Annotated in this window: 49 protein-coding genes and 2 tRNA genes (2 of these 51 only partly in view); 15 read left to right on the top strand and 36 right to left on the bottom strand. The window is 64.6% G+C overall.

The features are described from left to right. The 9 genes from LDZ23_RS07055 to LDZ23_RS07015 all read right to left on the bottom strand — a co-directional run. A protein-coding gene (locus LDZ23_RS07055) for a PrkA family serine protein kinase (RefSeq protein WP_008349646.1) crosses the window boundary here: on the bottom strand, positions 1-323 show its beginning. It extends 1,600 nt beyond the left edge of the window; only the first 323 of its 1,923 coding nucleotides appear in the window; its start codon is at positions 321-323; the stop codon falls past the left edge of the window. 386 nt (positions 324-709) lie between these two features. Beyond that, positions 710-1,471, bottom strand: a complete 762-nt coding sequence (locus LDZ23_RS07050; protein WP_175982894.1) for a hydratase — start codon at positions 1,469-1,471, stop codon at positions 710-712. Positions 1,472-1,575: 104 nt separating this feature from the next. Then, the gene (locus LDZ23_RS07045; RefSeq protein ID WP_244808086.1) at positions 1,576-3,291 is read right to left on the bottom strand and encodes a methyl-accepting chemotaxis protein; all 1,716 of its coding nucleotides are present in this window, start codon (positions 3,289-3,291) and stop codon (positions 1,576-1,578) included. Positions 3,292-3,472: 181 nt separating this feature from the next. After that, the gene (gene rbsK / locus LDZ23_RS07040) at positions 3,473-4,405 is read right to left on the bottom strand and encodes a ribokinase (RefSeq protein ID WP_244808085.1); all 933 of its coding nucleotides are present in this window, start codon (positions 4,403-4,405) and stop codon (positions 3,473-3,475) included. 36 nt (positions 4,406-4,441) lie between these two features. Then, positions 4,442-5,464, bottom strand: coding sequence for a LacI family DNA-binding transcriptional regulator (locus tag LDZ23_RS07035; protein ID WP_008349655.1), 1,023 nt, complete (start codon positions 5,462-5,464; stop codon positions 4,442-4,444). Between the two features lie 219 nt (positions 5,465-5,683). Continuing rightward, a complete protein-coding gene (locus LDZ23_RS07030) occupies positions 5,684-6,673 on the bottom strand; it encodes an ABC transporter permease (protein WP_008349658.1) in 990 nt (329 codons plus the stop codon). Beyond that, on the bottom strand, positions 6,674-8,263 hold the full coding sequence (locus tag LDZ23_RS07025) for a sugar ABC transporter ATP-binding protein (RefSeq protein ID WP_008349659.1): 1,590 nt from the start codon (positions 8,261-8,263) through the stop codon (positions 6,674-6,676). It lies immediately after the preceding gene. Between the two features lie 158 nt (positions 8,264-8,421). After that, positions 8,422-9,384 (bottom strand): sugar ABC transporter substrate-binding protein, encoded by a 963-nt coding sequence (locus tag LDZ23_RS07020; RefSeq protein ID WP_008349661.1) that lies wholly within the window; start codon positions 9,382-9,384, stop codon positions 8,422-8,424. Positions 9,385-9,638: 254 nt separating this feature from the next. Then, positions 9,639-9,920, bottom strand: coding sequence for a hypothetical protein (locus LDZ23_RS07015; protein WP_008349664.1), 282 nt, complete (start codon positions 9,918-9,920; stop codon positions 9,639-9,641). A 227-nt stretch (positions 9,921-10,147) separates the two neighbouring features. On the opposite strand from LDZ23_RS07015, the gene LDZ23_RS07010 reads away from it, so the two are divergent. The 3 genes from LDZ23_RS07010 to LDZ23_RS07000 all read left to right on the top strand — a co-directional run bounded on the left by LDZ23_RS07010 (position 10,148) and on the right by LDZ23_RS07000 (position 12,130). After that, entirely contained in the window at positions 10,148-10,444 is a 297-nt protein-coding gene (locus LDZ23_RS07010; protein WP_008349666.1) for a PsiF family protein, read from the top strand. Positions 10,445-10,669: 225 nt separating this feature from the next. After that, positions 10,670-11,140 carry a hypothetical protein gene (locus LDZ23_RS07005; RefSeq protein WP_244808084.1) on the top strand — a complete coding sequence of 157 codons (471 nt, stop codon included), beginning with the start codon at positions 10,670-10,672 and terminating at the stop codon, positions 11,138-11,140. 399 nt (positions 11,141-11,539) lie between these two features. Next, positions 11,540-12,130 carry a BPSL1445 family SYLF domain-containing lipoprotein gene (locus LDZ23_RS07000; RefSeq protein WP_008349670.1) on the top strand — a complete coding sequence of 197 codons (591 nt, stop codon included), beginning with the start codon at positions 11,540-11,542 and terminating at the stop codon, positions 12,128-12,130. A 111-nt stretch (positions 12,131-12,241) separates the two neighbouring features. Here LDZ23_RS07000 and LDZ23_RS06995 read toward each other — a convergent pair whose 3' ends face one another. The 9 genes from LDZ23_RS06995 to mltG all read right to left on the bottom strand — a co-directional run bounded on the left by LDZ23_RS06995 (position 12,242) and on the right by mltG (position 21,259). Next, a complete protein-coding gene (locus tag LDZ23_RS06995; RefSeq protein WP_008349671.1) occupies positions 12,242-13,312 on the bottom strand; it encodes a glycosyltransferase family 4 protein in 1,071 nt (356 codons plus the stop codon). A gap of 229 nt (positions 13,313-13,541) precedes the next feature. Then, positions 13,542-14,927, bottom strand: coding sequence for an alpha,alpha-trehalose-phosphate synthase (UDP-forming) (gene otsA / locus LDZ23_RS06990; protein ID WP_175982897.1), 1,386 nt, complete (start codon positions 14,925-14,927; stop codon positions 13,542-13,544). 101 nt (positions 14,928-15,028) lie between these two features. Further along, positions 15,029-16,267, bottom strand: coding sequence for a mechanosensitive ion channel family protein (locus LDZ23_RS06985; RefSeq protein WP_244808083.1), 1,239 nt, complete (start codon positions 16,265-16,267; stop codon positions 15,029-15,031). A gap of 188 nt (positions 16,268-16,455) precedes the next feature. Next, complete coding sequence (locus tag LDZ23_RS06980; RefSeq protein ID WP_008349679.1) at positions 16,456-16,812, bottom strand: Rap1a/Tai family immunity protein; 357 nt, start codon at positions 16,810-16,812, stop codon at positions 16,456-16,458. A gap of 103 nt (positions 16,813-16,915) precedes the next feature. Beyond that, positions 16,916-17,662, bottom strand: coding sequence for an ankyrin repeat domain-containing protein (locus LDZ23_RS06975; protein ID WP_033535925.1), 747 nt, complete (start codon positions 17,660-17,662; stop codon positions 16,916-16,918). Positions 17,663-17,716: 54 nt separating this feature from the next. Further along, entirely contained in the window at positions 17,717-18,502 is a 786-nt protein-coding gene (locus LDZ23_RS06970; protein WP_008349683.1) for a TatD family hydrolase, read from the bottom strand. A 69-nt stretch (positions 18,503-18,571) separates the two neighbouring features. Beyond that, complete coding sequence (locus LDZ23_RS06965) at positions 18,572-19,609, bottom strand: DNA polymerase III subunit delta' (RefSeq protein WP_244808082.1); 1,038 nt, start codon at positions 19,607-19,609, stop codon at positions 18,572-18,574. Between the two features lie 18 nt (positions 19,610-19,627). After that, positions 19,628-20,248: a dTMP kinase gene (gene tmk / locus LDZ23_RS06960; protein WP_008349687.1), complete on the bottom strand. Its 621-nt coding sequence runs from the start codon at positions 20,246-20,248 to the stop codon at positions 19,628-19,630. Next, positions 20,249-21,259 (bottom strand): endolytic transglycosylase MltG, encoded by a 1,011-nt coding sequence (gene mltG / locus LDZ23_RS06955; RefSeq protein WP_008349688.1) that lies wholly within the window; start codon positions 21,257-21,259, stop codon positions 20,249-20,251. 104 nt (positions 21,260-21,363) lie between these two features. On the opposite strand from mltG, the gene ygfZ reads away from it, so the two are divergent. Both ygfZ and LDZ23_RS06945 read left to right on the top strand, forming a co-directional pair. Beyond that, the gene (ygfZ, locus tag LDZ23_RS06950; RefSeq protein ID WP_008349691.1) at positions 21,364-22,350 is read left to right on the top strand and encodes a CAF17-like 4Fe-4S cluster assembly/insertion protein YgfZ; all 987 of its coding nucleotides are present in this window, start codon (positions 21,364-21,366) and stop codon (positions 22,348-22,350) included. Positions 22,351-22,362: 12 nt separating this feature from the next. Next, positions 22,363-23,181: an NRDE family protein gene (locus LDZ23_RS06945; protein ID WP_244808081.1), complete on the top strand. Its 819-nt coding sequence runs from the start codon at positions 22,363-22,365 to the stop codon at positions 23,179-23,181. Between the two features lie 279 nt (positions 23,182-23,460). Here LDZ23_RS06945 and LDZ23_RS06935 read toward each other — a convergent pair whose 3' ends face one another. The 9 genes from LDZ23_RS06935 to LDZ23_RS06895 form a co-directional block, all read right to left on the bottom strand. Beyond that, positions 23,461-24,420 (bottom strand): alpha/beta hydrolase, encoded by a 960-nt coding sequence (locus LDZ23_RS06935; protein WP_244808080.1) that lies wholly within the window; start codon positions 24,418-24,420, stop codon positions 23,461-23,463. A gap of 49 nt (positions 24,421-24,469) precedes the next feature. Continuing rightward, positions 24,470-25,330, bottom strand: a complete 861-nt coding sequence (locus tag LDZ23_RS06930; protein ID WP_034473386.1) for an SDR family oxidoreductase — start codon at positions 25,328-25,330, stop codon at positions 24,470-24,472. Further along, positions 25,330-26,334, bottom strand: coding sequence for an NADP-dependent oxidoreductase (locus LDZ23_RS06925; protein ID WP_244808079.1), 1,005 nt, complete (start codon positions 26,332-26,334; stop codon positions 25,330-25,332). Before LDZ23_RS06925 ends, LDZ23_RS06930 begins: the two co-directional genes overlap by 1 nt. A gap of 27 nt (positions 26,335-26,361) precedes the next feature. Further along, complete coding sequence (locus tag LDZ23_RS06920) at positions 26,362-26,844, bottom strand: PaaI family thioesterase (RefSeq protein WP_008349701.1); 483 nt, start codon at positions 26,842-26,844, stop codon at positions 26,362-26,364. 5 nt (positions 26,845-26,849) lie between these two features. Beyond that, positions 26,850-27,152 carry a Dabb family protein gene (locus tag LDZ23_RS06915; RefSeq protein WP_061161325.1) on the bottom strand — a complete coding sequence of 101 codons (303 nt, stop codon included), beginning with the start codon at positions 27,150-27,152 and terminating at the stop codon, positions 26,850-26,852. A gap of 60 nt (positions 27,153-27,212) precedes the next feature. After that, on the bottom strand, positions 27,213-28,391 hold the full coding sequence (locus LDZ23_RS06910) for an acetyl-CoA C-acyltransferase (RefSeq protein ID WP_034473389.1): 1,179 nt from the start codon (positions 28,389-28,391) through the stop codon (positions 27,213-27,215). Further along, positions 28,388-29,038: a bifunctional nicotinamidase/pyrazinamidase gene (pncA, locus tag LDZ23_RS06905; RefSeq protein WP_249798848.1), complete on the bottom strand. Its 651-nt coding sequence runs from the start codon at positions 29,036-29,038 to the stop codon at positions 28,388-28,390. Before pncA ends, LDZ23_RS06910 begins: the two co-directional genes overlap by 4 nt. Beyond that, positions 29,031-31,115 carry a 3-hydroxyacyl-CoA dehydrogenase NAD-binding domain-containing protein gene (locus LDZ23_RS06900; RefSeq protein WP_008349705.1) on the bottom strand — a complete coding sequence of 695 codons (2,085 nt, stop codon included), beginning with the start codon at positions 31,113-31,115 and terminating at the stop codon, positions 29,031-29,033. Before LDZ23_RS06900 ends, pncA begins: the two co-directional genes overlap by 8 nt. A 171-nt stretch (positions 31,116-31,286) precedes the next feature. Beyond that, on the bottom strand, positions 31,287-32,945 hold the full coding sequence (locus LDZ23_RS06895) for a 3-(methylthio)propionyl-CoA ligase (protein WP_008349706.1): 1,659 nt from the start codon (positions 32,943-32,945) through the stop codon (positions 31,287-31,289). A gap of 105 nt (positions 32,946-33,050) precedes the next feature. Here LDZ23_RS06895 and LDZ23_RS06890 point away from each other — a divergent pair, with 105 nt between their 5' ends. From LDZ23_RS06890 to LDZ23_RS06870, 5 genes are all read left to right on the top strand, one after another. Continuing rightward, positions 33,051-34,643, top strand: a complete 1,593-nt coding sequence (locus tag LDZ23_RS06890) for a protein adenylyltransferase SelO (RefSeq protein WP_244808078.1) — start codon at positions 33,051-33,053, stop codon at positions 34,641-34,643. 49 nt (positions 34,644-34,692) lie between these two features. Further along, positions 34,693-35,109, top strand: coding sequence for a peptide-methionine (R)-S-oxide reductase MsrB (msrB, locus tag LDZ23_RS06885; RefSeq protein WP_008349708.1), 417 nt, complete (start codon positions 34,693-34,695; stop codon positions 35,107-35,109). A gap of 104 nt (positions 35,110-35,213) precedes the next feature. Then, the gene (locus LDZ23_RS06880; RefSeq protein ID WP_244808077.1) at positions 35,214-35,750 is read left to right on the top strand and encodes a septation protein A; all 537 of its coding nucleotides are present in this window, start codon (positions 35,214-35,216) and stop codon (positions 35,748-35,750) included. Beyond that, positions 35,747-36,061, top strand: coding sequence for a BolA family protein (locus LDZ23_RS06875; RefSeq protein ID WP_244808076.1), 315 nt, complete (start codon positions 35,747-35,749; stop codon positions 36,059-36,061). Before LDZ23_RS06880 ends, LDZ23_RS06875 begins: the two co-directional genes overlap by 4 nt. An 81-nt stretch (positions 36,062-36,142) precedes the next feature. Beyond that, entirely contained in the window at positions 36,143-36,925 is a 783-nt protein-coding gene (locus LDZ23_RS06870; protein ID WP_008349712.1) for a peptidylprolyl isomerase, read from the top strand. 64 nt (positions 36,926-36,989) lie between these two features. Here LDZ23_RS06870 and LDZ23_RS06865 read toward each other — a convergent pair whose 3' ends face one another. After that, on the bottom strand, positions 36,990-39,446 hold the full coding sequence (locus tag LDZ23_RS06865; protein ID WP_244808075.1) for a family 20 glycosylhydrolase: 2,457 nt from the start codon (positions 39,444-39,446) through the stop codon (positions 36,990-36,992). Positions 39,447-39,670: 224 nt separating this feature from the next. Continuing rightward, entirely contained in the window at positions 39,671-43,708 is a 4,038-nt protein-coding gene (purL, locus tag LDZ23_RS06860; RefSeq protein WP_008349718.1) for a phosphoribosylformylglycinamidine synthase, read from the bottom strand. 456 nt (positions 43,709-44,164) lie between these two features. On the opposite strand from purL, the gene LDZ23_RS06855 reads away from it, so the two are divergent. From LDZ23_RS06855 to pgi, 3 genes are all read left to right on the top strand, one after another. Continuing rightward, on the top strand, positions 44,165-45,457 hold the full coding sequence (locus LDZ23_RS06855) for an FAD-dependent oxidoreductase (RefSeq protein ID WP_244808074.1): 1,293 nt from the start codon (positions 44,165-44,167) through the stop codon (positions 45,455-45,457). 67 nt (positions 45,458-45,524) lie between these two features. Continuing rightward, positions 45,525-47,087, top strand: coding sequence for an NAD(P)H-hydrate dehydratase (locus tag LDZ23_RS06850; protein ID WP_033535928.1), 1,563 nt, complete (start codon positions 45,525-45,527; stop codon positions 47,085-47,087). A 203-nt stretch (positions 47,088-47,290) separates the two neighbouring features. After that, on the top strand, positions 47,291-48,925 hold the full coding sequence (gene pgi / locus LDZ23_RS06845) for a glucose-6-phosphate isomerase (protein ID WP_244808073.1): 1,635 nt from the start codon (positions 47,291-47,293) through the stop codon (positions 48,923-48,925). 50 nt (positions 48,926-48,975) lie between these two features. Here pgi and LDZ23_RS06840 read toward each other — a convergent pair whose 3' ends face one another. Further along, positions 48,976-49,677, bottom strand: coding sequence for an ABC transporter ATP-binding protein (locus tag LDZ23_RS06840; protein WP_244808072.1), 702 nt, complete (start codon positions 49,675-49,677; stop codon positions 48,976-48,978). Here LDZ23_RS06840 and LDZ23_RS06835 point away from each other — a divergent pair. Both LDZ23_RS06835 and LDZ23_RS06830 read left to right on the top strand, forming a co-directional pair. After that, a complete protein-coding gene (locus tag LDZ23_RS06835; protein WP_280519316.1) occupies positions 49,676-50,347 on the top strand; it encodes an arylesterase in 672 nt (223 codons plus the stop codon). The genes LDZ23_RS06840 and LDZ23_RS06835 overlap by 2 nt on opposite strands. 125 nt (positions 50,348-50,472) lie before the next feature. Further along, entirely contained in the window at positions 50,473-50,814 is a 342-nt protein-coding gene (locus LDZ23_RS06830; RefSeq protein WP_008349728.1) for a hypothetical protein, read from the top strand. A gap of 91 nt (positions 50,815-50,905) precedes the next feature. Here LDZ23_RS06830 and LDZ23_RS06825 read toward each other — a convergent pair whose 3' ends face one another. The 6 genes from LDZ23_RS06825 to clpX all read right to left on the bottom strand — a co-directional run. Beyond that, complete coding sequence (locus LDZ23_RS06825) at positions 50,906-52,828, bottom strand: SurA N-terminal domain-containing protein (RefSeq protein ID WP_244808071.1); 1,923 nt, start codon at positions 52,826-52,828, stop codon at positions 50,906-50,908. Between the two features lie 254 nt (positions 52,829-53,082). Next, positions 53,083-53,159, bottom strand: a tRNA-Asp gene (locus LDZ23_RS06820). A 25-nt stretch (positions 53,160-53,184) separates the two neighbouring features. Further along, positions 53,185-53,260: transfer RNA gene (locus tag LDZ23_RS06815), tRNA-Val, on the bottom strand. Between the two features lie 76 nt (positions 53,261-53,336). After that, a complete protein-coding gene (locus LDZ23_RS06810) occupies positions 53,337-53,669 on the bottom strand; it encodes an HU family DNA-binding protein (protein ID WP_279613068.1) in 333 nt (110 codons plus the stop codon). 210 nt (positions 53,670-53,879) lie between these two features. Beyond that, the gene (gene lon / locus LDZ23_RS06805; protein WP_008349749.1) at positions 53,880-56,303 is read right to left on the bottom strand and encodes an endopeptidase La; all 2,424 of its coding nucleotides are present in this window, start codon (positions 56,301-56,303) and stop codon (positions 53,880-53,882) included. 186 nt (positions 56,304-56,489) lie between these two features. Next, a protein-coding gene (gene clpX / locus LDZ23_RS06800) for an ATP-dependent Clp protease ATP-binding subunit ClpX (RefSeq protein ID WP_008349753.1) crosses the window boundary here: on the bottom strand, positions 56,490-57,292 show its 3' portion. 469 nt of this gene lie beyond the right edge of the window; the window shows 803 of its 1,272 coding nt (coding positions 470-1,272); its start codon lies beyond the right edge, outside the window; it ends in the stop codon at positions 56,490-56,492.

Raw genomic sequence — 57,292 nt, 5'->3', positions numbered from 1 at the left:
AGATAAAGGATCTGCTTCTTCTCTTCGAGACCCTGCGCCGCGTGCCGGAAGTAGGACACGACGTTCTCGATCACTTCCTCCATTCCGTAGAACTCGCGGAATGCCGGATACACCTTGATGACCTTGTTTGCAAACACACGCGATAAACGCGGGTCGAGCCGAGTGTCGACCATCTCCGGTTCCCCGATGGCCGTCAACATGCGTTCGCCCGCTGTTGCATATGTGGCAGGATCTTCTTTGCAGAGCGCGAGATACTCTTCGAGCGAGAATTCCTCCTCGCGAGTTTTTTCGAAGCGCGTCGCGAAACTGCTGTAGATATCCATGCTACCTCCTCGCCGAAGTCAGAAAGCTATGCCGTGCGCAACGCGCGTAATCGAAACGACATCGCTTGAAATCATCCTAAACCCTTTCGAATTTTTTTTCACGCACTTGCGTTGTTCATTTGCTTCGAAGAATTCCTAGCTTGGTGCGCTATTTTCGTTCACCTACAATGTTCATCCCAATGTCGCTATCCTCTTGCGCGACATGGTCCCTGCCTGTTCGCTTCCCCGCGCTCTTCGCTACTTATCTACTGCTTCCGTCCGCCAATGCGACGCGCGCCTCACATCCTTGGTTACGTGGACAAGCGCTCAAGAGATGCACGCATCCGATAAAGACGATGCGCGTGCGACATCATCAATAATCGTTCCCGGTGCGGCGCATCCGAACATCAAGCGAGCACCAATTCCAGTTCGCCGATGCGATCGATCGCACCATGCAGCATGCCCGGTCCATCGACGCGATACGCGCCCGTATAGGAACCTGTTGTAATGGTCCAGAACGGCTCGACCGTCAAACCCATGCGAGAACAATGGTTGACGAGCCACGGCAGCAATTCGCGCGGATCGCCCGCGGGATTGCCGAGCGCGGCCGGTGCGATCGACACGCCGTCGAGGGTGAATTCCAGTCGCGGCGTCAGAAAGTCGAAGCCCGGCGCGACGACGTCGTAAGGTTCCATGCCCGATACGACGAGCGCGCCGTTGTTCTGCGAATCCGCGAGCTGGGCCAGCGGATCGAGATTGGGCCATTGAGCGAAACGGCTGTCGACGACTTCGAGCGCGACCGCGATGCCGCCGATCGCGTCGAACACTTCCTCGCGTGTGTAAGGGTCGGGTCGCGCGGGCAGCGCATAGGAAAAGCGGAACGCGACTTCGAGTTCCACGAGCACGCGGAAAAACGATTGAAAAGGTAGGCGCGCGGGCGAAACATGGACGAGCGCGGCGTCGATGGGCGCGCCCGTGGCGAGCGCGTCGGGTGCGCGCGCGCCGATCTTCCAGGCGCCGATGCGCGCATCCGACTCTCTCAGCATCTCGTGCTGGATCGCGTAGGCGGTGGGCGCATCCGCAGGTATGTCGGCCGGCGCCAGCGTGTCGATCAGCTGATGCCGGCGGCGGGCGTCCGCGAGCTTCGCGGCGAGTGTCGATCCGGTCATGTCGATATCCTCGTGTGAGCGGTGAGGCACCCACCAGTGTACGGGTTACCGGATCGACGTTGGTCGCGCGCGCGCATTCGGGCCTTAAGCGCCGTCTGTCGCGCTCAGAAAGTCTCCCAGTCGCCGCTTGCCTCCGTCGTGGCGGACGCTTTCGGCGCGGGCGACGGCGCGGCCGGTGCGCGCCTCGCCGGCTTCAAGGCAACGCGCGCAGGCATCGTTGCGCGCGGTGCAATTTTCGCCGCCATCGTGGATGCTGCCGGAACAGCAGCAAGCGCCGCGCCGTCCGCGACCTGGAACACCGCCACCGCCTGCCGCAGCCGCCCGGCCTGATCTTCGAGCGACTGCGCGGCGGCCGCCGCTTCCTCGACGAGCGCCGCGTTCTGCTGCGTGACTTCGTCCATCTGCGTGACGGCGCGCGACACCTGCTCGATGCCGCTCGACTGTTCCTCCGACGCCGCCGCGATCTCGCCCATGATGTCGGTCACGCGCTGCACCGCGCCGATGATCTCGCTCATCGTGCGGCCGGCTTCGTCGACGAGCGTCGTGCCCGTCTGCACGCGCGCGACGGACGTGTCGATGAGTTCCTTGATTTCCTTCGCCGCCGCCGACGAGCGTTGCGCCAGACTGCGCACTTCGCCCGCGACGACCGCGAAGCCGCGCCCTTCTTCGCCCGCGCGCGCCGCTTCGACGGCCGCGTTGAGCGCCAGAATGTTGGTCTGGAACGCAATGCCCTCGATGATCGTGATGATGTCCGCGATCTTCGACGAACTGCCGTTGATCTCGCGCATCGTGTCGACGACCTGCGTGACGACCGCGCTGCCCTTGCCGGCGATTTCCGACGCGTTCGCCGCGAGTGCGCTCGCCTGCCGCGCGTTGTCGGCGTTCTGGCGGACGGTGCCGGTCAGCTCTTCCATGCTCGACGCGGTTTCCTGCAGCGCCGACGCCTGTTCTTCCGTGCGCGACGACAGATCGGTATTGCCCGCGGCGATCTGCTGCGTCGCCGACGCGATCGATTCGCTGCCCGAGCGCACCGTGCGGACGGTCGTCAGCAGGCTCGCGCGCATCTTGGCGAGACCTTCGAGCAACTGGCCCATTTCGTCGCGCGACGTGATGGCGACCTCGCGGCGCAGATCGCCCGCGGCGATCGATTCGAAATGACCGAGCGCCGCTTCGAGCGGCCGCGCGATGGCGCGCCTGAGCGACAGCCACGCGAACGCGGCCGCGGCGATGCCGAGCGCGATCGCGCCGAAGCTCAGCGCGCGGAACCATCCGAAGCGGTCCTGCGTCTCCTCATAGCTTCTCGCGGATGCTTCGGTCAGATGCTTGCGCAGCGCGTCGTTGGCGTTGGCGAGTTCGTTGTACGTCGCCTGCATCGCCTTGGCGTTCGCGATGATGGCGTCGTGATCGTTCGCCAAGACCGCCGCGACGCCCTTGTCGACGATGCCCTGCAGCGCGAGGCGCCGGTCCTGAGCAGCGTCGGCGAGGCGCTTTTCTTCCGGCGCTTGCGGCAGCGCCAGGTATTGCTTCCAGTAGCCGTCCGCGCGTTCGCGCATCATGCGCGCGCGCTCGACCGTGGCCGCCACCTCCGGCGTGCCGGCGAGCAGCGCCGCGCGATCGAACACGAGACGCTCGCGCGCCGCATACATTTCCGCGTTGCCGACGGCGATCGCCGCGGGCATCTGCACCGAATAGGTGTCTTGAAACGCGCGATTCGAATGGCTCATGCCGGTGAGCCCCAACGCGCCGATCGCGATGAGCAGTGCCCCCAGAAACGCCATCGAGATGCCGAGGCGCGCCTTGATCGTCAAAGCTGTTTTCATTGAATTTTTCCCTGATGTCGCTCGCGAGCGGAGTCGTCGTTGCGTGGCAGCGTGCGCGCTGGACATCGCGCGACCGCTATCGATGTAAACGGCGCGAATGTGTCGGCACTTGAGGAATTTGTTTCGTATGAAAAGAAAACGGCGCGTCAGACGCGCCGTGTTTTCAATGAATATTGAAAAGTTATGCTGAAATTTCGCTGCGGTGCGGAATCGATGGTTGCGCGCCCTCGCGCGTCACCGCGATTGCCGCCGCGCGCTGGCCGAACGCGATTGCGTCTATTGCCGCCGCGCCGCGTGCGAGTTCCGCCGAGAAGCCGCCGATGAACGTGTCGCCGGCGGCGGTCGTATCGACCGCTTCGACGCGCGGCGACGGCAGATGAACGCCTTCGTCGTCCGCGCCGTCGAGCAAAGCCAGCACGCCTTGCGCGCCGAGCGTCACGATGACGTTGCGCGCGCCTTTCGCCTTGAGCGCCTGCGCGGCGCGGCGCGCGTCGTCGGGCGTTTCGATGGCGACCCCGGAGAGCGTCGCGGCTTCGAGTTCGTTCGGAATCAGATAGTCGATCAGCGGGAACCAGTCCGGCGGCAATTTGCGCGCCGCGGGCGCGGGATTCAGGATCGTCGTGCGCTTCAGGCGACGGCCGGCGGCGAGCGCGGCGCGCACGGCGTCCGGCGGCGTTTCGAGCTGGCACACGATGACGTCGGCGCGCGCGATGAGCGCCTCCTGCGCTTCGATGCGCGCGGGCGTGACTTCGGCGTTGCTGCCCGCGACGATGACGATCGCGTTCTGGCTCGCATCGTCGACGACGATGAGCGCGACGCCCGTCGGCGCGCTGGCGCTGGTCGCGAGCGCCGTGCAGTCGATGCCTTCCGCTTCGAGGCTGCCTCTGAGCGTGGCGCCGTTCGTATCGGCGCCGACGCAGCCGATCATCGCGACATGCGCGCCCAGGCGCGCCGCGGCGACCGCCTGATTGCTGCCCTTGCCGCCCGGCATCTGCGCGAACGCGTGTCCGGCGAGCGTTTCCCCCGGTCGCGGCAGGCGCGGCGCGCGCGCGACGAGATCCATGTTGAGGCTGCCGACCACGGTCACGCGGCCGGTCTTGGCACTGTCGCCCATCTCGTTTCCTTTGGTTCCTTTACTGCACCGCGGTCGTTACGCCTTCGCGCCGCGCGACTCGGGCACTACCGCGGTCGATTCGCGGCGCACGAGGCGCGGCGGCACCACGCGGCGGCGCGTCGTGCCCGTCAGCTTGCCGGTGATGCGCTCGATCAGCGTCTGCGCGGCCATTTCGCCGAGCGCACGCACCGATTGCCCCACCGTCGACAAGGCCGGATAGGTGTAGCGCGACAGCTCGACATCGTCGAAACCGATGATCGAGCAGTCCGTCGGCACGTTGATGTGACGCTCCGCCGCCGCACGCAGCGCGCCGATGCCCATCATGTCGTTGCACGCGAAGATCGCCGTCGGCTTCATGTTGTCGAGCAGGAGCGAGGCCGCCGCGTAACCGCCCGTCGCGGAAAAGTCGCTCTGCTGGATCGCGTTCGGCGCGATTTCCATGCCGCGCTCGGCCATCGCGCGGATGAAGCCGTGCAGGCGCATCGCGGAAACGGCGGTCGCGACGGGGCCTGTGATGCAGCCGATCTTCGAATGCCCGAGCTGCAGCAGATGCCGCGTCGCGAGATACGCGCCCTTTTCGTGGTCGATCTGCACGAGGTCCGATTGCAGCCCCTCGATATTGCGGTCGACGATCACGAGCGGCTCGCGCGCGCCCGCGAGGCATTGCGCGAGCACCGAATCCTCGCCCGCCGATGCAATCACGAGCCCGTCGATGCGCTTTTCCTGCAGCACGCGCAGGTAGTTGCGCTGCTTCGCGGGATCGTCGTCGGAGTTGCAGAAGAACACGCAATAGCCGTTCTTCGCGCAGCCGTCCTCGACGCCGCGCGCGAGCTCGGCGAAATACGGATTCGTCGCGTTCGGCACGAGCAGGCCGATGGTCGCCGTCGAGCGCGCCTTCAGCGAGCGCGCGACCGCCGACGGCACGTAGTCGAGCTCACGGATCGCCCGCTCGACTTTCGCCCGCACGTCGGCCGAAACCGGCCGCGAATTGTTCACTACGTGGGATACCGTCGTAAACGACACCCCGGCAATGGCTGCCACGTCTTTGATCGTCGCCATACATCGTCCTTCGCTATGCTTTGGTCCAACTGCTCTTATTGGTCGTAAGGCGTCCGGCGCGACCACTTTTCATGCGCCGCTCTGCTTTCCCCGCGCCCTGCCTGCTTCATTGTGTGCGGCGGCGATGAATCCCCGTTCGCCGCTGCCGCCCGCTGCCTTCTCTCGTCGCCGGCCGTTGCTCCACCCCGTTCCGGAGCGCCCGCCTGCGCCGCCCTTCGATCAAACCCGCTTTCTCCTGCTGCGGTATGTATCCAGCACCACCGCCACCACGATCACCGCGCCGGTAATGATGCGCTTGGTCGGCTCGTTCGCGCCGATCTGCGCCAGTCCCGCCGCCAGCACGGAGATGATCAACACGCCGAAAAACGTGCTGATGACCGAGCCGCGCCCGCCCATCAGGCTCGTTCCGCCGATCACGACCGCCGCGATCACCTGCAGTTCCAACCCCGCGCCGGCGTTCGGATCGGCGGCTTCGAGCCGCGAGATCTGAAAGAGCGCCGCGAGTCCGGACAAGGCGCCCATCAGCGCGAAAACGATCACCTTGTACGGCCGCGGATTCACGCCCGCGAGACGCACGGCTTCCTCGTTCGTGCCGATCCCTACGAGATATCGGCCGAAAACCGTCCGGGTCAAGACCAGATGGGCAATTATCATCACCGCGACCGCGATCAGGAACGCGGGCGAGATGCCGAACGCGATCGGATTCGACAAAAAATCGAACGCATCGCCGATGTACGCCGTGCGCGAATTCGTCATCTGATACGCAAGCCCGCGCGCGCCTTCCAGCACGCCGAGCGAGACGATGAACGACGGAATCCGCCACGCCACCGTCACGAGGCCGGTCACGGCGCCCGTCAGCGCGGCGGCCGCGAGCCCGATCAGCGCCGCCGGAAACGCCGGCCAGTGCCACTTCAGCGCGGCCACGCTCACCACCGACGCGCCCAGCGCCAGCACCGAGCCGACCGACAGATCGATGCTCGCAATGATGAGCACGAACGTCATGCCGACCGACATCACGACGAGATCCGGAATCTGGTTCGCGATCGTGCTGAACGTGTCGTACGTCAGAAAGTGCGTGCTCAGCACCGAAAACAGCGCGATCATCGCGGCGAGCGCGCCCGCGAGACCCAGGTAATTCGAAATGCCCAGACGCGTGCCGACGCCTTTCGTGCTCTTCGGCGCATCGGCGGGCAGATTCGCTTCGCTCATTCAATGCTCCACGTTGTCTTCGGGCGCTTTCGCGTCCGGGGCGATGGGCTCGTGCAGGATCGCCTCGCGCTTCGCGTAACCCGAGAACGCCGCCGCGAGCAGCGCGTCCTGCGTCCAGTTCGCGCGCTCGAACACGCCCGTCATGCGCCCCGCCGACATCACGCCGATACGGTCGCAGATCAGCATCAGCTCGCGCAGGTCGCTCGACACGACGACGAGCGCGCGTCCTTCGCGAGCGAGCGCGCCCATCAGCCCGTAGATGTCGAACTTCGCGCCGACGTCGATGCCGCGCGTCGGCTCGTCGAACAGCAGCACCGAGCAGTCGCGCGCGAGCCACCGGCCGATCACGACCTTCTGCTGGTTGCCGCCCGACAGTTCCGACACGGCCTGCGCCGGCCCCGACGTGCGAATCCGCATCGCGTCGATCTGCCGTTGCGCGAGCGCCGCTTCCCGGCGCGCGTCGACCACGCCGTGCCGAGCCACCGCGCCGACGTTGCCCAGTGAAACGTTCGCGGCGATCGGCAGGCTGAGCAGCAGGCCCTCGCCCTTGCGATCCTCCGTGATGAGCGCGATGCCTTCTTCGACCGCATCCGACGGCGATTGCACCGTCACGCGCCGCAGCGCCTGCCCTTTGCGCGCGACGGACACCGTGCCCGCGTCCGCGCGATCCGCGCCGTAGATGAGCCGCATCAGCTCGGTGCGGCCCGCGCCGATCAGCCCGCTCACGCCGAAAATCTCGCCCGCGCGCACCTCGAACGACACGTCGCGCACGGCCGGCAGCCGCGTCATGCCTTCCACTTTCAGCGCGACATCGCCGATCCGCCGTTCGCCCAGATCGATGCGCTCGCCGATCTCGCGTCCGACCATCAGCGTGACGAGCCGGTCGCTCGTGAGCGCGTCCATCGGACCGATATGCACGAGGCGTCCGTCGCGCAGCACTGCCGCGCGCTCGGCGATGCGCCGCAATTCCTCCAGCCGGTGCGAGATGTACACGAGCGCGACGCCGCGCGCCTTCAGCCTTTCGACCTGCTCGAACAGCAGATCGACTTCGCGCGCGGTGAGCATCGCGGTCGGCTCGTCGAGAATCAGCACGCGGCAATCGCCGATCAGATTGCGCGCGATTTCCACCATCTGCTGATGCCCGATGCCGAGACCGCCGACGAGCGTATCCGGATCGATCGCGTCGAGCCCGACTTGCGCCATCGCGTGACGCGCGTCTTCTGCGAGGCGCTTGCGGTCGATCCAGCCGAAGCCCTTGCGCGGCAAGCGGTTCAGAAAGAGATTCTCCGCCACCGATAACGTCGGCAGCAGGTTCAGCTCCTGCATCACCATGCGCACGCCGAGCGATTCGGCCTCCGAGCGGCTCTTCGGCGCGTAGGGCTGGCCCGCGAGCGTCATCGCGCCGGTCGACGGATCGGTCAGCCCGCCGATGATCTTCGACAGCGTGCTCTTGCCCGCGCCGTTCTCGCCGGTCAGCGCGAGCACCTCGCCCGCGACGAGATCGAGCGATACGTCCGTCAGCACCGGCTCGACATAGGTCTTGCCGATGCCCGTCACCGTCAGCACGTTCGCATCGTTCGGTCCGGTCATGGGGCGCTTCAAGGCTCGGTTGTGCATCCTCGGAATGATCCAGCACGGCTGGGCGAAGCCCGCGCGAAAGGCCGCGGAGCGTGCCCGCGCCGTCTGCCTTTCGCGCTCGTCAGTGTGTTATCGGCACGCCCGCCGCGAACTTGAGGCTTCGCGCCGGCTCACTTCGTCACGAGATCGACCGGCGTTTCCACGACCTGCGAAAGCTCCGACTGCTTCTTGTGGCCGGCAATCGCCTTCAACGCCACGTCGATGCCGAACACCGCCTGCTTCGCCGCGTACTGGTCGGCCGTGGCGAGCACGCGGCCGTCCTTGAGCATCGGCTTGATCGCGCCGATGTTGTCGAAGCCGACGACCTGCACCTTGCCCGCCTTGCCCGCCGCGCGAATCGCCGACACGGCGCCGATCGCCATGTTGTCGTTGTCGCACAGGAGCGCCTTCACGTTCGGATTGGCGTTCAGGATCTGCGACGCGACCGCGTTGCCCTTGTCGATTTCCCATTCGCCCGACTGCAGCGCGACCACCTTCATGCCGGCGGCGTCCATCGCTTCCTTGAAGCCCGCGCTGCGCGCCTGCGAATTCGTCGTGGTCGTCACGCCTTCGATGATCGCGACTTCATCGCCCTTCTTCAGTTTCGGCGCGAGATAGTCGCCGACCTTACGCGCGCCCTTCTTGTTGTCCGGTCCGACGAACGGCACGTTCAGATCCTTCGACTTGAGCACGTCCGGATCGAGCCGGTTGTCGATGTTCACGACGATGATCCCCGCGTCCGCCGCCTTCTTGATGACCGGCACGAGCGCCTTCGAATCAGCCGGCGCGATCACGAGCGCATCGACCTTCGAGACGATCATCTGCTCGACGATGCGGATTTGCGCCGCCGTGTCGGTCTCGTCCTTGATGCCGTTGGTGATCAGGTCGAACTGGCCGGCGTTATGCGCCTGATAGTCTTTCGCGCCGGTTTCCATCGTCAGGAAGAACTCGTTGGCGAGCGATTTCATGACGAGCGCCACCTTGGGCTTGCCCGCCGGCTGCGCGAACGCCGATGACGACGCGAACGGCAATGCGGTGCAGGCGGCGAGCGCGACGGCAGCCGTGAGGACGCGTCGGCGGATGATTCGGTTCATGCGGATCTCCAATGCTTATTCTGGTTTGTTGGTCTTGCGAGATGCAGCGAACGCGAGCAACGCCAATCGAAACGCGCCGGACGCTCGCGCGCCAATGCCTTCGACGCCCTTTCGCGCACGTTTGAACGTTTGCTCGCCGTCGATTCTCGTTGGACAGGCGCCGGAGGTCAATCGGGCTAACGTGTAGTGCAGCACATACGACAACGCCGTCGAACGGCTGCTCGACGGCGTTTTTAGTTGCCTGCGGACAAGACTCAGAGATCTTCGACCGACTGCCCTTCGACCTTGTTGTCGATGATGTCGCGCGCGTAGTCGATGCCCGCGCGCGTCGCGTCGATCGGACTGTCGAACGGTTCCTGATCGGGCACGCCGAACATCACCGAGCGGCCGCTTTCGCCGTGCGCGCTCTTCGCGATCGTCACGACTATGTCGAAGTGTCGCGGGCTGTCGTCCGGCTCGTCGCGATCCTTCGCGCGCCTCAATGCCTGAACCTTGATCTCGAAGCCTTTGTAATGATCCGACAGCGGCGTGGACATGGACGATCTCCTTTCGCATTGACATGCATCGCACGATCATACGTCGGCTGCATCGGTCGTGCGGATCGCCGGCGACGAAAGGCGTTTGCAAGCCTCGTTCCCGCGACTCCCGATTTCACCCTATCCCGCACACCGTTCATATTGTGTTTGCCATAATGCGCGGGCGACATGCCGATACAGACACGCGCCGTCGAACAACAACCGTCACTCAAATCAGGGAGCGTCACATGACCATTCGAGCCACCGCCCTCATCGCCGTGCTGAGCCTGACGCTCGGCGCGAACGTCGCCTTCGCCGCCAACAGTCAGCAAAGCAAGATGACCGATTGCAACAAGCAGGCGGGCGACAAGAAAGGCGACGACCGCAAGGCCTTCATGAAGAGCTGTCTGTCCGCCGCGCCGGCTGCCGCATCCGCGCCGATGACGCAGCAGCAGAAGATGACGGCGTGCAACAGCCAAGCAGGCGACAAGAAAGGCGACGACCGCAAGAGTTTCATGAAAAGCTGCCTCAGCAACAAGGGCTGATCTCGCCTGCGTTCGCGTTCTGCACGCCGCGCCGTTCGCGCGCGGCGCCCCTTGCGTATTTACGCTCCCTACCGGCCGATATTGCACTGCACCCAAGCTAGTGATTCGCACCGTCGTCTTTTTCTCATAAGATGGCGCGAAGGCGGCCCCTTACGAAATACAAGAAAGACGCCATCGGCCGCCGCCGTTTCGAGCGAGGCGAAAAGCCGCGCATGGAGGCATCGGATGGCATGGAGACACAAGAACCGCTGGTTCAGGCGGTGGCTCGTGGCGATCACGTTCTGGTTCGTGCCGGTGCTGATCGTCGCGGTGAACGAAGTGCGCGAGGAGATGGCGTACAACAACGTCGATCTCCAGAAGTCGCTTGCCAGCTGGGAGTTGACCGATGCCCAACGCGCGGCCGGCGCCGCGGCGCGCTGCCACGGCACGTCCGAAGAAGCGCGCGCAGCCGGTTGTCCCGAAGATGCCATCGCCGCCACCGAGGTGAAGCATCAGGAAGCGCTCAACGAATACGCGCATCGCAAGGCGACGCTCGCCGATTATCTCTGGCATGCGTTCGTCGGCTACTGGATCGTGCCCGCAGCGTTCCTGCTCGTGCTCGGCGTGCTGATCGGCGGCATCCGGCGCGCGCTGCGCCGGCCGCAACACACGCCCGCGCCGCCCTCCGCCGAAGTAAAAACGACGACCCATCCGTGACCGAGCCTCGGGTACGGTCGTTGCTACTTCCTTCAGCGGTTTTCTCGTACGACCTAAAGGCAGCGTCACGAAAATTCTGCTCGCCTTGGGCCGCACTTCGGGCGAAAACGCCGTTTCCATTTCGGTTTGGTCAAAGCTTCGTCTAACCTTGTATCAGACGATGTGTGCTTCGAAAGATTTGTGTAATTTAACGACGCGCCTGACGCTTATGGGGACGGATTCGGAGTAAGCTAGGTCCGGCTTGTTCGCCCGAATGTTGCGGAGCCTGAAGACCCAAGCCTGACAAGGCTTTCGGCGCATGGGCCGAGGCTCGCGGTTTCACCTTGCTGTGCTATAACTTGGCGTGCCTCACCCTCCCGCTCTTATGGGGTTTCCTAAATTCCACGATGGAGAACAATGATGCAAAGACGAAACTTCATGCTCAAGTCGACGGCCGTGCTGGCAATGGGTGGCCTCGCGCTTGCCGGCTGCACGGCAAACCGGAACGCCGGCAGCGAAGCGGCCGCGGGCGCCGCCGATGACCGCCGCGCCATCGACGCAGATGTCGACAGCACGATCCAGCGTCTCTATGCCACCGTCGGCGGCTCGCGCGAGCTGGTCGCGAAAGCGCGCGGCGTGCTGGTGTTCCCGTCGGTGCTTCAGGCCGGCTTCATCGTCGGCGCGCAATACGGCAAGGGTGCGCTGCGTGTGGGCGGCAGCAGCGTCGGGTACTACAGCACGACGTCCGGCTCGTTCGGCCTGCAGGCAGGCGCGCAGTCGAAGGCGCTGATCTTCCTGTTCATGACGCAGGATGCGCTCGACAAATTCCGCAACTCCGACGGCTGGTCGGCGGGCGCGGATGCATCGGTGGCGTTGGTGAAGATGGGCGCAAACGGCGTGATCGACACGACCACCGCCACGAAACCGGTCGAGGCCATCGTGCTGACCAACGCCGGCCTGATGGCCGACGTGTCGCTGCAAGGCACGAAGGTGTCGCGCATCAAGTACTGAGCGCGTCGCGCTTTACCTCGCGGCGAATGCAAAACCGCCGTGTGGTGCGACCTTCCGGGTCGCGCCACACGGCGGTTTTTTGTTTTTTCCCGCGTCGTGTCGGGTCGCGCGTCAGGTCGTCGTCGCGCGATCGATCACTTTGAAGCGCGCACGCTTCTGCGCGCGCACCACCGACTGATACGCCTCCAGATATTGCCGAGCCATGCGATGCGACGTGAAGCGCTCCTCGAAGCGATTGCGCACGCGCTCGCGCGACAGCGTATGCAGACGATTCACCGCGGCCACCGCACCGATTTCATCCTCGACGATGAAGCCAGACACGCCCTCGTCCACCACTTCCGGCACCGAGCCGCGATTGAACGCGATGACCGGCGTGCCGCACGCCATCGCCTCGATCATCACGAGGCCGAACGGCTCGGGCCAGTCGATCGGAAACACGAGCGCGTGCGCGCCCGACAGGAATTCGGCTTTCTGACTGTCGTTGATCTCGCCGACGTACTCGACATACGGCAGCTCCAGCAGCGGCGCAATCTCGCGCTCGAAATACTCGTGGTCGGCGAAATCGACCTTGGCGGCAATCTTGATCGGCAAGCCGCATCGGCCCGCGATGCGAATGGCCGTATCGACGCGCTTTTCCGGCGAAATGCGTCCGAGGAACGCCAGATACTTCTGCTCCACCGGCTGCGGCACGTAGAGCTTCTCCGGCAAGCCGTGATAAACGGTGCTGACCCATTTCGCCTGCGGCAGCGGATGCCGCTGCGCGTCGGAAATGGAGATTACGGGCGCGGTGTTGAACGTATCGAATACGGGCTGCTGCTCGGGCAGATCGAGCCGGCCGTGCATTGTCGTCACGAACGGCGTGTCCTGGCGCTTGAACAGCGAGAACGAGTAATAGTCCATGTGAAAGTGCAGGACATCGAACTCTTCGGCGCGGCGGCGCACGAGTTCCATCAGCAGCATGTGCGGCGCGATGCGGTCGCGGATCGCCGGGTCGAGCCGCAACGCGCGCGGCCACACGGGTTCCAGGTTGGCGCTGGTCTGCGAATCGCCGGTGGCGAAGAGCGTCACCTCGTGACCGAGCTCGACGAGCGCCTCGGTCAGGTACGACACCACACGCTCGGTCCCGCCATAGAGCTTCGGCGGCACCGATTCGGTCAGCGGAGCAATCTGGGCAATTCTCATCGTTCTCGTCTCCATGCGGATATCGACGTGCGGCTGATCGCTTGCCAGCCGCGGCGCGCATCGAGTATGACAGCGGATCGTAAGGCCGGACAACGAGGTTTGCCCTTACGAATCGTTCCGCCATCCGCTGCGATGAAGCCCATTATCGAGTGCGGATGCGCCCGTTCCGGACGTCTCTTGCACTTTCATCGCTCTGTTACAGCACGGAAACATTCGTTTCCGGCGACGGTTACCGTTCGGCATCGCCGCGCAGATCGGCGAGGAAGTTGTCGCGCCACACGCCCAGATCGTGCTTGCGCAGCGCCGCCATGTTGGTTTCGTAGCGCTGCTTGCGCTCGGCGAGCGGCATCGCCAGCGCGCGGCCGATCGCTTCGCTCGTGCCGACGATATCGTGTGGATTGACCATCACCGCGCCGGTCATTTCATCGGCCGCGCCGGCGAACTGGGAAAGCACGAGCACGCCGGGATCGTCGGGATTCTGCGCCGCGACGTATTCCTTCGCGACGAGATTCATGCCGTCGCGCAGCGGCGTGACGAGCCCGATCTGCGATTCGCGAAACAGCGACATCAGCTTCCAGCGGTCGTATCGCTGATTGAGATAGCGGATCGGCGTGTAATCGAGCCCGGAGTAACGTCCGTTGATGCGCCCCGCTTCGTACTCCAGGTTCTGGCGAATCTGCTGATAGGTTTCGACGTCCGAGCGCGTCGGCGGCGCGATCTGCACGAGCGTGACATTGCCGCGCCACTCGGGCGACTTTTCCAGAAAATGCTCGAACGCGCGGAAGCGCTCGACCAGTCCTTTCGAGTAATCGAGCCGATCCACGCTCATGATGAGCTTACGGCCTTCGAGGCTCTGCTTCAGGTCCATCACGTCCTGACGCGCCTCGCCGCGTTCGGCCTGCTCGGCGATTTCATCGGGAAACACGCCGATGCGATAAACGTTCGTCCGCAGCTTGCGTCCGAACGCCTCGACGTGGCCGTCGGGGGTCGCGGTGCCGTGCGCGTGCCGGACGATGTAGTCGTGAAACGCGACGCGATCGCTTTCCGTCTGAAACCCGACGACGTCATAGCAGCACAGCGACTTCACCAGTTCCTCGTGCGGCGGAATGTTCAACAGGATCTGCGGCGACGGAAACGGAATGTGCAAAAAGAAGCCGATGCGATTCGTGATGCCCGCCGAGCGCAGCGCCTCGGCGAACGGGATCATGTGATAGTCGTGGACCCAGATGATGTCGCCGGGTTCGAGCAGCTTGATGAGCTTGTGCGCGAGCCACGCGTTCACGCGCCGGTAGCCCGCGTACTCGTCCCGGTCGTAGACGGCGAGATCGTTGCGATAGTGGAAAACCGGCCACAGCATCGCGTTCGAGAAACCGCGGTAGTACTGGTCGTAGTCCTTTTTCGGCAGGCCGACGGTCGCAAAGGTCACCGCGCCGTCCTGTTCGAGTTTCGGTCCCTGATTCGCGACGGTTTCGCTCACGACGTCGCCGCTCCAGCCGAACCAGACGCCGCCGCTGTCCTTCAGCGCGCCGAAGACGCCGACGGCGAGCCCGCCCGCGGAGCCCTTGGTTTCGGTCGGCGTGGCGACCCGGTTGGATACGACGACGAGACGGCTCATAGACTTTCCTTTTCCTCTTCGAACGTGAATAACGTGACTTAACGTGACTTTCTCAGCATCAACCCGAAATTTTCGACCCGGAAACGCCGCGCGGGTTTCCGTCAGGTCTTTTCTGCCGGCGCCGGCGCGGTGGACGCCGCCGGGTGCGCCCACGGGTCCGGCCCGGTCGGCTCGCCGCGGCTCGCGACCGGATCGGCGGCCGTATTCGCCGTGCTTGCCGCGTGTGCCGTGCCCGCCCTTTCGAGCGGCGGCGCGAAATCGACGTGACTTTCCTTGTCGGTCGACAGATCCGCCCGCGCGCGCGGCAGATAGTGCGGATAAGTCGCCTGCACGAAGTTCACGAGCCCTTCGCGCACGCGGCAGCGCAAATCCCAATTCAGCGCCGAGTCGAACGAACTGACGAGCACGCGCAGTTGCATCGCGCGGTCGGTGGCGTCGGTGACCTGCAGCACCTGCACACGGCCATCCCATTCCGGCGCGTGCTCGAGGATGCGCTCCAGCTCCTCGCGCAGCGGCGCGAGCGGCATCCGGTAATCGACATACAGAAACACCGTGCCGATGATCTGCGAGCTGTTGCGCGTCCAGTTCGTGAACGGATTCTCGATGAACCACTGCAACGGCACGATCAGCCGCCGCTGATCCCAGATGCGGATCGACACGTACGTGCCCGTGATTTCCTCGACGCGTCCCCATTCGCCCTGAATCACGACGACATCGTCGAGGCGAATCGGCTGCGACAGCGCGATCTGCAAGCCCGCGATCAGATTGCCGAGCACCGGCCGCGCGGCGATACCGGCGACGAGCCCGGCGACGCCCGCCGACGCCAGCAGGCTCGCGCCGATCTGCCGCACGCTCGGAAACGCCATCAGCGCCGCGCCGAAACCGATGATTACGATCACCACCATCACCGAGCGCGCGAGCACGCGCGCCTGCGTGTGGATGCGGCGGGCGTTGAGATTGTCGTCGGTGTCGAGCGGATGCGCCTGCACGATCGCCTCGCCCACCGCGCCCGCCGAGCGCGCCGCGAGAAACGTGAGCGCGACGATCAGCGCGACGGTCTCGACATCGCGCAGCACGCCGATGAACGGCAGCGTATCGGGCGCCTCGAAGATCATGAAACCGAGCCCGAGGATGATGAGCAGGATGAGCGCGGGCGTGTCGATATAGCGCAGCACGACGCTCATCAGCGGATAAGGACGCGCGATGCGCACGAGAATGCGCGCGCCGATGCGATGCGCGGCAATCGCAAACGCCACCGCGATGACGGCCACGACGAGCGCGCCGGGCCAGGTGCCGAGCGGACGTTCCGCAAGATTCAGGAAATGGTCGAGTGAGAGCATGAGCGTCGCGGGATCAGCCTCGAGAAAGTGAAAGCGGCGAGGAGGATACGGCGGTCGCATCGCACGGATGCGTGGTGCTGCGCGATATTGCGCCAGGTTGCAGACAGCAGCGGCGATGGCCGTCCGGGCGCGGCCGTCGCCTCTTGGTTCAGCAAGCGTGACGCCAGTGCTCCGGCGTCACCAGATGCTCAGCGTTCCGCCTTGCAGGGAAACGCCTTGCCGAGTCCGAGCGAAACCATCGTGGTCGCGTTGAAATCGGCCTTGTCGGGATTGTTGGCGATGTACTTGCGCACCGCGTCCGTAAGCTGCTGCGGCTTCACGTCCGCCGGCAGGCAGAAGTACTGGCCGACCTGCGGCCCGGAGGTTCCGCCGATCGCCTCGATCGTGTTGTAGATGCCGTCCGCCGCGCCTTCGATATAGGCCGCGCAGGCGGTCCGTGAGTTGGGATCCGTTTTGGTGCAGAGCTTGTTCAGATCGTTGCCGGTAAACGCGAACGCACAGACGGGCGTCGCGAGAGCACAGGCGAGGACGAATTCCCGCAGCATGGTCTTCCTTTTATGTTGAGCGGCGGCTTGGTCGGAGCAACGGGTTCGGAGCGATGCGCGGCCGCGCCTGACCGCGCTCGCCCCGTGACTTGATGTCGCGCCGTTATTTTGCACCGTTTGAGCCGCTTTGCGCAGCGCCGCCGCCTTGTTGCATCGAGTCCAGACGCGCCTTCAGACCTTCGGCGACATCTTTCTCGTTGTACTTCTGCGCGAAATCCACCGCCGTCAGGCCGAGCTGATTCTTCACGCGCAGATCGGCGCCCGAGTCGAGCAGCAGCTTGACCGTCGAAAGATGACCGCCGCGCGCCGCCATCATGAGCGGCGTCGTGCCGTTGGGCGAACCCGCGTCGATATAGGCCGAATGGTCGACCAGAATCTTCACGATGTCGTCATGGCCGTTGGTCGCGGCGTAGTGCAGCGGCGTCCAGCCTTTCTTGTTCACTTCGGCGTCCTTGGCGATCAGCAGATTCACGAAGGTCGCGTCGCCATTGAGCGCGGCAAGCATCATCGCGTTTTCGCCGGCGGGATCAAGCTTTTCGAGGTCGGTCTTTGGGTTGTCGGCGAGCAACTGGCCGACCTTGTCGGACTTCTCGCGCGCGGCGATCACGAGGATCGGCGTGCCCGTGTTGTCGACGGTGTTCGGGTCCGCGCCCTGCGCGAGCTGCTTCTTGACCGCCGATACGTCGTCGAACTTGACCGCCTTGATGAGTGAGTCCACGGACGCGGCCCAGACCGGCTGAGCGATCGCGCAGGCCGCCAGCAGCGCGCCGGCGACGAGTCCGCGCACGGCCGTGCCCTTGCGCGCACCGCGCGTCGTGTTCAGAGTGGAAACCATCGGGGAAGTGTTCATAAGTGACCTTCGAATTGCCTTGGAACAGTTTTTTTGCGCGCGGGCCGGCCGCCCTCAGACTGGCCGCGCGATCTTGAAGAGCCGGAAGAAGTTGTCGGTGGTCGCCTGCGCGACGGCCTCTTCCGGCTGCTCGCGCAACTGCGCGATGAAACGTCCGACATAACTCACGTACGCAGGTTCATTCGGCTTGCCGCGATACGGCACCGGCGCGAGGTACGGCGAATCGGTTTCGATGAGCAGGCGCTCGATCGGCACGCGCCGCGCGACGTCCTGCACATCGGTTGCCTTCTTGAACGTGACGATGCCCGACAGCGAGATATGAAAATTCTGCGCGAGCGCCCGTTCGGCGATCTCCCACGGTTCGGTGAAGCAATGCATGACGCCGCCCGGCACGTCCGCGCGCTCTTCCTGCATGATGCGCAAGGTGTCGTCCGACGACGACCGCGTGTGGATGATGAGCGGCTTGCCCGTCGCGTGCGCGGCGCGGATATGCGTGCGAAAGCGTTCGCGCTGCCATTCCATGTCGGCGATGCTGCGCCCTTCCAGCCGATAGTAGTCGAGCCCGGTTTCGCCGATCGCGCAAACTTTCGGATGCTTCGCCAGCTCGACGAGTTCCGCGACGCTCGGCTCGCGCATATCCTCGTGGTCGGGATGCACTCCGACCGACGCATAGACGTTTTCGTGCTGTTCGGCGATCGCGAGCACCGAAGGCAGCGTCTCGAGATCCACCGACACGCACAGCGCATGTGTCACGGAATGCGCGCGCATCTTGTCGAGGACGTCGGGCAATCGGTCCGCGAGCCCTTCGAAGTTGATATGACAGTGTGAATCGACAAACATCGGGTGCTCCTTGGTGCATTCCTTGCGGCGCGGCTCGACGGTCTCTGCCGCTCAGGCCGCTCTGGCCGCTCAGGCCGTATAGATCCCGCGATAGCCCATGAACAGTTCCTCGAACACGAGGCGCGCGTTCAGCGGATGATTTTCCACCGCGCGCTGCCGCGTGACGGTCTTCATGTAGCGCGCGAGCGCGGCCGGATCGGCGCTTTGCGCGCAACGTGCGAGCGCCTTCGCCGCGTCGGGGAAATAGCGCGGACGGCTAGCCGTGCGTTGCGCGAGCAGATCGTAAAGCCAGCGCTGCAACCAGCCGAGCACGAGCGGCACCGGCAGCTTCTGCAGGTTTTCGCCGCACGCGAAGGCATCGCAATTCGGTCCGGCGGCAAGTTGCGCGAGCGCGAAGTCGCGCAAGGCGCGGTTCTCGTCGTTCGCCAGCGCGAGCGCAGCGAGCGGCGCGCCGCCCGCCTGCGCAAGGAGCGCCGCCGGATCGTCGACGCCTTGCGACGCGAGCCACGCACTCGCTTCGTTCGCCGGCGGCACGCTCATCGGCCATTGGCGGCAGCGGCTGATGATCGTCGGCAACAGCCGGTCGACGCGCGCCGACACCAGCAGGAACACGACGCCCGACGGCGGTTCTTCGAGCGTCTTCAAGAGCGCGTTCGCCGCTGCGACGTTGAGCGCCTCGGCCGGATACAGCACGACGACGCGCAAGCCGCCCCGATGCGAGCCCACGCCACAGAAATCCAGCAGCCCGCGCACCTGCTCGATCTTGATTTCCTTGCTCGGCGTGCGGGTCTTCTTGCCTTCTTCGCCATCGGCTTTGTCGGCGGGAGCGTCGGCTGCGTCGCCGGTTGCGGCAAGGCCCGCGAGCGCTTCGGGCAGCACCGCGCGGTAATCGGGATGATTGCCTTGCGAGAACCAGTGACACGCCGGACAAGTCCCGCACGGCTCGCCATTCGCGGCGGGCGTCTCACACAGCAAACCCTGCGCGAGATGCTGGGCGAACTGCAGCTTGCCGATGCCCGCTTCTCCGTGCAGCAGGAGCGCGTGCGGCCAGTGCGCGCGCAATTGCTGCAGACGCTGCCAGTCGTCGGTTTGCCAGGGATAGATCATCGATAGATTCTTTTGAACTCAGACGCTTGCGATAACTTCTTCGAGCTTTTTGCGAATCTCGTCGATGGAGCGCGTCGAATCGACGATGAAAAAGCGCTGCGGCGATTCATCCGCGCGGCGCAGATACTCGCTGCGCGTGCGCTCGAAAAATGCCTCGGATTCGCTTTCGAACTTGTCGGGCGCGCGCGCGGCCGAGCGGCGCTCGCTCGCGGTGTCGGTCGGCACGTCGAAAAGCACGGTCAGATCGGGCTGGAAACCGCCCTGCACCCAGCGTTCGAGCGCTTCGAGCTTGTCGCGCGGCAGACCGCGGCCGCCGCCCTGATACGCGAACGTGGCGTCGGTGAAACGGTCCGACAGCACCCAGTCGCCGCGCGACAGCGCCGGTTCGATCACCTGCGCCAGATGCTCGCGGCGCGCGGCGAACATGAGCAGCGCTTCGGTTTCGAGGTCCATCGGCTGATTCAGCAGGATGCCGCGCAGGGTTTCACCGAGCGGCGTGCCGCCCGGCTCGCGCGTCATGACGACACGATGCCCGCCCGGTTCCACTTTGGCTTCGAGCCGTTCGCGGAACCAGTCCAGATGCGTGGTCTTGCCCGCGCCGTCGATGCCTTCGAACGTGATGAACTTGCCGCGCGCCATTCATTGACCCCGGATGTATTTGTCGACGGCCTTGTTGTGGTCGCCGAGATTGTCGGAAAAGATGCTGCTGCCGTCGCCGCGCGACACGAAATACAGCGCGTTGCTCGAGGCGGGATTGAGCGTGGCGTTCAGTGCGGCCACGCCGGGCAGCGCGATCGGCGTCGGCGGCAGGCCCATGCGCGTGTAGGTATTGTACGGAGTGTCCGTCTGCAGGTCCTTTTTCTTCAGCTTGCCGCCGTAGGCCGGGCCTAAGCCGTAGATCACGCTCGGGTCCGTCTGTAGCGGCATGCCGATGCGCAGCCGGTTCGCGAACACCGCCGCGACGAGCGGCCGGTCCGCAGCGCGCCCCGTCTCCTTCTCGACGATGGACGCCATCACGAGCGCTTCATAAGGCGTCTTGTAAGGCAGATTCGGTGCGCGCGTGTTCCACGCTTCCGTGAGGCGCGCCTGCATCAGCCGATACGCGCGTTTGTAGACGGCCAGATCGCTCGTGCCTTTGTCGAACAGATAGGTGTCGGGGAAGAACAGGCCCTCGGCGGACGCCTTGTCGACTTCGGCCGCGCCAATCGCGCGCAGCAGGTCGGTGTCGGTCATGCCGACGGTGTCGTGCTTGAGCGCGGGATTGCTGTCGAGCTCGCCGCGCATTTTCTGCAGCGTCCAGCCTTCGATGACGGTCGCGACATATTCGTTGACGTCGCCGCGCGCGATCTTCTCCAGCACCTCATAAGGCGTGATGCCGGTCTTGAACGCGTAATTGCCCGATTTCAGTTGCGCGGACAGGCCGAGCACGCGCGTCATCAGCACGAAAAGCTCGGGCTCGACGGGCACGCCCCCGCGATTCAACTGGGCGCTCACGCTGCGCAGGCTGCTGTGGGGCTTGATGGTGACGTCGAGTTCGGGCGTCGGCAATTCCATGGGCCGGTTGGCCCACCAGTACACGCCGCCCGCGACGGCTGCCGCGAGCACGGCGGCGAGCACCGCTGCCACGACGCATTTCTTCAGAAAGGACATGCGAAACACGCTTGAGATAAGACCAATATAATAACTTGCCGCCTGCGCCAGAGCCGCATTCCCGGGCCCGCGCCCAAACGATAGGATTGACAGCCCGCCGACTCATGAATTCCCAGACCATCGCTCTCGCCGCTTCAGACTTCGATTCCGTCAAGACCGCCGGCGCATACATGCCGCTCACCCAGTTCGGCGTGATCGACGTCAAGGGCGAGGACGCCGCCTCGTTCCTGCACAGTCAGCTTACGAACGACGTCCAGCATCTCGACGCGTCGACCGCGCGTCTCGCGGGCTACTGCTCGGCCAAGGGCCGGCTCCTCGGCTCGTTCCTGATGTGGCGCACCGCCGACGCCGTGCGTCTCCTGATCGCACACGACGTGCAGGCGGCCGTGCAGAAACGCCTGTCGATGTTCGTACTGCGCGCGAAGGCGAAACTCACCGACGCGACGCCCGAAGTGGCCGCCGTCGGCTTCGCGGGCGACGTGCGCGCGGCGCTCTCCGGCATTTTCGATGCGCTGCCCGACGGCGTGCATGTCAAGGTCGAAGGCCCGCACGGTTCGCTGATCCGCGTGCCGGACGCGGCGCATCGGCCGCGCTTCCTGTGGGTCGGCCCGAAAGCCGATGTCGAGGCGCAACTCGCGAAACTCGATGAAAAACTCAAGCGCGTGCCCGAGCAGATGTGGGACTGGCTCGACATCCACGCGGGCGAGCCGCGCATCACGCACGCGACGGTCGAGCAGTTCGTCCCGCAAATGGTCAACTTCGACGTGCTCGGCGCGGTGAACTTCAAGAAGGGCTGCTATCCCGGGCAGGAGATCGTCGCGCGCAGCCAGTATCGCGGCACGATCAAGCGGCGCACGGCGCTCGCGCACGTCGAGAGCGCGACGCCCGGCGCGGAGCTCTTTCATTCGGACGATCCCGGCCAGCCGTGCGGACTCGTCGTCAACGTCGCGCCCGCGGAGCATGGCGGCGTCGATTGTCTCGTCGAGATCAAGCTCGCGGCGCTTGACAATGGCTCGGTGCATGTCGGTTCCGCCGATGGCCCCGCGCTTACGTTCGTGCCGCTGCCCTACGCGTTTCCGGCCGACGCCTGAGGTCGAGCGCGCATGTGTCTGATCGTCTTCGACTGGCAACCCGCGGCGTCGCAGGAAAACGGCCGCGCATTGCTGACGCTTTCCGCCAATCGCGATGAATTCTTTCGCCGCGACGCCGAACCGATGCACTGGTGGCAAGACGCGCCAGACGTGCTCGCCGGCCGCGATCTGACGGGCGGCGGGACGTGGCTCGGCGTATCGCGCGACGGGCGCTTCGCGGCGCTGACCAACTATCGCGCGCCGGGCGACATGCAGCCGAATGCGCCGACGCGCGGCACGCTCGTGAGCGCTTTTCTCGCGGGCGAGCGCATGGCGCCGCTCGACTATCTGCAGGGCGTGGCGCGCGAAGGGCATCGGTATAACGGGTTCAATCTGCTTTGCGGCGACTTCTTGCGGCGCGAACTCGGCTGGTACGGCAATCGTGCCGACGCGCCGCCCGCTTTGCTCGATGCAGGCGTGCACGGTTTGTCGAACAGCCTGTTGAATACGCCGTGGCCGAAGCTCGTCGCGCAGCGGGAGGCGCTGTGCGATCTGATTCACGCAGATGAACGTCCGTCGCTCGATGTGCTCATCGAGACGTTGCGCGACCCGCGCATCGCGAACGACGAACATCTGCCATCGACGGGGATTTCGATCGAGCGGGAGCGCGTGCTGTCGGCGGCGTTCATCGAAACGGCCGATTACGGCACGCGCAGCACGACGGCCTTGCGCGTGAATCCGGCGGCGCTCGGGTTAGCGCTGGAAATCAAGGAACGCAGCGACGATGACGGCTCGCATCGCGTCGTGAGGCCGGGGGCGTTTGAGCGGGCTTTTTCGTTTGAGATCGGTTGATCAGCGTTTCCTTCGCGTGAGATACAGAGGATCGCAGCGATCAGCACGACGGCAATGGCATCGACCGCAACGAGCGCGGGAAGAGGATCGGTCCACTTGTCCATGTTCGTCGTGCGCGCGTAGTACGGCGGACCGTCGCCGTATGCTTCATTGAGGTTGTACACATTCAATGTAGCGACGAGAAGCAAGATGAACAGCGCGCCGAGATAGATGAAGGAGCGAGGCGTTTTCCTGGTCATGGGCCGATAATTCGGATTCTAATCATGGGTGAGCCAGCTTCTACAGCGTCCCGAACGCCTCCCGCAACGCCCTCACCGCATCCGCGTGCGCCGCCGCTACTTCCGGTACGAAACCGCCCATCTTGAAGAATTCGTGAATCATGCCTTCGTAGCGCTTGAGCGTGACCGGCACACGCGCGTCTTCGAGTTTCGCCGCGAACGCAGTGTCTTCGTCGTGTAGCGGGTCGTAGTCCGCCGCCGCGATCCACGCCGGCGCGACGCCCGCGAAATCCGGCGTACCGCGCGCCGCATCGAGCGGTGCGAAACGCCAGTCGTCGCGATCGCGATCATCACGCAGATACTGCGCGAAAAACCACTGAATCGTTTCGCCTGAAAGCAGATACCCGTCCGCGAGGCGCGCATGGGAATCGCTCTTCTGCCACGCGCTCGTGCCCGGATAGATCAGCAATTGCAGTTTCAGGTCGATGCCCGCATCGCGCGCGAGCACCGCGCACACGATCGCGAGCGTGCCGCCCGCGCTGTCGCCGCCAACCGCGAGCCGCGCCGGATCGATGCCGAGCGTCGGAGCCTCGCGCGCCAGCCATTGCAGCGCATCGAAGGCATCGGTCACGGCGACGGGAAACTTGTGCTCCGGCGCAAGCCGGTAATCGACCGATACGACCGCGCATTGCGCATCGTGCGCGAGCTTGCGGCACAGCGCGTCGTGCGTCGCCACGCTGCCGACGGTGAAGCCGCCGCCGTGAAAATAAAGAAGCCCCGGAGAAGGCCGCGCCCAGCTCGGCTCGATCGGATGATAGACGCGCACGCCGATCGTTGCGCCATCGCGCACGGGAATCCGCAGATCCTCGATGGCGTGCACCGGCAATGGCGCGATATCGAGAATCTGCGCGCTCATCGCGTAGGCTGCGCGCGCCTCTTTCGGCGTGAGCGTGTGATACGGCGGTCGATTCGCGCGCGCGACCATCTCCAGAATTTGCGCGATCTTTGGATTGAGCGGCATCGGCGGAAAGAGCGTCAAAGGGACACGATCATGCCACGAACCGTGCACATCAACGCGGACGTTTCAGGGACATCGGATCGGTCGGGTTGCGCAGTTGCGCGATATCGTCGAGCCGCAGTTGCACCGACGGCATGATGGCCGGATGCGTGATGACATAGAAGCGCCCTTCGCGCACCGCATCGAACGTCAAATCGGCGATGTCGCGCGCCGACAGCTTGCCGCCCTCTACCGCCCGCGTGAGTTGCCGCGCCGCGAGCTTTTGCGAGGCGGTGTACGGCGCGTCGTTGGCGAGCGCGTCGGGGCGCGAGCGCTCGGCATCCGCGATGCCAGTCGGGACGAACGCCGGACACAGCAGCGACACGCCGATCATCGACGCGCCCGCCAGCCGCAAATCGTGATGCAGCGTCTCGGTCAGCGCGACGACCGCGTGCTTCGATGCGTTGTAGACGCCCATCGCGGGCGCGGCGAGCAGGCCCGCCACCGACGCCGTATTGACGATATGCGCCGGCTCGTTCTGTTCGAGCATGATCGGCACGAACGCGCGCAGGCCGTTCGCGACGCCCATCACGTTCACGCCGAAGACCCATTGCCAGTCGTTCGCGCTGTTCTCCCACACGAAGCCGCCCGCGCCGACGCCCGCGTTGTTGAAGAGCATGTGCACGCCGCCGTAAGTGTCGAGCGATGCCTGCGCGAGCGCGTGCACCTGAGCGGCGTCGGATACGTCCGTCGTGATGCCGATCGCGTCGCCGCCCGCCGCGCGTAGCGCATCGACGGTCGCGGCGAGCCCGGCGGTGTCGAGATCGGCGAGCACGAGCTTCATGCCGAGCGCCGCGCCCTTCTTCGCGAACTCGCGCCCGAATCCGCTGCCCGCGCCCGTGATGACGGCGACCTTGCCTTCGAAGCGATCCATCACACGAGTTTCACCAGTTGCTTGCCGAAGTTCTTGCCGCGCAGGAGGCCGAGAAATGCCTCAGGCGCATTCTCGAGCCCTTCGGCGATGCTCTCGCGAAAATGCAGCTTCTTCGTCGCGACACGCTCGCCGAGTTCGTTCAGCGCCTGCGGCCAGACATCGAGATGTTCGGAGACGATGAAGCCCTGCAGCTTCAACCGCTGCGTGAGGATCAGCCGCGGCGCGTCCAATTGCGTCGGCTTGCCGTCGTAACTGGAGATCATCCCGCATACGGCGATGCGCCCGAACGCGTTCATGCGCGCGAGCACGGCATTGAGCACGTCGCCGCCGACGTTCTCGAAGTAGCCGTCGATGCCATCGGGCGTCGCGGCTTTCAGATCTTCGTGCAGCTTGCCGGCCTTGTAATCGACGCACGCATCGAAGCCGAGCGTCTCGACGACATAGCGGCACTTGTCCGCGCCGCCCGCGATGCCGACCACGCGGCAGCCCGCCGCCTTCGCCAGTTGCCCGACGACGCTGCCCACCGCGCCGCTCGCCGCCGACACGACGACCGTCTCGCCCGCCTTCGGCTCGATGATGCGGTTCAGTCCGTACCACGCCGTGACGCCCGGCATGCCGACCGCGCCGAGATACGCGGAAAGCGGCACGCGCGAGGCATCGACCTTGTTCAGGCCGGTGCCATCGGATGTGCCGTATTCCTGCCAGCCGAACATGCCGACGACGCTATCGCCCGCCTTGAACGCCGGATTGCGCGATTCGCTCACGACGCCCACGGTGCCGCCGATCATCACTTCATCGAGCGGTTGCGGCGCGGCGTACGACTTCGCGTCGTCCATGCGGCCGCGCATGTACGGATCGAGCGACAGATAGTGATTGCGCACGCGCACTTCGCCGTCCTTCAGCGGCGCAAGCGGCTTCTCGACGAGCCTGAAATTCGACACCGACGCCTCGCCTTGCGGACGCGACACGAGCAGAATTTGTCGGTTGATCTGTGCGTCTGCCATGCTGAACCTCCTTCGCTCGAATGGTGTTCAGGCGTCGCTCGGACCGGGCGTCGCCTTCGGATCGGACCGCATCTTCTGCCGGACGATGTCGCGCCCGACCGCGAGCCGCTTCATGTACTTGAACGTGCCGAGCGCCTTCGCGACGAAGTGGCCTTCGCTGTCGCGAATCTCGCCTTCGCAATAAGCCATCGTCGTCGAGCGATGCAACACGCGGCCGTAACCGCGCAATTCGCCGCGCCCCGGCTGCATGAAATTGACCTTCATCTCGACGGTGACGACGCCGATGCCATCGCCCGCGACGCTGCGTGCGGCGAGCGCCAGCGATGCGTCGAGCATCGTCATCGTGACGCCGCCGTGCGCGATGCCCCAGGTGTTCAGGTGTTCGTCGCGAAGCGGCAGCCGCACTTCGCTTTCGCCGTCCTGCGCCTTGACGAGCTCGACGCCGAGCGTATCGATGAACGGGCTCTCGAGCGCGACGCCGTTGCTTGCAGGTTGATCGGAAGAGGACATCGCGCTCACACTTCGTAGTCGACGCATTGACGCGCTTCGCGGATCGCCGCGACGAAGTCCTTCAGCGCCTGATGTTTCGGATGCACCTGATACGCTTCGAGCGCCGCCTTGTCGTCGAAGTCGGACACGAGCACGACGTCATAGGTGCAATCGAAACCCGGCTGCGCGGTGCCGACTTCGAAATGCCCTTGCCCTTTCACGATGCTGCGGCAGGTTTCGAGCTTCGCCTTCAGCTTCTGCGCGTTTTCGGCGCGGCTCGCGCCCTCGGCGTTTTCCTTCAGCTTCCACATGACGATGTGACGTAGCACGGCGACTCCTGTTATCGAACGAATCTCGAAGCGTAGCAAAAATCGCCGGGCCGCAAATGCTCACACGATTTCGAAAAGGCCCGCCGCGCCCTGTCCGCCGCCGATGCACATCGTGACCACGACGAACTTCGCGCCACGCCGCTTGCCTTCGATGAGCGCGTGACCCGTCAGGCGCGCGCCCGACACGCCGTACGGATGCCCGACCGCGATCGCGCCGCCGTTCACGTTCAGGCGCTCGTCGGGAATGCCGAGCCGGTCGCGGCAATAGAGCACTTGCACGGCGAACGCTTCGTTCAGCTCCCACAAGCCGATATCGTCGACGGACAGGCCCGCGCGCTTCAAAAGCTTCGGCACGGCGAACACCGGACCGATGCCCATTTCGTCCGGCTCGCAGCCCGCGACCGCGAAGCCGCGAAAAATGCCGAGCGGCGCGAGACCTTCCTTCTCGGCGAGCGTCGCGCTCATCACGACGCACGCCGACGCGCCATCCGAGAACTGGCTCGCGTTGCCCGCCGTGATCACGCCGCCAGGCAGCGCGGTGCGAATCTTCGACACGCCTTCGAGCGTCGTATCGGCGCGGATGCCTTCGTCGGCGGCGAGCGTCACTTCTTGCGTGAACATGCGCCCCGTCGCTTGATCGGCGATGCCGGCAAGCACGGTGATCGGCACGATTTCATCGTCGAACTTGCCCGCCGCCCGCGCCGCCGCCGCGCGCTGCTGCGAGCGCACGCCGTATTCGTCCTGCCGCTCTTTCGCTATCTCGTAGCGCTTCGCGACGTTCTCGGCGGTCTGCAACATCGACCAGTAGATTTCGGGCTTGTGTTGCCTGAGCCAGCCTTCGGTCAGCATGTGACGGTTCAGCTCGTTCTGCACGCACGAGATCGATTCGACGCCGCCCGCGACGAACACATCGCCCTCGCCCGTCATCACGCGCTGCGCGGCAAGCGCGATCGTCTGCAAGCCCGACGAGCAGAAGCGGTTCACCGTCATGCCGGGGACGGAAACCGGCAAGCCCGCGCGCAACGCGATCTGCCGCGCGATGTTCGCGCCCGTCGCGCCTTCCGGATTCGCGCAGCCCATGATGACGTCCTCGACGCGCGCCGGATCGATGCCCGCGCGTTCGACGACCGCCTTCGTCACATGGCCGCCGAGCGTCGCGCCGTGCGTCATGTTGAGCGCGCCGCGCCACGATTTGGCGAGCGCGGTGCGCGCCGTCGATACGATGACTGCATCGGTCATGTCGTTGCCCCCGCTTTGAGAATTTCGTCCGAACTCACGCGTTGCACGCCCGCATCGCGCATGTCGTTCCATGCTCGGTCGAGCGAGCCGTTCAGATCGATCGCGCGGCACGCGTCCTCGATCACGATGACGTCGAAGCCCGCCGCACGCGCATCGAGCGCGGACCACGCGACGCAATAGTCCGTCGCCAGTCCGGCGAGCCACACGCGTCTTGCGCCGACGTTGCGCAGATAGCCTTCGAGACCGGTCGGTGTCGAACGGTCCGCTTCGAGAAACGCCGAATAGCTGTCGACGTGTTCGTGGTGCCCCTTGCGAATCACGAGCCGCGCGTGCGGCACATGCAGATCGCGATGCAGCGCCGCGCCTCGCGTGTCCTGCACGCAATGCACCGGCCACAGCACCTGTTCGCCGTAAGGCAAGGTCATCGTCTCGAATGGCGCGCGGCCCTCGTGATTCGCCGCGAACGACACATGCGAGCGCGGATGCCAGTCCTGCGTCAGCACGACATGCGGGAACGCGCGCGCAAGCCGATTGATGACCGGCACGACTTCATCGCCGTGTGCGACGGCAAGCGCGCCGCCCGGCATGAAGTCGTACTGCACGTCCACGGCGAGGAACACGTCTTCGACAGGTTTGATATCAGCCATTGAAGCGTCCATTCGATTGCGCGAGTTCGGTGACGCGCGCGGCGGGTTGCCACGCGTAGCCGTTGGCCTGCTTCGCGTATTTGCGCATCGCGCGTTCCACGTTGTAGAGGCCGATGGTGTCCGCATACAGCATCGGGCCGCCGCGCCAGAGCGGAAAGCCGTAGCCCGTCAGATAAACCATGTCGATGTCCGAAGCCTTGCCCGCGATGCCTTCCTCGAGAATCTTCGCGCCTTCGTTCACGAGCGAAAGCACGAGACGCTCGACGATCTCTTCATCGCGGATCTTGCGCCGCTCGACGCCGCGTTCCTTCGAATACGCGACGATCATGTCATCGACCACGTTCGACGGCAGCGCGTCGCGCTTGCCCGGCTGATAGTCGTACCAGCCCGCGCCGGTCTTCTGGCCGAAGCGGCCCATCTCGCACAGACGATCCGCGACGCGCGAATAATGCAGCTCCGGCTGCTCCCGATAACGCCGCTTTCTGATCGCCCAGCCGATGTCGTTGCCCGCGAGATCGCTCATGCGAAACGGCCCCATCGCGAAGCCGAAGTTTTCGATCGCGCGATCGATCTGCGCCGGCAGCGCGCCTTCCTCCAGCATGAAGAGCGCTTGGCGGATGTACTGCTCGATCATCCGGTTGCCGATGAAGCCGTCGCATACGCCCGACACCACCGCCGTCTTCCTGATTTTCTTCGCGAGCTGCATGACCGTTGCGAGCACGTCCTTTTCGGTCTTCGCGCCGCGCACGACTTCGAGCAGCTTCATCACGTTCGCGGGGCTGAAGAAGTGCATGCCGATCACGTCGCCGGGACGCTTCGTGAACGAGGCGATCGTGTCGAGATTCAACGTCGATGTATTCGATGCGAGGATCGCGCCGGACTTTGCGATTTCGTCGAGCTGACGGAAGACCTGTTCCTTCACGCTCAAGTCTTCGAACACGGCTTCGACGATCAGATCGGCCTGGGCCAGATCGCCAAAGGCAAGCGTCGGCGCGATGAGCGCCATGCGCTCTTCGACCTTTTCCTGCGTGAGCTTGCCCTTCTTGACCTGCGCCTCGTAGTTGCGCCGGATCGTCGCGATGCCGCGATCGAGCGCGTCCTGCTTCGTTTCGAGCAGCACGACGGGCAGGCCGGCGTTGAGAAAGTTCATCGCGATGCCGCCGCCCATCGTGCCCGCGCCGATCACGCCGATGCGCTCGATCTTCCTCACGGGCGTGTTCGACGGGACATCGGCGATCTTGGCAGCCGCGCGTTCGCCGAAGAACGCATGCCGCAACGCGCGGCTTTCGGGCGTCTGCACGAGCGCGAGAAAGCATTCGCGCTCGAAGGCGAGACCGCGCTCGAAACCTTCCTTCACGCCTTTTTCGATTGCATCGATGCACTTGTGCGGCGCCGGGAAATGCTTCGCGACTCCCGCGACACTGTTGCGCGCGAACTGGATGAAACCCTCGGCGTTCGGATGCTCGATCTGGCGATCGCGGACTTTCGGATGCGGACCGCCGCGATCGGCGGCCCGGCGCGCGAACGACAACGCGCTTTCCAGCAGATCGCCGTCGGCGAGTTCATCGAAAAGCGCGGTTTGCGCGAGCTTTTCTGAAGGCACCGGCGCGCCCGACACGATCATGTTCAGCGCCGTTTCCAGCCCGACCACGCGCGGCAGACGCTGCGTGCCGCCCGCGCCCGGCAAAAGCCCGAGCTTCACTTCCGGCAGCGCGATCTGAGCACCGGGCACGGCGACGCGGTAATGCGCGCCGAGCGCGAGTTCCAGACCGCCGCCCATCGCGACCGCGTGAATCGCCGCGACGACGGGCTTCGCGCTCGCTTCGAGCGTCGCGATGACGGTCATGAGCGTCGGTTCCTGCGTGGCTTTCGGCGTGTTGAATTCGGTGATGTCCGCGCCGCCCGAGAACGCCTTGCCCGCGCCGATGATGACGATGGCGCGCACGTCGGCATCGTCGTTCGCGCGCTCGACACCTTCGACGATGCCGAGCCGGGTCGAATGCCCGAGACCGTTGACCGGCGGATTATCGAGCGTAATGACGGCGACGCCGTCGCGGATCGTGTAGTCCACTGCCATGAACGTGTCTCCTGTCGACCGGATATGAGATCGATTGTGGGCGATCGGGGCAGAATACACAAAAAAGCACGATCGTTCAAACGACGCGTTTCGCGCCAATCGATCGCCAGAAATGCACGAAGCCCCGGCGCGCGCACCGCGAGCCGGGGCTTTCGATGACGCAAGAAAAAGCTAGACCGGATTCTCCGCGGCGTTGGGCAACACGTAATCGCGAAACTGCTCGCGCAGGCGCACTTTCTGCAGCTTGCCCGTCGCGGTGTGCGGCAGTTCCTCGGCGAACACGACATCGTCCGGAATCCACCACTTCGCGACCTTGCCCTCGAAATGCGCGAGCAGTTCCTCGCGCGTGACGGTCGCGCCCGGCTTCAGCACCGCGACGATCAGCGGCCGCTCGGTCCACTTCGGATGCGAGCACGCGATGCACGCCGCTTCCGCCACCTGCGGATGCGACACCGCGATGTTCTCCAGATCGATGGAGCTGATCCATTCGCCGCCGGACTTGATTACGTCCTTGCTGCGATCGGTGATCTGCATGAACCCGTCTTCATCGATGGTCGCGACATCGCCGGTCGGGAACCAGCCGTCGACGAGCGGAGAATCATCCCGGCGAAAATACCGGTCGATGACCCACGGCCCGCGCACATGGAGATCGCCGAACGATTTGCCGTCCCACGGCAGTTCGGTGCCGTCGTCGCCGACGACTTTCATGTCCACGCCAAAGAGCGCGTGGCCCTGCTTTTCCAGCGAGCGGCGCTGCTCGTCGAGCGGACGCTGCTTCTGCCTGAAACTGAGGCGCGACAAGGTGCCGAGCGGCGACATCTCCGTCATGCCCCACGCGTGGATCACTTGCACGCCGTACTCTTCCTCGAAGATGCGCAGCATCGCGGGCGGACACGCCGAGCCGCCGATTACCGTGCGCTTCAACGTCGAGAAACGCACGTTCTGCTGCTTTATGTACGTGAGCAGGCTCATCCACACCGTCGGCACGCCGGCGGAATACGTGACGCCTTCGGCTTCCATCAATTCGTAGAGCGACTTGCCGTCCAGATCCTTGCCGGGAAAGACGAGCTTCGCGCCGACGAGCGGCCCCGCGTGCGGAATGCCCCATGCGTTGACGTGGAACATCGGCACGACGGGAAGGATCGCATCGCTCGACGATGCGCCCATCGCGTCCGGCAACGCCGCGCCGTACGCGTGCAGCACCGTCGAGCGATGCGAATACAGCGCGCCTTTCGGATTGCCCGTCGTGCCCGACGTGTAGCAGAGAAACGATGCCTGACGCTCATCGAGCATCGGCCATGCGTAGTCGCCGTCGTGCTCGCCGATGAGGCTTTCGTAGCTCATCACCGGCACGCTCATGTTCGACAGATGTTCGGCGATGCACGCGGCATCGCCGAGCGCGATCCAGCCCTTCACGTTCGGGCACTGCGGCGCGATCAGTTCGACGAGCGGACCGAAAGTCATGTCGAAGCAGACATACGAATCGTCCGCATGATCGATGATGAACGCGATCTGATCCGGAAAGAGACGCGGGTTGATCGTGTGACACACGGCGCCCATGCCGCTGATGCCGTAATAGCATTCGAGATGTCTGTAGCCGTTCCACGCGAGCGTGCCGATGCGCTCGCCCTGCTCGACGCCGAGCGCGGTCAGCGCCTGCGCCAGTTGTTTCGCGCGCTTCTCGCAATCGCGGTAGGTGTAGCGGTGGATATCGCCTTCGATGCGCCGCGACACGATCTCGTTGTCGCCGAAGTGGCGTGAGGCATGAGACAGCAGGGACGACGCGAGCAGCGGTATGTCCATCATCTGCCCGTAGAGCGGCGACGTCATAGGCGAAGTCCTCGAATCTGGCGAATGCTGATCGGATGGCCGGGCCGCGCTCTGCAGGCCCGCGGGCGCGGAATTACAATATCGTTTAACTCAGAGGCGCTCAACATGTCGTTTTCCCCAAGCAATGCCGTGCGCGCGGCGCGCGACGAGACGCCCGCCGACGCGCGTTCCGTGAACGAAATCGCCAGCGCGATCCGGGTCGGCGAGCCGGGCTCCTTCGCCGCGCTCGGCACCGCTTTTCTCACCCGTCTTCCTGCCGTGCCCGTTCCCGATCCGTATCTCGTCGGGATGTCGCGCGAGATGGCCGAAACGCTCGGATTCGATCCGCAAGTCGCCACCGGCCCTGAGAAAGACGCGTTCGCCGCCTTCTTCGCCGGCAATCCGACGCGCGACTGGCCAGCCGATGCCCTGCCCTATGCCGCCGTCTATTCGGGGCATCAGTTCGGCGTGTGGGCGGGACAACTGGGCGATGGCCGCGCGCTCACGCTAGGCGAAGCGGAGCACGACGGCGCGCGTCTCGAAGTGCAACTGAAGGGCGCGGGCCGCACGCCCTATTCGCGCATGGGCGATGGCCGCGCGGTGCTGCGGTCGTCGATCCGCGAGTTTCTGTGCTCGGAAGCGATGCATCATCTCGGCATCCCGACGACGCGCGCGCTCACCGTCATCGGCTCGGACTTGCCGGTGCGGCGCGAGATCGTCGAAACGGCGGCGATCGTCACGCGCGTGTCGCCGAGCTTCGTGCGCTTCGGCCACTTCGAGCATTTCTATTCGAACGATCGCATCGACGAGCTGAAGACGCTCGCCGATCACGTCATCGACCGGTTCTATCCGCATTGCAGGGATGCCGACGATCCGTATCTCGCGCTGCTCGACGAAGCCGTGCGCTCCACCGCCGATCTGATGGCGGAGTGGCAAGGCGTCGGCTTCTGCCACGGCGTGATGAATACCGACAACATGTCGATCCTCGGCCTCACGATCGATTACGGTCCGTTCGGCTTCATGGATGCCTTCAACGCGCATCACGTCTGCAATCATTCGGATACGCAAGGACGCTATTCGTATGGGCGCCAGCCGCAGGTCGCGTACTGGAATCTCTTCTGTCTCGCGCAGGCGCTCGTGCCGCTCTTCGGCGCGAATCTGCCCGAGGAGGGCCGCGCCGAGCGCGTGGTGGAAGAGGCGCAAAAGGTGATGGAGCGCTACAAGGATCGCTTCGGGCCGGCGCTCGTCGCGAAGATGCGCGCGAAGCTCGGCCTCGATATCGAGCGCGAAGGCGACGACAAGCTCGCCAACGGTCTCTTCGAAATCATGCATGCGAATCGCGCGGACTTCACGCTGACGTTCCGGAACCTGTCGAAGCTCTCGAAATCCGACGCGAGCCGCGACGCGCCCGTGCGCGATCTGTTCCTCGATCGCGCCGCATTCGATGCGTGGGCCGCGCAGTATCGCGAGCGCCTCGCCCACGAGCCGCGCGACGACGCCGAGCGCGCCGCGGCGATGAATCGCGTGAATCCGAAGTACGTGCTGCGCAATCATCTGGCGGAAAACGCCATTCGGCGCGCGGCGGAAAAGGATTTTTCGGAAGTGGCGCGTCTTCTGGACGTGCTGCGCCATCCATACGACGAACAGCCCGAATACGAAGCCTACGCGGGCCTGCCGCCCGACTGGGCGAGCGATCTCGAAGTCAGTTGTTCTTCGTAGGATCGCCCTCATATACCAGGCCTTCCCGGCCAGATCAAAGGAACGACAGATGAGCCACGACGCCACCCCGACGAGCTATCCGCTGCAAAAGGACGACGCCGAGTATCGCCGCGAACTCGACGACATGCAGTACCAGGTCACGCGCCACGCCGCGACCGAGCGCCCCTTCACGGGCAAATACTGGGATCACAAGGAGCGCGGCGTCTATGACTGCGTGTGCTGCGGCACGCCGCTGTTCGAATCGGACACGAAGTTCGACGCCGGCTGCGGGTGGCCGAGCTACTTCAAGCCGATCAACGGCGAAGTGATCCAGGAGAAGACCGACCGCTCGCATGGCATGCTTCGCATCGAAGTCGTGTGCAAGAACTGCGGCGCGCATCTCGGCCACGTCTTCGAGGACGGCCCCGCGCCGACCGGCCTGCGGTATTGCATCAACTCGGCTGCGCTACAATTCGAACCCAAGTAAGCGCGAGCCCGTCCATTTCGTCGTACCGGCGCCCGCCGCTTCTCGCGGGCGCTTTTTTCTCGCGCGCCTCGCATCCATCCGATGCCCATCACGTCCGCACGCCAATGAAATTTCTGTTCGATCTGTTTCCGATCATTCTCTTTTTCGTCGCATTCAAGGTCTGGGGCATCTATACCGCGACGGCGGTCGCGATCGCGGCGACGCTCGTGCAGATCGCCTGGGTCGCGTTTCGGCATCGCAAGGTCGATCCGATGCTGTGGGTCAGTCTCGGCGTGGTCGTCGTGTTCGGCGGCGCGACGCTCGTGCTGCACAACGATACCTTCATCAAATGGAAGCCGACGGCGCTCTACTGGCTCTTCGCGTTCGCGCTGATCGTCGCGCAGATCGGCTTCAGAAAGAATCTCATCGAAGCGATGATGGGCAAGCAGATCGTGTTGCCGCATCGCGTATGGGGCCAGTTGAATTTCGCGTGGGCGGTGTTTTTCGCGCTGCTCGGCATCGTCAATCTTTTCGTCGCGTATAACTTCACGACGGATCAGTGGGTGAACTTCAAGCTCTTCGGCGCGACGGGCTGTCTCGTCCTGTTCATCGTCGCGCAAAGTTTCTGGCTTGCGAAATACATGAAGGAGGACGGGCAATGAGCGCATCGTTCGATTTCACGAGTGCATCGGCGGCGGACAAGATCGCGCATCTCGAAGCGCGTCTGAATGCCACGCTGCGGCCTCAGTCGGTGCATATCGACGACGACAGCGCCGCGCACGCGGGCCATGCGGGCGCGGCCGCCGGCAGCCATTACACGGTGACGATCGTCGCGGAATGCTTCGCGGGCAAGGCACGCGTGGCGCGACATCGACTGGTGTATGATGCGCTGGCCGAGGAGATGCGGCGCGGCGTGCACGCGCTCGCGATCCGGGCCTACACGCCGCAAGAGTTCGCAGAACAATTCGAATAAACCCGCGCGCGGTTCGACCCTAAGCCTTGCCTCTTAAATCTCGCCTTTGAAGGCGTCTGTTTGTTCAGTTAGGAACCTCCGATGACTTTGAAAAAAACCCGCGTCTGGGTGTTGCTGGCTGCATTCGCGGCTGCTCCTGCGTTTGCGCAAAACATCGCCGTCGTCAACGGCACGCCGATTCCCACGTCGCGCGCCAATGCGCTCGTGAAGCAACTCGTGGCGCAAGGTCAGCAGGATTCGCCGCAGCTTCAGCAGGCGGTGCGCGAGGAACTCATCAACCGCGAAATCCTGATGCAGGAAGCCGCGCGCGAAGGCATCGCGACGCGTCCCGACGTGAAGGCGCAGGTCGCCGTCGCACAGCAGACCGTGGTGTTGCGCGCGCTGATCGAAGATTTCGTGAAGAAGAACACGCCGACCGACGCCGAGATCAAGGCGCGCTATGACGAGCTCGTCAAGCAAAACGGCGGCGGCAAGGAACTGCATCTGCATCACATTCTCGTCGAGGACGAAGCGCAGGCGAAGGATCTGATCGCGAAGATCAAGGCCGGTGCGAGCTTCGAAGATCTCGCGAAGCAATATTCGAAGGACCCGGGATCGGGCAAGAACGGCGGCGATCTGGACTGGTCCTCGCCTTCGGCTTACGTGCCTGAATTCGGCGCGGCCGCGGAGAAGCTGAAGAAGGGCGAAATGACGTCCGAGCCGGTGAAGACGCAGTTCGGCTGGCACATCATCCGTCTGGACGATGCGCGTGATGTCGCCCCGCCGCCGTTCGATCAGGTGAAGGCGCAGATCGCGCAGCAAATGCAGCAGGAAAAGCTGCAAGCGTTCGAGGAAGGCTTGCGGAACAAGGCGGTGGTGAAGTAAGCGCGCTTGCTTGTTCGTTGGTAACAAAGCCGCCCTTCGGGCGGCTTTGCCGTTTCATGCGCCGTCAACCGCCCAGCTTCGTCCTGACCACCGCGCCCGAGCGCGTCAGCTTCGCCATTTCGCGGTTCTGCACCACGCTCATGAAGCCCGCCCAGTCCGCTGCGAGCGCGGCCTTGTCGACCTTGTCGGTGTCGCCGAGCTTGTAGCGCTCGCCCTGCACGTAAGGACGTTCCCACGCGGCCCGATGCCACGCGCGTTCCGCAAGCGCAAGCAAGCGCGGATACGCCATGTACTCGAACTGCTGATCCGTACGCATCACTTCCGCCCAGGCTTGTCCCTGAATGCCTTCGATACGCGGCGCCGGTCCAGCGCTCGTCACTTCGAACGGTTTGCCGTCGCGATCGGGCATGATCTCCGCGTTCTGCGGCAGATTGTCAGGCGCGAGCGAGAACGTCTTGAAGCTGTCCGTCGCGTGCGAGCCCCAGTAATACCCGCGCTCGCGCTGATCGAAGGCATAGGGGAAGTCGAAGTACAGATAATCCGGCAGCGCGAGCACCGTCTTGTAGCCCTGACTGCCGAGCGTCTGCACGGTGTCGGACGCGCCCCAGAAGATCGTGTCCCACATCGTCACCATCACGTTCGACGTCGCGAAATCCTGCGGACCGTTCGCGTGCTTGATGCCGTCCTGCCACGCGGCCATCGTGCCGATGCCGTTCGCGCGCACGATCTCGCTGACCTGGCGCGCGAAGATCGACGGCAGTTCGTCGACGGATGCAACCTTGCCCGACGCGATCATCGCCGCGCACTGCGGCGAGCGTCCCCACGGCTTGTCCTGCAACGCGAGGTTCACGCGGCCCTTGCCGGGATCGGTGCCGTCGAGCGGCTGGAAACCGCCGCCGAGAAGGATGTTCTTAGCCTCGTCGCCGCCGAAGTGCCACACGGAAAGCGGTGCGCCCGCTTCGCGATGCATCGACGCGACTTCGCCGATCACCTTCGATGCGAAACGCTGCGCACCGTCCGAGCACGGATTCAGGAAGCTGCGGCGGTCGTAGAACTGGACGGTCGTCGTGTTCGATGTATCGGCCGGATCGAGCAGACGGTACGCGTTCGCGGCCGCCTTGTTGCCGAGCGCCGCAAGACGCTGGTAACGCGCTTCCATCGACACGACCGCGGCGCGCGCGTGGCCTGGCATGTCGATTTCCGGAATGATCTCGACGAAGCGATCCGCCGCATAACGAAGCAGCGCGACATATTCGGCGCGGCTCAGATAGCCGCCGCCCGAGCGATTGTCGGGACCGGAGCCGAGCTGCGGCAACAGGCACTGCGTTTCCGTGAGATCGTGGCAACGCTTCGCGCCGATTTCGGTCAGCTCCGGCAGACCGGGGATTTCGATGCGCCAGCCTTCATCGTCGGTGAGATGCAGGTGTAGCCGGTTGAGCTTGTATGCGCTCATCTGGTCGATCAGACGGCGCAACGTGGCGGGCTGACGGAAGTTGCGCGCGACGTCGACGTGCATGCCGCGATGCGTGTATCGCGGCGCGTCTTCGATGGTCATCGCCGGCACGCTGCCGCCGCCCGCGGGCGTAAGCGAGAGCAAGGTCTGCACGCCGTAGAACAGCCCGCCCGCATCGAAGGCGTCGATCTTCACGCCGTCTTGCGCGATCGTCAGCCGATAACCGCCCGCGCGCGCGATATCGGCCGGCAATGCGCCTCCGGCGATCTGCCCGCTCACGCGCACGGCCGCGCCGGTCAGACCGAGCGTCGCCGCGCGCGACGTGAGCGCCGCCACTTGCGACGATGTCAAACCGGACGCCGACAAATCGATTCCGCCGACCTGCGTCGCGCCCTCACCCGCCGTCGAACGCAGCACCGCCGGCACCGCGCGCGCGGCGGTCTGCTGCGCCGATGGCAACGCGGCTTCGGCGCGTGCGCGTTGCACTTGCGCGGGCGTTGCGGCGAATGCCGCTGCGTCGTCCGCGATCGGCGGAATGCGATCGACGTAGCGGGTTTCATCGTCGGTATCGTTGTGCTTGAGGATGGCAGGCGCCGCATTGCCGTCCGCCACGACATACGCGCGCGGCAACAGATCGCTGTAGCGCTGATACCAGTACTCCCCGACGAACGGCACTTCGATGCGCTCGCCCGCGCCGAGCGTGAAAGCGCCCGCGCGCGGCGTCAGCGCGTAGAGATCGCCGGTGACGTGCTTCCACGCGAACGCCGGATGTTCCACCATCAAAATGCGCCGGATGCTGTGCACGTACAGCGTCCAGCCGCCTGCCGGGAGACTGCGGCTGCCGGTGTTTTCGAGAATCAGCTTGCCGCGCGCGCAACTGGCCCAGTCGGCGCCGAGATCGGCGCAGTTCGTGCCGGACTTCGCGGCATCGTTGCCGTCGATGTCCACGCGCACCATCAGGTTCTCGCCGAGCGCCGCCGCGCGCGCCGTCGGCGAGAGATTGGCCGAACCCGAATCCGAGCTGTCGCCGCACGCCGCGACGAGACACGACGACGCGATGACCGTCATCGCCAATAAATTCCGTATACCTAAATATTTTGATGGCAACTGCCTCATTTCTCCTCCGTGGTCGAACGCGCCTCGCGACGCGCCGAAGCACTATACCCGCAACTTACGCGTTGATTATTTTGGGATATTTGCCGGAAGGCAGTGTTATGGAACGGGCTCAAAAATAAAAACACCCCGAAGCGTCAGCTTCGGGGTGTTCGGTCCAGCCATGCGACGATGCGCGATTAGCCGAGGAAGCGTCGCGCGTTCTGGAACACGCGCAGCCACGGGCTGCCGTCGGTGGTCCAGTCGTCGGGCGTCCAGCTCATCTGCACGTTGCGATGCACGCGTTCCATGTGCGGCATCAGCACGGTGAAGCGGCCATCGGGCGTCGTCACGGACGTAATGCCCTGCGGCGATCCGTTCGGATTGAACGGATACTGCTCCGTCGCATTGCCGCGATGATCGACGTATCGCATCGCGACGAGCGCCTGCGCCGGATCGCCTTGCTGCGAAAAGTCAGCGAAACCTTCGCCGTGCGCGACCGCCACCGGAATGCGCGAGCCTTCCATTCCCGCGAAGAAGATCGACGGCGAATTCTGCACTTCGACGAGCGAGAAACGCGCCTCGAACTGCTCCGACTTGTTGCGCGTGAACTTCGGCCAGCTTTCCGCGCCCGGGATGATCGACGCGAGGCTCGACATCATCTGGCAGCCGTTGCAGATGCCGAGCGCGAAGGTATCCGGACGCGCGAAAAACGCCGCGAACATGTCGGCGAGCTTCGCGTTGAAGCGGATCGTCTTCGCCCAGCCCTCGCCCGCGCCGAGCACGTCGCCGTACGAGAAGCCGCCGCACGCGACCGCGCCCGCGAAATCGGCGAGCGTGGCGCGCCCTTCGAGCAGGTCGCTCATGTGGACGTCGTGTGCATCGAAGCCGGCGCGATCGAACGCGTATGCCGTTTCCAGATGCGAGTTCACGCCCTGTTCACGCAGGATCGCGACACGCGGACGCTTGCCCGTCGCGATGAACGGCGCAGCGACGTCTTCCGCCGGATCGAAGGTCAGCACCGGCGCGATGCCAGGATCGGCGGCGTCGAGCAGCGCGTCGTATTCGGCGTCGGCGCAGGCCGGGTTGTCGCGCAGACGCGCGATGCGCCAGCTCACCTCGCTCCACGCGCGATGCAACTCGACGCGCGGCGCATCGAAAATCTTCTTCGCGTCGCGATAGATTTCGACCGCGCCGCTCCGGTTCGGCTTGCCGATCACATGCGAGCACGCCGACAAACCGTGTTCGCGCAGCGCGCCGAGCACCGCGTCGCGATCCGATGCGCGCACCTGCACGACTGCGCCGAGCTCTTCCGAGAACAGCGCGCGGATCGTGCGGTCGTCGCGGCGGCCGCTCGTCTGCTTGGCCCAGTCTTTCGCGTCGCCGTAATCGGATTCGTGATCGGCGTCGAGCGTCAGCATGTCGATGTTCAGCGACACGCCCACATGCCCCGCGAACGCCATTTCGCAGACCGTCGCCCACAGGCCGCCGTCCGAGCGGTCGTGATAGGCAAGCAGCTTGCCATCGGCATTCAAAGCCTGGATCGCCGCGAAGAAGCGCTTGAGGTCTTCGGGATCGTCGACATCGGGCACTGCGTCGCCGACCTGCTGCGTGACCTGCGCGAGAATGCTGCCGCCCATGCGGTTGCGGCCACGCCCGAGATCGATCGAGATCAGCACCGTGTCGGTATCGTCGACGAGTTGCGGCGTGAGATGCCGGCGCACGTCCTCGACCGGCGCGAACGCCGAGATGATGAGCGACACCGGCGACACCACTTCGCGCGCGCCGCCGCGTGCGTCCTGCCACTTGGTGCGCATGGACAGCGAATCCTTGCCGACGGGAATGCTGATGCCGAGCGCCGGGCACAGTTCCATGCCGATCGCCTTAACGGTGTCGTAGAGCGCGGCGTCTTCGCCGGCGCTGCCGCACGCGGCCATCCAGTTCGCGGAGAGCTTCAGCTTGTTGAGCGATTCGATCGGCGCGGACGCGATGTTCGTCACCGCCTCGCCCACTGCCATGCGGCCGGACGCGGGCGCGTCGATGACGGCGAGCGGCGTGCGCTCGGCCATCGTCATCGCTTCGCCGCGAAAGCCCGCGTAATCCATCGTCGTGATCGCGCAATCGGCGACGGGCACCTGCCACGGACCGACGAACTGGTCGCGCGCGGTCGTGCCGCCGACCGAACGGTCGCCGATCGTGATGAGGAACGACTTGCTCGCGACCGTCGGATGCTTGAGCACGTCGACAGCGACTTCGGACAGCGACAGACCCGTCACGTCGACGGGCGTGAATTGCGCATTCTCACGCTTCACATCGCGATGCATCTTGGGCGGCTTGCCGAGCAGCACGTCCATCGGCATGTCGACGGGTTCCTGGCCTTCGTTGGCGTCGTCGATCAGCTTCAGCTGACGTTCGTCCGTCGCCACGCCGACGACCGCCACCGGGCAGCGTTCGCGCTCGCAAATCGCCTGGAACGCGGGCAGATCGGCGGGCGAAATCGCCAGCACGTAACGCTCTTGCGCCTCGTTCGACCAGATTTCGCGCGGCGACAGACCGCTTTCCTCGAGCTGAACCTTGCGCAACTCGAAGCGCGCGCCCTTGCCCGCGCCATCGACGAGCTCCGGGAACGCGTTCGAGATGCCGCCCGCGCCGACGTCGTGGATAGACAGGATCGGATTGCCCTCGCCCAACTGCCAGCACGTATTGATGACTTCCTGCGCGCGCCGCTGGATTTCCGGATTGCCGCGCTGGACCGAGTCGAAATCGAGTTCGGCGGTGTTCGCGCCCGTCGCCATCGACGATGCCGCGCCACCGCCCATGCCGATACGCATGCCCGGCCCGCCGATCTGGATCAAGAGCGTGCCGGCCGGCAGGTCGAGCTTGTGCGTGTGCTGATCCGAAATATTGCCGATGCCGCCCGCGATCATGATCGGCTTGTGATAGCCGCGCACGCGGCCCGCGACGTTCTGCTCGTAGGTGCGGAAATAGCCGCCGAGGTTCGGGCGGCCGAATTCGTTGTTGAACGCGGCAGCGCCGATCGGGCCGTCGATCATGATCTGCAGCGGCGACGCGATGCGGTCCGGGCGGCCATACGGCGCGTGCTCGTCGGACGGATTGCGTTGCGTGAGCGGCACGGCGGCGTCGCGGTCGTTTTCCCACTTTTCGCGCGCGTCGGGCAGATCGAGGTTCGACACGGTGAAGCCCGCGAGACCGGCCTTCGGACGCGCGCCGCGGCCCGTCGCGCCTTCATCGCGGATTTCGCCGCCCGAGCCCGTCGCCGCGCCCGCGAACGGGGAAATCGCGGTCGGGTGATTGTGCGTTTCGACCTTCATCAGCGTGTGGGTCAATTCCACGTTGCGCCGATACTGCTCGTCGGCGCCGCGCGGGAACCAGCGTTCCGCGACGCCGCCCTCCATGATCGCCGAATTGTCCGAATACGCGACGATCGTGCCCGCGTGATTCAGCTTTTCCGTGTTGCGGATCATCTGGAACAGCGACATGTCCTGCTTTTCGCCGTCGATGGTCCATTCGCCATTGAAGATCTTGTGGCGGCAATGCTCGCTGTTGGCCTGCGCGAACATCATCAGTTCGACGTCGGTCGGATTGCGCTTCAGGCTCTCGAACGCGTTCACGAGATAGTCGATCTCGTCTTCCGCGAGCGCGAGGCCGAGCTCGGCGTTCGCGGCCTCGAGCGCACGGCGGCCCGTGCCGATGATGTCGACGGTCTGCAAAGGCTTCGCGGGCAGTTCGTCGAAGAGATGCAGCGCCTGGTCGCGCGATGCCGCGACGCTTTCCGTCATGCGGTCGTGCAGCGCATCCGCGACGGCCGCGCGCGCTTCGTCCGACAGCGCCTTCTTGCCGCCGAGGAAGCCGCTTTTCATGACGACCGAGAATTCGACGCCGCGCTCGATGCGACGCACTTTCTCGAGGCCGCAGTGATGCGCGATGTCGGTCGCCTTGCTCGCCCACGGCGAGACCGTGCCGAAGCGCGGCACGACCATGAACGTCTCGACATGACCGCGCTCTTTCGAGTCCGCGAACGGCGCGCCGTAGTGCATCAGCGCGGCGATGCGGCTGTTGTCATCGTCGGTGAGCGGCTCGGACGCGTTGACGAAATGCAGGAACTGGCCGCGCACGCCGACGATGTTCGCGTCGATGCGGGCGAGCGTTTCGAGCAGGCGGGTCTGACGGAAATCGGAGAGGGCCGAAGCGCCGGGGAAACACGAGAAGTGGGCCATTGTGACGGTGCGTCGATGACGTCTGTGTGCCGCTCGCGCGACGCTCGATCGCTTTTTGCAAACCGGATATTCGCAAATTCGGACTCGAGCACGCTAAACGGCGTGAGGCGAAAGGAAGACCGCGATTATAACCCGGAAGCGTCTCGAAATCGGCCGGGGCGGTCCGTCCGCGTGGCGCGCCACGGTGCAGCGGCGACGCGAAACGGATCGTCGCGCATCCCGAAATTGTCCGCGCCGGGCCGGCCATCGGGGATCGAGCGTGCCGCGGGCCACATGAGCGCCCGGCTCGCCGTCCCCCGCAAACGATTTTGGCGCTATCATGGCGCGCTTTCTTCGGGTACGGCGCGTGCCGAATCACGCCGCCAGCCTGTCGTTTCACCGTCAACGCAGCAGCCGGGCGTCCGTGCCCGAGCGTCACGCCGCACTGCAATCTCGCGCCTTCGGGCACAAAAAGTCATGGATGTCATCGTCATCGGCGGAGGAATCGCCGGCATCGCCACCGCCTATCAATTACATGCGGCCGGTCATCGCGTGTGCGTGGTCGAGCGCCACGCGACCGTCGCGCAAGGCGCCACCTACGGCCAGGGCGGCGCGCTGCTGCCCTCGCCGCTCGATGTCTGGTTCGGGCCGACGTTCATGGCGTCGAGCCGCTCGAAGCAAAGCGGCATGGTGGTCAAGACCGGCTTCGACTCGGCCGCGCGCGATTTTCTGAAGCAGCTCGCGACGCTGCGCGATCCCGAGGCGTTCGCGGCGCAGTACGCGCATCTGCAGCCGCTCGTCGATGTGTCGCGGCGCGTGCTCGCGGACATCGAAAGCCGGCTGGAACTCGATTTCGAGCAGCGCCGCGGCGTGCTGCACGTCTTCAGGCAGCCGCGCGAGCTCGAAGACGCGCAGCCGGCCATCGATCTGCTCAGAAGTTGCGGCGTTGCGCATCAACTGCTGACGCCCGAGGAATGCGTCGCCATCGAGCCTTCCGTGCCGGATTTCCCGGAATTCGCGGGCGGCGTGCTGCTGCCCGACGAGCGCACCGCGAACTGTCCGCTCTTCACCAAGCAACTGAAGCAGGTGCTCGAAGACGGCGGCGTGCAGTTCCGCATGCATCGCGCGGTGGCGTCGCTGCGTCTGGACGATGGCCGCGCGGCCGTCCAGCTCGCCGGTCCCCACGAAGGCAAAAAGCGCAGCGCCGATGTCGAGCTCATCACGGCGGACGCCATCGTCGTCGCGGCGGGCACGGGCACGCCGGGGCTCATCGGCGGCTCCAAGTCGGCGTCGTCGCTCTTTCCGCTGCGCGTGCATACGCTCACCGCGCCCGTCGCGTACGAGGAGCGCGCGCCGCATCTGACGGTCGTCGATTCGATCAAGCGCATCACGATGACGCGCATCAACCAGCGGCTGCGCGTGGGCGGCGCGGGCGTGTTCCAGAGCGCGTCCAAGGCCGACAAGCCGCTCGACGCCTCGCTCTCGCGCCGCGCGCTCGATCTGCTCGGCCAAGGCACGCACGACTGGATTCCGGGCGCGGCGCGCGTCTCCGCTGCGCGCGCGTGGGAAGGGCTGCGCCTCGTCACCGCCGACGGCCTGCCGCTCGTCGGCGCGACGCGCCATCCGCGGCTTTTCGTGAACGCCGCGCACGGCCCGGCGGGCTGGGGCCTCGCGTGCGGGTCTGCTAAAGTGATCGCGGATCTCGTTTCCGGCGTTACGCCCGATGTTCCCGCCGATACCCTTGCCGCGCTGAGCCCCGAACGCTTCTAGCAGCGCGCTGCGACGGGCACGAATGCTGCGGACGCCGGGTTTCCAAAGCGCTTTCCCGCCCGCCGCCATGACCGCTGCCCGCTCGCCCTATTTCACTCCCAAAGACGATCCGCTCACGCTTCTGACGCTCGCCGAGCTGCGCACGCTCGAAGCGCGCGCAGCCGCCGCGCTGCCGCCGCATACGCTGATGGCGCGCGCGGGCGCGGCCGCCGCGCAATGCGTCATCGATGCGCTGGAGCACGATCCGGATTCGCGTGCGTTGCCGGTGTGGCTCGCGGCCGGCCCCGGCAACAACGGAGGCGACGCGCTGGTGATGGCCGAGCGCCTGCATCGCGCGGGCATTCCGGTGCGCGTGTGCATGCCGGTCGAAGTGAAGCCCGACGACGCGCGCTGGGCGCTCGACGCGGCGCGCGCGGCCGGCGTCTCGATCGACGACAAGCCGCCCGCCTCGTTCGACGGCGTCGGCTGGCTCGTCGACGGCATGTTCGGCATCGGTCTCACGCGGCCGCTCGAAGGCGTGTTCGCGGAAATCGCCGCGCGCATGACGCGCCGCGCGCGCGCGTCGGGGCGCGTGCTCGCGCTCGACGTCCCGAGCGGCCTGAACAGCGACACCGGCGCGCCCGTGAACGGCGGCGAAGCCGTGCGCGCAACGGACACGATCACCTTCATCGGCGCGAAGCCGGGGCATTTCACGTCGCTGGGCCGCGATCTGACGGGACGCCTTTTCGTTTCGACGCTGGAAGTCGATGCGAGCGCGGCGCCGTCGATCGTGCTCAACGCGCCCGCGCTATTCGGCGCATGCATGCCGCCACGCGACAACGCGACCCACAAAGGCACGTTCGGCTCGCTCGCGGTGGTCGGCGGCGATACCGGCATGTGCGGCGCGCCGGTTCTCGCCGCGCGCATGGCGCTCTACGGCGGCGCGGGCAAGGTGCACGTCGCGTTTCTTGGCGAAGGCTTTCCGCCTTACGATCCGCCGCATCCCGAGCTGATGCTGCATCACGTCGATGACCTCGCGCTCGACAGGATGGACGCGCTCGCCATCGGCTGCGGCATGGGCCCGAGCGAGCGCGCCAAGACGGTGCTGACCGACGCGCTGAAGCTCGATGTCCCGAAATTGCTCGATGCCGACGCGCTCAATCTCATCGCGAAAGACGACGCGCTCGCCTCCGCCGTCGCGGCGCGCGGCGCGCAGGGCGATCCGTGCATCCTCACGCCGCATCCGCTGGAAGCCGCGCGGCTATTGCAAACCGACGCGAAAGCCGTTCAGGCCGATCGCATCGCGGCCGCGCGCCAGCTCGCCGCGCGCTATGCGGCCATTGCGGTGCTCAAGGGCTCCGGCACCGTGATCGCCTCGCCCGATGGCCGCGTCGCCGTCAATCCGACCGGCAACGCGGGACTCGCCACGGGCGGCACCGGCGACGTGCTCGGCGGATTGATCGGAGCATTGCTCGCGCAGAAGCTCCCTGCATACGAAGCGGCGCTCGCGGGCGTCTGGCTGCACGGCCTCGCCGCGCAGACGCTCAGCGACGGCGGCATCGGCCCGGCCGGATTGACTGCCGGAGAACTCGCGCCCGTCGTGCGAAGTCTCATCAACCGCCGCTTTTACGCGGAGCACGCGCGCAACTGACGGTTTTCGCGCGTCCCATTGCAAGGCCGCCGTGACGCTTTGCAAGCATCCGTTCATGCATCGTCGCTATACTCTTTTTTGATTCGGGCAACCGCGGCCGCTCACATCTGCTTCAGTCGCGTTCACCAGACACGACGCACAGGCAGGCGAGCCGCAATCGCACGAACGTATTCCTCTGTCACCTTCAGACTAACGGACCGCTCATGACCCAAAACTCGATGCTCAACTCGCTTCCTGCCTGGTCGGCGCTCCAGACGCATTACGATGCCATCTCCGGCGAGTGCCTGCGCGACTGGTTCGCGCCGCAGAACGACACCGCGCCGACGCGCGCCGAGCGCCTCACTTTCGCGGGCGGCGGCCTCGCCATCGACTTTTCGAAGAACCGCGTGAAGGACGAAACGCTCAAGCTGCTCGTCGAAGTCGCGCAGCAGGCGAAAGTCACCGAACGCCGCGACGCGATGTTCCGTGGCGATATCGTCAACATCACCGAACATCGCGCCGTGCTGCATACCGCGCTGCGCGCGCAGTCGCCGGATGCGCCCTTCCACGAGCAGGTGCAGAAGGAAAAGGCCAAGATGGCCGCCTTCGCCGACAAGGTCCGCGACGGCTCGTGGACGGGCTATACCGGCAAGCGCATTCGCCATGTTGTGAATATCGGCATCGGCGGATCGGATCTCGGGCCGAAGATGGTCGTGCACGCGCTGCATCATCTGGCGTCGAAGGATCTGGACACGCATTTCGTATCGAATGTCGACGGCGCGGATCTCTGGAACGTCCTTCAGCAAGTCGACGCCGAAGAAACGCTCGCGATCGTCGTCTCAAAGACCTTCACGACGCTCGAGACGATGACGAACGCGCATTCGATGCGCGACTGGTTCCTGAAGTCCGGCTGCCCCGAAGATCAGCTCGCGAAGCATTTCGTCGGCGTGTCGGCGAATCCGGCTGAAGTGGTCAAGTTCGGCATCGCGAAGGAAAACGTCTTCGAGATGTGGGACTGGGTCGGCGGACGCTACTCGCTGTGGTCGGCGGTGGGGCTGTCGATCATGCTGTCGGTGGGTCCGCAGAATTTCGACGCGCTGCTGCAAGGCGCGGCCGCGATGGACGAGCACTTCCGCACCGCGCCGCTCGACAAGAACCTGCCGGTGCTGATGGGCATGATCGGCATCTGGTATCGCAATTTCTTCGGTTCGCAGAGCGATCTCGTCGCGCCGTATTCGCAGGCGCTGCACTATCTGCCTTCGTATCTCCAGCAGCTCGAAATGGAGAGCAACGGCAAGTCGGCGCGTCTCGACGGCAAGATGGTCGATTACCCGACCGCCGCCGTGATCTGGGGCGAGCCTGGCACGAACGGCCAGCACGCGTTCTTCCAGATGCTGCATCAAGGACCGACGATCATTCCGATCGACTTCATCGCCGTGCTGACGCCGGAGCATCCGCTCGTCGATCATCACGCGAAGCTGCTCGCCAACTGCTTCGCGCAGAGCGAGGCGCTCATGCTCGGCCGCACGCTCGAAGAAGCGAAGAAGGTCGCGGGTCCGGGCAAGGAGGAACTGGCGACGCATCTGAGCTTCCCCGGCAACCGTCCGACGACGACCATCATGCTCGACGCGCTCACGCCCCAGTCGCTCGGCGCGCTCATCGCGCTCTACGAGCACAAGGTGCTGGTGCAGGGCACGGTGTGGGACATCAACTCGTTCGATCAGTGGGGCGTGGAGCTCGGCAAGATTCTCGGCAAGGTCGTCGAGGCCGATATCACCGCCGCGAGCGCCGATCCGGCCAAGCACGATTCGTCGACATCTGCGTTGATCGCGCGTGCGCGCGAGGCTTTGAAGCGCTGAAGCGCGCGTTGAAGAAGGTGGCCCGCGGCGCTTCGGCGTCGCGGGTTTTTTTATACGCCGATGCCGTTGACGAGCCGCCCCGCTTCGATCGTCACCGTCGCGTCGCAGCGCTCGGCGAGTTCGGCGTCGTGCGTGACGAGCACGAGCGTCGCGCCGTTGCGGCGGTTCATCTCGAACATCAGGTCGATGATCGCGTAGCCCGTGGCGGCATCGAGGCTGCCCGTGGGTTCGTCGGCGAAGAGCACGGCCGGATGCGTGACGAAGGCACGCGCGAGCGCGACGCGCTGCTGTTCGCCGCCGGAAAGCAGCTTCGGATAGTGGCCCGTGCGCTGCGCGAGACCGACCTGATCGAGAAGCGAGCGGGCGCGCGCCGCGATCTCGCCGTGCGGCATCTCGGCGCGCAGTTCGAGCGGCAGCATCACGTTTTCGAGCGCGGTCAGATGCGGCATCAACTGGAACGACTGAAACACGAAGCCGACCGCGCCGCTTCTGAGCGCGGCCCGTTCGTCTTCGTTCAGGGTCGACAGCTCCTTGCCGAGCAGACGAACCGAGCCCTCGCTCGCGCTGTCCAATCCGGCGAGCAGGCCGAGCAATGTCGACTTGCCCGAGCCCGATGCACCGACGATCGCGACGCTGCTGCCCTTCGCGATCGACAGATCGATCTGATCGAGAATCGTGAGCTCGCCCGTTGCGTCCTTCACTCGCTTGCTTAACCCCCGAACTTCGATGACCGGCTCGATATTGTTTTGCATGGACACTCTGAAAATTAACTTGCGCGGCCTCGTGCCGGCGATCCTGTTGATGGCGGCATGTTCGGCGACAGCGCATGCCGCCGATGCGCAAGCCGCAGCGCAACCGAAGCCCGCGATCGTCGTGCTGGGCGACAGCCTGTCGGCCGAATACGGCCTGCCGCGCGACACCGGCTGGGTCAACCTCTTGCGCGACAAGCTTGCGAAGGAGCGTTTCGATTATAGCGTCGCCAATTCGAGCATCAGCGGGGACACCACGAGCGGCGGGCGCGCACGATTGACCGCGGTGCTTTCTCGCCTGAAGCCCGCGGTCGTGATCGTCGAACTCGGCGCGAACGATGCGCTGCGCGGCGTGCCGCTCGCGACGACGGAGACGAATCTGCGCAGCATCGTCGATGCCTCGCAGGCGGCGCATGCGAAGGTTTTACTCATCGGCATGTACGTCCCGCCCAATTACGGCCCGGACTATACGCAAAAGTTCCACGCCGTCTATGAGCGCATCGCGAAGGAGAAGAACGTGCCGCTCGTGCCGTTCCTGCTTGCCGGCATCGCTGACAAGCCCGCCATGTTCCAGGCGGACCAGATTCATCCGACGGTGCAGGCCCAGCCTTTGCTGTTGGAAAACGTCTGGCCAACCTTGAAACCCTTGCTGGGCGCCAGTGCGTCGCATTAGGACGACGCTGGCCGCGACAGCTCTTGCAGAACCAACGCGGAACACGGCCACGATTCAGATATCTGAGACTTTCGCGTAACTCTTATAACCCGCTCGTCTCGTGAGCGACTCTACAAGGAGGTCACGTGAAACTTATCCCTCTCCTCGGCCTGGCCGTCGCGCTCTCGGCTTGTGCCGCACAGCCGCCCGCCAACGTGCAACAAGTCGGCATGAGCAAGCAGGCGCCCAATGTCGTCGCGCAGTGCATCGCGCAAAAGTGGGCCGAAAAGTCACAGCAGCAGGTCGTGTCGCAGAACACGCTCGCCAACAATCAGGGCGTCGACGTCTATGTGCCCGGCCAGCAGCCGCCGAATGGCGCCGCCGCGGTGGTGCAGCCAGCGCGCTCGGGCTCCGGTACGTGGGTCGGTTTCCGCGCCTCGGGCGCTGCCGGCAGTCAGGCAACCGGCGATATTCAGGCTTGCCTGTAAGCATCGTGCTTGCCGTCTCGTAGCGGCGTAGCAAAGCAAAAAAGCCCCGCTTTCTTTCGGAAGCGGGGCTTTTCGATGATGTCAGCGCCGATCAGTTCGACGACGGTGCCGGCGCCTGGCTCAGCTTGACCTTCGAGCGAGCCTTCAGCGAGTTGAGGTACGCCTCCATGTCGGCCTGCGCGTAGACCTGCGCGACTTGCTGCTGTGCGCCGGCGAGACGATCGGCGGCGACCGGCGCGGCCTTCTCGATGCCGTTCACACGATAAATCGCGTAGCCTTCCGCACCGAGATCGACGCCGACATACGACGGCAGCTTCGATCCATCCGCCTTGAAGATCGCGCTCAACGCGACGGGCGGCAAGCCTTGCGCGTCATTGCGCGAGACGGTGATAGGCGACGTGAAGCCGTCGGTCGACTTCGACTTCTGCAGATCCGCGAGCTTCGCCTCGCCTTCCTTCTTCGCCATCGCCGCAGCCATTTCCGCGACGACCTTCTTGCGCACGTCGTCCTTCACGACGTCGAACGCGGGAACGGTCGAGGCCTTGTAGTCGGTGACGCGCGCGGCGATCAGCGTGTTGTTGCCGACGTCGATTGCCTGCGTGTTGTTGCGGTCCTTCACGGCATCCGGCGCGAACACGGCCGCGAGGAACTTCGGATTGTTGAGCGGATTGTCTTGCGGCAATTGCGGATTCGGCTTCGGACCGACCGTTGCGCTCTGCACAGTCAGCTTGTACTTGTCCGCGGCCGGCTGCAGCGACTTGGCCTTCTCGTAGACGAGATCGGTGAAGCCTTGCGCGTCGTCGGCGAAACCCTTCGTGCCCTGTTGAGCCGCGTAATCCTTCGCGATCGAGTCCTTCACTTCGTCGAACGGCTTCGTCACGGAAGGCTTCACGTCGGTCGCCTGAATGATGTGATAGCCAAAATCCGACTCGACGATATTGCTGACTTCGCCCTTCTTCAGGCCGAATGCGGCGTCGTCGAAAGCCTTGCCGCCCGCGATCTGACCGCGCGCGAAGTAGCCGAGATCGCCGCCCTTGCCTGCAGAGCCGGGATCGTCGGAGTTCTTCTGCGCGATTTGCGCGAACTGATCCGGATGCGCCTTGACTTGCGCGAGCAGGTCTTCGGCCTTCTGCTTGGCCTTCGCCTTGTCGGCCGCGCTCGCGTCCTTCGGTGCGTTCACGAGAATGTGGCTCGCGCGCACTTGCGCTTCGGTGCGATAGCGCTGGATGTTGTCGTCGTAGTACTTCTTGAGATCGGCGTCGCTCGGCTTCGATGCGGCCGCGATCGTCGATGGCGACAGCAGCAGATACTGGATCGTGGCGGTTTCGGGCGTCGCGAAATCGTTGCGATGCGCTTCGTAGTAGGCGGTGAGTTGCGCGTCGGTCGGCTGGACCTTCGCGGTGTAGTCGGCCGCGCGCAGCGACAGACCCTGCACCGAGCGCTTCTGTTCCGCGAGTTCGGTCAGGCTTTGCGCGAGCGACTTCGACGTGAACGCCGTGCCTTGAATGCTGCCCGGAATCTGTCCGGTCGCGATCGAGTAGCGCATGCGCTCGTCGTACTGCGCGGGCGTCATGCCCTGCATCGCGAGCAGTTGCTTGTAGCGATCGAGGTCGATGCTGCCGTCGGGCTTCTTGAGCGACGAGATCACCGGATCGTTGAGCAGCGCCCGGCGCACGGCGTCGTCGGAGGCGGTCAGATGCAGACGCTGCGTTTCGTCGGCCATCGCGCGTTGCTGCACGAGACTATCGACCATCGCGGCGCGCGCTTCGGGCGTGTCGAACATCTTGGCGTCGAATTGGGAACCGAGCATCGAGCGGGCGCGGTCCACCTGCTGGCGGAAAGCGCTGTCGAATTCGGCGCGCGTGATCTTGTGGCCATTCACGCTGGCGACGTAGGAACTTTCGTCGAAATAGTTGCTGAAGCCCTGAATCCCGACCATGCCCAGACCGGGCACGATGATCAGGATCAGCAGAGCCATCATCAGGCGCTGGTGATTACGGAAGAAGTCGAGCATGCGTAGCGCTGCGTGGTTATAACAAAACGCTCGATATTACAACAGTGGACGAGGAAAAGGCGAAAGGCGGGCGGGATTTGCACCGCCCGATGTGAAATTGTCGCGTCCCCTTTTCGTAACGGGCGATGTTTCAGTTGAAAGTTTGCGTCCAGCAAGCATTCAATGATGCGAAGCAATGATTAGCATTCTTAACGAGCACGCGCCAAAACAAAAATCCCGCAAGCCGTGAAGCTTACGGGATTTTTTGTCGAATCTGGCGGAGCGGACGGGACTCGAACCCGCGACCCCCGGCGTGACAGGCCGGTATTCTAACCGACTGAACTACCGCTCCGGGTAGCGCGCAATGAACTGTGACCTGGTGGGTGCTGAGAGGCTCGAACTCCCGACCTACGCCTTGTAAGGGCGCCGCTCTACCAACTGAGCTAAGCACCCGGTCCGCAATTCACTCGGTTTGCGCTGCTGCTGGATTCAGACTTCGTTTTACGAAGGTCCGTATCCAGCGAGTCCGCTAGTTTAGCGCATCCTTCAGCGCTTTGCCAGGGCGAAATTTCGGCACTTTCGCGGCCTTGATCTTGATCTCATCGCCCGTGCGCGGATTGCGCCCCGTGCGCGCGGTGCGCTTGCCGACGGCAAACGTGCCGAAGCCGACGAGCGTCACGGTGCCGCCCTTCTTCAGCGTCGCGCTCACGCCGCCGATGACCGCATCGAGCGCGCGGCCGGCGGCGGCCTTGGAGATATCGGCTTGCTGCGCGATATGGTCGATCAATTCCGTCTTGTTCATTGTGATCCCCGAATCAGTATTGGCACGTTTTAATCGATGTGGTCCGGCATCGAAGCGGATGGCATCTCGATAAGATTGGATGCGGCGCCCATTTAACTTAGCCGAAAGACACGTGTCAACCGGGGTTGAGCCTTATTCGGCGCGGCCTTCGGGCGTTTTAGAAGTTCTCTTCGAAAAGCCGCGCGCAAAAAGAAAACCCGCGGGTGGTTGCCCGCGGGTTTTTAGCCTCGCTCACGCAACGCGGCGTTAAAACCGTGCCGCGACAAGCGTTCAGTGCTTCACGACTTCGCCCGTTGCTGGCGTGTCCTTCTGCTGTTCGGCTGCGACGGGCGTTGCCTTCGCTTCGTCTTCGGGCAACGACTCCGGCGCACGTTCGAGCGCCAGTTCCAGCACCCGATCGATCCAGCGAACCGGCACGATCTCGATGGCGTTCTTCACGTTGTCGGGGATGTCGGCCAGATCCTTCGTGTTTTCTTCAGGAATCAGCACGAGCTTGATGCCGCCGCGATGCGCTGCCAGCAGCTTCTCCTTCAATCCGCCGATCGGCAGCACTTCGCCGCGCAGCGTGATTTCGCCCGTCATCGCGACATCCGCGCGAACCGGAATGCCGGTCAGCACCGACACCAGCGCCGTGGTCATAGCGATACCGGCGGACGGACCGTCCTTCGGCGTCGCGCCTTCCGGCACGTGGATGTGGATGTCCTTCTTCTCGAACGACTCGTCCGTGATGCCAAGCCGGCGCGAACGTGAACGCACGACCGAGCGCGCCGCTTCGACGGATTCCTTCATCACGTCGCCGAGCGAACCCGTGCGGATCACGCCGCCCTTGCCGGGCATCACCGCTGCTTCGATCGTCAGCAGATCGCCGCCCACTTCCGTCCACGCGAGACCCGTCACCTGACCGATCTGGTTTTCCTTCGCGGCCAGACCGAAGTCGTACTTGCGCACGCCGAGGAAGGTGTCGAGGTTGGAGCCGTCGACCTTCACGGCGCCTTCCGCCTTCTTGAGCAGCAGCATCTTCACGACCTTGCGGCAGATCTTCGACACTTCACGCTCGAGCGAACGCACGCCCGCTTCACGCGTGTAGTAGCGAATGATGTCGCGGATCGCTTGTTCCGTGACGTCGATCTCGCCGTCCTTCAGGCCGTTGTTGCGCTTCTGCTTCGGCAACAGGTAACGCGTCGCGATGCTGACCTTCTCGTCTTCCGTGTAACCCGACAGGCGGATGACTTCCATCCGGTCGAGCAGCGGCGGCGGAATGTTCAGCGAGTTCGACGTCGCCACGAACATCACGTCGGACAGGTCGAAGTCCACTTCGATGTAGTGGTCCGCGAACGTATGGTTCTGTTCCGGATCGAGCACTTCGAGCAGCGCGGATGCCGGATCGCCGCGGAAATCCATGCCCATCTTGTCGACTTCGTCGAGCAGGAAAAGCGGATTGCGCACGCCGACCTTCGTGAGGCTCTGCAAAATCTTGCCGGGCATCGAACCGATATACGTGCGACGGTGGCCGCGAATTTCGGATTCGTCATGCACGCCGCCGAGCGCCATACGCACGAACTTGCGGTTCGTCGCGCGAGCGATGGACTGCCCGAGCGAGGTCTTGCCGACGCCCGGAGGCCCGACCAGGCACAGAATCGGTGCCTTCACCTTCTCGACGCGTTGTTGCACCGCGAGGTACTCGAGAATGCGTTCCTTGACCTTTTCGAGACCGAAATGGTCTTCGTCGAGCACGCGCTCGGCATTCGAAAGGTCGTTGTTGACCTTGCTCTTCTTGCGCCATGGCAAGCCGATCAGCGTGTCGATGTAGTTGCGCACGACAGTCGCTTCCGCGGACATCGGCGACATCAGCTTGAGCTTTTTCAGCTCGGCGTCGGCCTTCTTCTTGGCTTCCTTCGGCATGCGCGCGGCGGCGATGCGCTTCTCGAGTTCTTCGAGATCCGCGCCCTCTTCACCTTCGCCCAGTTCCTTCTGGATCGCCTTGACCTGCTCGTTCAGGTAGTACTCGCGCTGGCTCTTTTCCATCTGACGCTTTACGCGGCCACGGATGCGCTTCTCGACCTGAAGAATGTCGATTTCGGCTTCGAGCTGGGCGAGCAGATGCTCCAGACGCTCGATCACAGGGAACATCTCGAGGATGTGCTGCTTTTGATCCAGCTTGAGCGGCAGATGCGCGGCGATAGTGTCGGCAAGACGACCCGCCTCGTCGATGCCCGACAGCGACGTCAGGATCTCCGGCGGAATCTTCTTGTTGAGCTTCACGTACTGATCGAACTGCGACACGATCGCGCGGCGCAGCGCTTCGGTTTCGGCGCTATCGGCGTGATCCGGCTCGAGCGGCATCACATCGCAGGAAAATTGCGTTTCCTGCTCTTCGATCGACAGCGTTTTCGCGCGCTGCAGGCCTTCGACGAGCACTTTCACCGTGCCGTCGGGCAGTTTCAGCATTTGCAGGATGTTGGCGACACACCCTACTTCATACATGTCCTTTTCGGTCGGCTCGTCCTTCGCCGCCGTTTTCTGGGCGACGAGCATGATGTGCTTGCCGCCTTCCATCGCGGCTTCGAGTGCCTTGATCGACTTGGGCCGCCCGACGAAGAGCGGAATCACCATATGCGGGAAAACGACTACGTCGCGCAGCGGGAGCAGCGGCAGCGTAATGCGTTCCTGCGGGAGGAGTTGGGTTCCTGACATTTCATTTCCCCATTAGTGGAATCAGTTCAGTCGTAAATAAGGCCGGTCAGAGCTATTGCAAGCCTTTATCGGAAGGGAAAAGTCGTTAGTCAAAGATCGCGTCAGTAACGTCCACAAGATAAACCGACAAAAATAAAAGGCCGTTCACGTCGCCATGAACGGCCTTTCGCCGACACACAGCCTGCTTCAGTTCGATCCTGCTACTTTCGGTGCGTCTTCGTAGATGAGCAGCGGCTTGCCGTCTCCGTCGATCGTGTTGTCGTCGACGATCACCTTCGAAACGCCCTTCATGGTCGGCAGTTCGTACATTACGTCGAGCAACGCCTGTTCCAGAATCGAACGCAGCCCGCGCGCGCCGGTCTTGCGGCGAATGGCCTTCTGCGCGATGGCCTGAAGCGCCGCCGGACGGATTTCCAGTTCGACGCGCTCCATTGCGAAGAGCTTGTGATACTGCTTCACGAGCGCGTTCTTCGGCTCGATCAGGATCTTCACCAGCGCGGCTTCATCGAGCTTGCCGAGCGTCGCCACGACGGGCAGACGGCCGATCAGCTCCGGAATCAGGCCGAACTTGATCAGGTCTTCCGGCTCGACTTCGCGCAGCACTTCGCCCGCGTCGCGATCCTGCTTGCTCTTCACGCTCGCGCCGAAACCGATGCCGGTCTTCTCTGTGCGATCCGTGATGACCTTTTCCAGTCCGTCGAACGCGCCGCCGCAGACGAACAGGATGTTGGTCGTATCGACCTGGATGAAATCCTGATTCGGATGCTTGCGTCCGCCTTGCGGCGGCACCGACGCCATCGTGCCTTCGATCAGCTTCAGCAACGCCTGCTGCACGCCCTCGCCCGACACGTCGCGCGTAATGGACGGGTTGTCCGACTTGCGGCTGATCTTGTCGATCTCGTCGATGTACACGATTCCGCGCTGCGCCTTGTCGACTTCGTAATTGCAATTCTGCAGCAGCTTCTGAATGATGTTCTCGACGTCCTCGC

Source organism: Caballeronia zhejiangensis, from assembly GCF_022879815.1.
Classification (GTDB): domain Bacteria; phylum Pseudomonadota; class Gammaproteobacteria; order Burkholderiales; family Burkholderiaceae; genus Caballeronia; species Caballeronia zhejiangensis.
Note: the sequence above shows the minus strand (reverse complement) of the source record. Positions and strands in the feature narration are given on the sequence as shown.

Excerpts from the sequence above, each read along its gene's own strand:
- LDZ23_RS06935 (WP_244808080.1), bottom strand. The coding sequence starts at position 24,420 with ATGCCGCTCAATCCAAAGATCGCGCAAATTCTGGAGATGGTCGCGCGC.
- LDZ23_RS06875 (WP_244808076.1), top strand. The coding sequence starts at position 35,747 with ATGAGCGCATCGTTCGATTTCACGAGTGCATCGGCGGCGGACAAGATC.
- LDZ23_RS06870 (WP_008349712.1), top strand. The coding sequence starts at position 36,143 with ATGACTTTGAAAAAAACCCGCGTCTGGGTGTTGCTGGCTGCATTCGCG.
- LDZ23_RS06945 (WP_244808081.1), top strand. The coding sequence starts at position 22,363 with ATGTGTCTGATCGTCTTCGACTGGCAACCCGCGGCGTCGCAGGAAAAC.
- LDZ23_RS06900 (WP_008349705.1), bottom strand. The coding sequence starts at position 31,115 with ATGGCAGTGGACTACACGATCCGCGACGGCGTCGCCGTCATTACGCTC.
- pncA (WP_249798848.1), bottom strand. The coding sequence starts at position 29,038 with ATGGCTGATATCAAACCTGTCGAAGACGTGTTCCTCGCCGTGGACGTG.
- otsA (WP_175982897.1), bottom strand. The coding sequence starts at position 14,927 with ATGAGCCGTCTCGTCGTCGTATCCAACCGGGTCGCCACGCCGACCGAA.
- LDZ23_RS06890 (WP_244808078.1), top strand. The coding sequence starts at position 33,051 with ATGTCGTTTTCCCCAAGCAATGCCGTGCGCGCGGCGCGCGACGAGACG.
- LDZ23_RS07035 (WP_008349655.1), bottom strand. The coding sequence starts at position 5,464 with ATGGCGACGATCAAAGACGTGGCAGCCATTGCCGGGGTGTCGTTTACG.
- LDZ23_RS06840 (WP_244808072.1), bottom strand. The coding sequence starts at position 49,677 with ATGCAAAACAATATCGAGCCGGTCATCGAAGTTCGGGGGTTAAGCAAG.
- LDZ23_RS06865 (WP_244808075.1), bottom strand. The coding sequence starts at position 39,446 with ATGACGGTCATCGCGTCGTCGTGTCTCGTCGCGGCGTGCGGCGACAGC.
- LDZ23_RS06970 (WP_008349683.1), bottom strand. The coding sequence starts at position 18,502 with ATGTTTGTCGATTCACACTGTCATATCAACTTCGAAGGGCTCGCGGAC.
- LDZ23_RS07010 (WP_008349666.1), top strand. The coding sequence starts at position 10,148 with ATGACCATTCGAGCCACCGCCCTCATCGCCGTGCTGAGCCTGACGCTC.
- LDZ23_RS06985 (WP_244808083.1), bottom strand. The coding sequence starts at position 16,267 with ATGCTCTCACTCGACCATTTCCTGAATCTTGCGGAACGTCCGCTCGGC.
- mltG (WP_008349688.1), bottom strand. The coding sequence starts at position 21,259 with ATGTCCTTTCTGAAGAAATGCGTCGTGGCAGCGGTGCTCGCCGCCGTG.
- LDZ23_RS07015 (WP_008349664.1), bottom strand. The coding sequence starts at position 9,920 with ATGTCCACGCCGCTGTCGGATCATTACAAAGGCTTCGAGATCAAGGTT.
- LDZ23_RS07050 (WP_175982894.1), bottom strand. The coding sequence starts at position 1,471 with ATGACCGGATCGACACTCGCCGCGAAGCTCGCGGACGCCCGCCGCCGG.
- LDZ23_RS06980 (WP_008349679.1), bottom strand. The coding sequence starts at position 16,812 with ATGCTGCGGGAATTCGTCCTCGCCTGTGCTCTCGCGACGCCCGTCTGT.
- ygfZ (WP_008349691.1), top strand. The coding sequence starts at position 21,364 with ATGAATTCCCAGACCATCGCTCTCGCCGCTTCAGACTTCGATTCCGTC.
- LDZ23_RS07025 (WP_008349659.1), bottom strand. The coding sequence starts at position 8,263 with ATGACCGGACCGAACGATGCGAACGTGCTGACGGTGACGGGCATCGGC.
- LDZ23_RS07005 (WP_244808084.1), top strand. The coding sequence starts at position 10,670 with ATGGCATGGAGACACAAGAACCGCTGGTTCAGGCGGTGGCTCGTGGCG.
- LDZ23_RS06910 (WP_034473389.1), bottom strand. The coding sequence starts at position 28,391 with ATGACCGATGCAGTCATCGTATCGACGGCGCGCACCGCGCTCGCCAAA.
- LDZ23_RS06895 (WP_008349706.1), bottom strand. The coding sequence starts at position 32,945 with ATGACGTCGCCGCTCTACGGGCAGATGATGGACATACCGCTGCTCGCG.
- LDZ23_RS06855 (WP_244808074.1), top strand. The coding sequence starts at position 44,165 with ATGGATGTCATCGTCATCGGCGGAGGAATCGCCGGCATCGCCACCGCC.
- LDZ23_RS06880 (WP_244808077.1), top strand. The coding sequence starts at position 35,214 with ATGAAATTTCTGTTCGATCTGTTTCCGATCATTCTCTTTTTCGTCGCA.
- LDZ23_RS06925 (WP_244808079.1), bottom strand. The coding sequence starts at position 26,334 with ATGGCAGACGCACAGATCAACCGACAAATTCTGCTCGTGTCGCGTCCG.
- LDZ23_RS06825 (WP_244808071.1), bottom strand. The coding sequence starts at position 52,828 with ATGCTCGACTTCTTCCGTAATCACCAGCGCCTGATGATGGCTCTGCTG.
- LDZ23_RS06965 (WP_244808082.1), bottom strand. The coding sequence starts at position 19,609 with ATGATCTATCCCTGGCAAACCGACGACTGGCAGCGTCTGCAGCAATTG.
- LDZ23_RS07030 (WP_008349658.1), bottom strand. The coding sequence starts at position 6,673 with ATGAGCGAAGCGAATCTGCCCGCCGATGCGCCGAAGAGCACGAAAGGC.
- LDZ23_RS07000 (WP_008349670.1), top strand. The coding sequence starts at position 11,540 with ATGCAAAGACGAAACTTCATGCTCAAGTCGACGGCCGTGCTGGCAATG.
- LDZ23_RS06930 (WP_034473386.1), bottom strand. The coding sequence starts at position 25,330 with ATGGATCGCTTCGAAGGCAAGGTCGCCGTCATCACGGGCGCGGGCAGC.
- tmk (WP_008349687.1), bottom strand. The coding sequence starts at position 20,248 with ATGGCGCGCGGCAAGTTCATCACGTTCGAAGGCATCGACGGCGCGGGC.
- msrB (WP_008349708.1), top strand. The coding sequence starts at position 34,693 with ATGAGCCACGACGCCACCCCGACGAGCTATCCGCTGCAAAAGGACGAC.
- LDZ23_RS06975 (WP_033535925.1), bottom strand. The coding sequence starts at position 17,662 with ATGAACACTTCCCCGATGGTTTCCACTCTGAACACGACGCGCGGTGCG.
- LDZ23_RS07045 (WP_244808086.1), bottom strand. The coding sequence starts at position 3,291 with ATGAAAACAGCTTTGACGATCAAGGCGCGCCTCGGCATCTCGATGGCG.
- LDZ23_RS06920 (WP_008349701.1), bottom strand. The coding sequence starts at position 26,844 with ATGTCCTCTTCCGATCAACCTGCAAGCAACGGCGTCGCGCTCGAGAGC.
- rbsK (WP_244808085.1), bottom strand. The coding sequence starts at position 4,405 with ATGGGCGACAGTGCCAAGACCGGCCGCGTGACCGTGGTCGGCAGCCTC.
- LDZ23_RS07020 (WP_008349661.1), bottom strand. The coding sequence starts at position 9,384 with ATGAACCGAATCATCCGCCGACGCGTCCTCACGGCTGCCGTCGCGCTC.
- purL (WP_008349718.1), bottom strand. The coding sequence starts at position 43,708 with ATGGCCCACTTCTCGTGTTTCCCCGGCGCTTCGGCCCTCTCCGATTTC.
- lon (WP_008349749.1), bottom strand. The coding sequence starts at position 56,303 with ATGTCAGGAACCCAACTCCTCCCGCAGGAACGCATTACGCTGCCGCTG.
- pgi (WP_244808073.1), top strand. The coding sequence starts at position 47,291 with ATGACCCAAAACTCGATGCTCAACTCGCTTCCTGCCTGGTCGGCGCTC.
- LDZ23_RS06850 (WP_033535928.1), top strand. The coding sequence starts at position 45,525 with ATGACCGCTGCCCGCTCGCCCTATTTCACTCCCAAAGACGATCCGCTC.
- LDZ23_RS06835 (WP_280519316.1), top strand. The coding sequence starts at position 49,676 with ATGGACACTCTGAAAATTAACTTGCGCGGCCTCGTGCCGGCGATCCTG.
- LDZ23_RS06995 (WP_008349671.1), bottom strand. The coding sequence starts at position 13,312 with ATGAGAATTGCCCAGATTGCTCCGCTGACCGAATCGGTGCCGCCGAAG.